This is a genomic window from Polynucleobacter yangtzensis, from assembly GCF_001595965.1.
Classification (GTDB): domain Bacteria; phylum Pseudomonadota; class Gammaproteobacteria; order Burkholderiales; family Burkholderiaceae; genus Polynucleobacter; species Polynucleobacter yangtzensis.
This window is the reverse complement of record NZ_LOJI01000022.1, coordinates 55,493-113,163: the sequence shown is the minus strand read 5'-3', so window position 1 is coordinate 113,163 and position 57,671 is coordinate 55,493. Positions and strand designations below refer to the sequence as shown.

Annotated in this window: 57 protein-coding genes, 2 tRNA genes and 1 pseudogene (2 of these 60 running past the window's edge); 21 read left to right on the top strand and 39 right to left on the bottom strand. The window is 45.6% G+C overall.

Annotated elements, in window-relative coordinates:
- The 7 genes in view from JaK3_RS06390 to JaK3_RS06360 are tightly spaced (at most 46 nt apart) and all read right to left on the bottom strand, a layout consistent with a single transcriptional unit that may run on beyond the window.
- Positions 1-455: the 5' portion of a sulfite exporter TauE/SafE family protein gene (locus JaK3_RS06390; protein WP_276203344.1), read on the bottom strand. The gene continues 250 nt to the left of window position 1, outside the view; only the first 455 of its 705 coding nucleotides appear in the window; it begins with the start codon at positions 453-455; its stop codon lies off the left edge, out of view.
- A 46-nt stretch (positions 456-501) separates the two neighbouring features.
- Positions 502-2,223 (bottom strand): L-aspartate oxidase, encoded by a 1,722-nt coding sequence (locus JaK3_RS06385; protein WP_068322341.1) that lies wholly within the window; start codon positions 2,221-2,223, stop codon positions 502-504.
- Positions 2,220-2,831 carry a fumarate hydratase C-terminal domain-containing protein gene (locus JaK3_RS06380; RefSeq protein WP_068322338.1) on the bottom strand — a complete coding sequence of 204 codons (612 nt, stop codon included), beginning with the start codon at positions 2,829-2,831 and terminating at the stop codon, positions 2,220-2,222. Before JaK3_RS06380 ends, JaK3_RS06385 begins: the two co-directional genes overlap by 4 nt.
- Before the next feature lie 9 nt (positions 2,832-2,840).
- A complete protein-coding gene (locus tag JaK3_RS06375; protein ID WP_420865689.1) occupies positions 2,841-3,704 on the bottom strand; it encodes a fumarate hydratase in 864 nt (287 codons plus the stop codon).
- A 22-nt stretch (positions 3,705-3,726) separates the two neighbouring features.
- Complete coding sequence (gene sdhC, locus JaK3_RS06370) at positions 3,727-4,086, bottom strand: succinate dehydrogenase, cytochrome b556 subunit (RefSeq protein WP_068322332.1); 360 nt, start codon at positions 4,084-4,086, stop codon at positions 3,727-3,729.
- Complete coding sequence (locus JaK3_RS06365; protein ID WP_068322329.1) at positions 4,083-4,430, bottom strand: succinate dehydrogenase; 348 nt, start codon at positions 4,428-4,430, stop codon at positions 4,083-4,085. Before JaK3_RS06365 ends, sdhC begins: the two co-directional genes overlap by 4 nt.
- Positions 4,427-5,158, bottom strand: coding sequence for a succinate dehydrogenase/fumarate reductase iron-sulfur subunit (locus JaK3_RS06360; protein WP_068322326.1), 732 nt, complete (start codon positions 5,156-5,158; stop codon positions 4,427-4,429). Before JaK3_RS06360 ends, JaK3_RS06365 begins: the two co-directional genes overlap by 4 nt.
- Before the next feature lie 81 nt (positions 5,159-5,239).
- On the opposite strand from JaK3_RS06360, the gene JaK3_RS06355 reads away from it, so the two are divergent.
- Positions 5,240-6,130 (top strand): LysR family transcriptional regulator, encoded by an 891-nt coding sequence (locus JaK3_RS06355; RefSeq protein WP_068322323.1) that lies wholly within the window; start codon positions 5,240-5,242, stop codon positions 6,128-6,130.
- Positions 6,131-6,287: 157 nt separating this feature from the next.
- Here the strand turns inward: JaK3_RS06355 and JaK3_RS06350 are convergent, their stop codons facing one another.
- The 9 genes from JaK3_RS06350 to uvrB all read right to left on the bottom strand — a co-directional run bounded on the left by JaK3_RS06350 (position 6,288) and on the right by uvrB (position 14,432).
- Positions 6,288-6,716, bottom strand: coding sequence for a cupin domain-containing protein (locus tag JaK3_RS06350; RefSeq protein WP_068322320.1), 429 nt, complete (start codon positions 6,714-6,716; stop codon positions 6,288-6,290).
- Positions 6,717-6,734: 18 nt separating this feature from the next.
- Positions 6,735-7,073: an ISC system 2Fe-2S type ferredoxin gene (gene fdx, locus JaK3_RS06345; RefSeq protein ID WP_068322318.1), complete on the bottom strand. Its 339-nt coding sequence runs from the start codon at positions 7,071-7,073 to the stop codon at positions 6,735-6,737.
- Positions 7,074-7,115: 42 nt separating this feature from the next.
- On the bottom strand, positions 7,116-8,981 hold the full coding sequence (hscA, locus tag JaK3_RS06340; protein ID WP_068322316.1) for a Fe-S protein assembly chaperone HscA: 1,866 nt from the start codon (positions 8,979-8,981) through the stop codon (positions 7,116-7,118).
- Positions 8,982-9,008: 27 nt separating this feature from the next.
- Positions 9,009-9,536: a Fe-S protein assembly co-chaperone HscB gene (hscB, locus tag JaK3_RS06335; protein WP_338091688.1), complete on the bottom strand. Its 528-nt coding sequence runs from the start codon at positions 9,534-9,536 to the stop codon at positions 9,009-9,011.
- The gene (gene iscA / locus JaK3_RS06330; protein ID WP_012357505.1) at positions 9,514-9,837 is read right to left on the bottom strand and encodes an iron-sulfur cluster assembly protein IscA; all 324 of its coding nucleotides are present in this window, start codon (positions 9,835-9,837) and stop codon (positions 9,514-9,516) included. The genes hscB and iscA overlap by 23 nt, the downstream gene beginning before the upstream one ends.
- A gap of 12 nt (positions 9,838-9,849) precedes the next feature.
- Positions 9,850-10,236 (bottom strand): Fe-S cluster assembly scaffold IscU, encoded by a 387-nt coding sequence (iscU, locus tag JaK3_RS06325; protein ID WP_068322308.1) that lies wholly within the window; start codon positions 10,234-10,236, stop codon positions 9,850-9,852.
- A 33-nt stretch (positions 10,237-10,269) separates the two neighbouring features.
- Complete coding sequence (locus JaK3_RS06320; protein WP_068322305.1) at positions 10,270-11,529, bottom strand: IscS subfamily cysteine desulfurase; 1,260 nt, start codon at positions 11,527-11,529, stop codon at positions 10,270-10,272.
- A 29-nt stretch (positions 11,530-11,558) separates the two neighbouring features.
- Entirely contained in the window at positions 11,559-12,128 is a 570-nt protein-coding gene (locus JaK3_RS06315) for a Fe-S cluster assembly transcription factor (protein ID WP_068322302.1), read from the bottom strand.
- A gap of 150 nt (positions 12,129-12,278) precedes the next feature.
- On the bottom strand, positions 12,279-14,432 hold the full coding sequence (uvrB, locus tag JaK3_RS06310; protein WP_240480901.1) for an excinuclease ABC subunit UvrB: 2,154 nt from the start codon (positions 14,430-14,432) through the stop codon (positions 12,279-12,281).
- Positions 14,433-14,591: 159 nt separating this feature from the next.
- On the opposite strand from uvrB, the gene JaK3_RS06305 reads away from it, so the two are divergent.
- From JaK3_RS06305 to JaK3_RS06285, 5 genes are read left to right on the top strand one after another with little or no spacing between them, the layout of a single operon-like run.
- Complete coding sequence (locus JaK3_RS06305) at positions 14,592-15,791, top strand: amino acid aminotransferase (protein ID WP_068322299.1); 1,200 nt, start codon at positions 14,592-14,594, stop codon at positions 15,789-15,791.
- Between the two features lie 31 nt (positions 15,792-15,822).
- On the top strand, positions 15,823-17,103 hold the full coding sequence (locus tag JaK3_RS06300; RefSeq protein ID WP_068322295.1) for a polyhydroxyalkanoate depolymerase: 1,281 nt from the start codon (positions 15,823-15,825) through the stop codon (positions 17,101-17,103).
- A 54-nt stretch (positions 17,104-17,157) separates the two neighbouring features.
- Entirely contained in the window at positions 17,158-17,844 is a 687-nt protein-coding gene (gene rsxB, locus JaK3_RS06295; protein WP_068322292.1) for an electron transport complex subunit RsxB, read from the top strand.
- Positions 17,844-18,500, top strand: coding sequence for an endonuclease III (gene nth, locus JaK3_RS06290; RefSeq protein WP_068322284.1), 657 nt, complete (start codon positions 17,844-17,846; stop codon positions 18,498-18,500). Before rsxB ends, nth begins: the two co-directional genes overlap by 1 nt.
- On the top strand, positions 18,493-18,918 hold the full coding sequence (locus tag JaK3_RS06285; protein WP_068322552.1) for a DUF1841 family protein: 426 nt from the start codon (positions 18,493-18,495) through the stop codon (positions 18,916-18,918). The genes nth and JaK3_RS06285 overlap by 8 nt, the downstream gene beginning before the upstream one ends.
- On the opposite strand, the gene JaK3_RS06280 is transcribed toward JaK3_RS06285, so the two are convergent.
- The 4 genes from JaK3_RS06280 to clpB all read right to left on the bottom strand — a co-directional run bounded on the left by JaK3_RS06280 (position 18,915) and on the right by clpB (position 24,936).
- A complete protein-coding gene (locus JaK3_RS06280; RefSeq protein ID WP_068322282.1) occupies positions 18,915-19,355 on the bottom strand; it encodes an HIT family protein in 441 nt (146 codons plus the stop codon). The two genes, JaK3_RS06285 and JaK3_RS06280, sit on opposite strands and share 4 nt — an antisense overlap.
- 107 nt (positions 19,356-19,462) lie before the next feature.
- Complete coding sequence (aceA, locus tag JaK3_RS06275) at positions 19,463-20,761, bottom strand: isocitrate lyase (RefSeq protein ID WP_068322277.1); 1,299 nt, start codon at positions 20,759-20,761, stop codon at positions 19,463-19,465.
- A 282-nt stretch (positions 20,762-21,043) separates the two neighbouring features.
- On the bottom strand, positions 21,044-22,279 hold the full coding sequence (locus tag JaK3_RS06270) for an MFS transporter (protein ID WP_068322264.1): 1,236 nt from the start codon (positions 22,277-22,279) through the stop codon (positions 21,044-21,046).
- A 53-nt stretch (positions 22,280-22,332) separates the two neighbouring features.
- On the bottom strand, positions 22,333-24,936 hold the full coding sequence (gene clpB / locus JaK3_RS06265; protein ID WP_068322263.1) for an ATP-dependent chaperone ClpB: 2,604 nt from the start codon (positions 24,934-24,936) through the stop codon (positions 22,333-22,335).
- 93 nt (positions 24,937-25,029) lie between these two features.
- Between clpB and JaK3_RS06260 the strand changes: the two genes are divergently transcribed.
- On the top strand, positions 25,030-25,284 hold the full coding sequence (locus JaK3_RS06260) for a GIY-YIG nuclease family protein (RefSeq protein ID WP_068322262.1): 255 nt from the start codon (positions 25,030-25,032) through the stop codon (positions 25,282-25,284).
- Between the two features lie 29 nt (positions 25,285-25,313).
- On the opposite strand, the gene JaK3_RS06255 is transcribed toward JaK3_RS06260, so the two are convergent.
- The 7 genes from JaK3_RS06255 to JaK3_RS06225 are packed head-to-tail and all read right to left on the bottom strand — an operon-like array spanning position 25,314 to position 33,044.
- Entirely contained in the window at positions 25,314-26,972 is a 1,659-nt protein-coding gene (locus tag JaK3_RS06255; RefSeq protein ID WP_068322259.1) for a carboxylesterase/lipase family protein, read from the bottom strand.
- Between the two features lie 25 nt (positions 26,973-26,997).
- Entirely contained in the window at positions 26,998-27,462 is a 465-nt protein-coding gene (gene moaE / locus JaK3_RS06250) for a molybdopterin synthase catalytic subunit MoaE (RefSeq protein WP_068322256.1), read from the bottom strand.
- Position 27,463: 1 nt separating this feature from the next.
- Positions 27,464-27,721, bottom strand: a complete 258-nt coding sequence (gene moaD / locus JaK3_RS06245; RefSeq protein WP_068322255.1) for a molybdopterin converting factor subunit 1 — start codon at positions 27,719-27,721, stop codon at positions 27,464-27,466.
- 18 nt (positions 27,722-27,739) lie between these two features.
- On the bottom strand, positions 27,740-28,963 hold the full coding sequence (locus tag JaK3_RS06240) for a molybdopterin molybdotransferase MoeA (RefSeq protein WP_068322549.1): 1,224 nt from the start codon (positions 28,961-28,963) through the stop codon (positions 27,740-27,742).
- A gap of 55 nt (positions 28,964-29,018) precedes the next feature.
- The gene (gene thrC / locus JaK3_RS06235) at positions 29,019-30,461 is read right to left on the bottom strand and encodes a threonine synthase (RefSeq protein WP_068322248.1); all 1,443 of its coding nucleotides are present in this window, start codon (positions 30,459-30,461) and stop codon (positions 29,019-29,021) included.
- 19 nt (positions 30,462-30,480) lie between these two features.
- Positions 30,481-31,791 carry a homoserine dehydrogenase gene (locus tag JaK3_RS06230; protein WP_068322246.1) on the bottom strand — a complete coding sequence of 437 codons (1,311 nt, stop codon included), beginning with the start codon at positions 31,789-31,791 and terminating at the stop codon, positions 30,481-30,483.
- The gene (locus tag JaK3_RS06225) at positions 31,788-33,044 is read right to left on the bottom strand and encodes a pyridoxal phosphate-dependent aminotransferase (protein ID WP_068322243.1); all 1,257 of its coding nucleotides are present in this window, start codon (positions 33,042-33,044) and stop codon (positions 31,788-31,790) included. The genes JaK3_RS06230 and JaK3_RS06225 overlap by 4 nt, the downstream gene beginning before the upstream one ends.
- Positions 33,045-33,123: 79 nt before the next feature.
- Between JaK3_RS06225 and JaK3_RS06220 the strand changes: the two genes are divergently transcribed.
- The 10 genes and pseudogenes from JaK3_RS06220 to JaK3_RS06175 form a co-directional block, all read left to right on the top strand.
- Positions 33,124-33,501 (top strand): Mth938-like domain-containing protein, encoded by a 378-nt coding sequence (locus tag JaK3_RS06220; protein WP_068322240.1) that lies wholly within the window; start codon positions 33,124-33,126, stop codon positions 33,499-33,501.
- Positions 33,501-35,183 (top strand): ArnT family glycosyltransferase, encoded by a 1,683-nt coding sequence (locus JaK3_RS06215; protein WP_068322237.1) that lies wholly within the window; start codon positions 33,501-33,503, stop codon positions 35,181-35,183. Before JaK3_RS06220 ends, JaK3_RS06215 begins: the two co-directional genes overlap by 1 nt.
- 24 nt (positions 35,184-35,207) lie before the next feature.
- Complete coding sequence (locus JaK3_RS06210; RefSeq protein ID WP_068322234.1) at positions 35,208-36,374, top strand: DegT/DnrJ/EryC1/StrS family aminotransferase; 1,167 nt, start codon at positions 35,208-35,210, stop codon at positions 36,372-36,374.
- Between the two features lie 42 nt (positions 36,375-36,416).
- On the top strand, positions 36,417-37,379 hold the full coding sequence (locus tag JaK3_RS06205) for a glycosyltransferase (protein WP_068322231.1): 963 nt from the start codon (positions 36,417-36,419) through the stop codon (positions 37,377-37,379).
- Complete coding sequence (locus JaK3_RS06200) at positions 37,380-38,249, top strand: formyltransferase (protein WP_068322228.1); 870 nt, start codon at positions 37,380-37,382, stop codon at positions 38,247-38,249.
- A 25-nt stretch (positions 38,250-38,274) separates the two neighbouring features.
- Complete coding sequence (locus tag JaK3_RS06195; RefSeq protein WP_068322225.1) at positions 38,275-39,321, top strand: bifunctional UDP-4-keto-pentose/UDP-xylose synthase; 1,047 nt, start codon at positions 38,275-38,277, stop codon at positions 39,319-39,321.
- A gap of 22 nt (positions 39,322-39,343) precedes the next feature.
- A complete protein-coding gene (locus tag JaK3_RS06190) occupies positions 39,344-40,261 on the top strand; it encodes a polysaccharide deacetylase family protein (protein ID WP_068322221.1) in 918 nt (305 codons plus the stop codon).
- A 40-nt stretch (positions 40,262-40,301) separates the two neighbouring features.
- Positions 40,302-40,769, top strand: coding sequence for a peroxiredoxin (locus JaK3_RS06185; protein ID WP_068322215.1), 468 nt, complete (start codon positions 40,302-40,304; stop codon positions 40,767-40,769).
- Between the two features lie 232 nt (positions 40,770-41,001).
- Positions 41,002-42,651: a PhoH family protein gene (locus JaK3_RS06180; protein ID WP_068322213.1), complete on the top strand. Its 1,650-nt coding sequence runs from the start codon at positions 41,002-41,004 to the stop codon at positions 42,649-42,651.
- A 25-nt stretch (positions 42,652-42,676) separates the two neighbouring features.
- Positions 42,677-43,162: pseudogene (locus JaK3_RS06175) on the top strand (C40 family peptidase); the annotation flags it as partial.
- A gap of 27 nt (positions 43,163-43,189) precedes the next feature.
- Here the strand turns inward: JaK3_RS06175 and JaK3_RS06170 are convergent.
- Positions 43,190-46,342, bottom strand: a complete 3,153-nt coding sequence (locus JaK3_RS06170) for an autotransporter outer membrane beta-barrel domain-containing protein (RefSeq protein WP_068322207.1) — start codon at positions 46,340-46,342, stop codon at positions 43,190-43,192.
- Between the two features lie 107 nt (positions 46,343-46,449).
- Here JaK3_RS06170 and JaK3_RS06165 point away from each other — a divergent pair, with 107 nt between their 5' ends.
- Together JaK3_RS06165 and JaK3_RS06160 are read left to right on the top strand one after the other, a co-directional pair.
- Entirely contained in the window at positions 46,450-47,271 is an 822-nt protein-coding gene (locus JaK3_RS06165) for a mechanosensitive ion channel family protein (RefSeq protein ID WP_068322203.1), read from the top strand.
- A gap of 70 nt (positions 47,272-47,341) precedes the next feature.
- Complete coding sequence (locus JaK3_RS06160; RefSeq protein ID WP_068322201.1) at positions 47,342-47,608, top strand: hypothetical protein; 267 nt, start codon at positions 47,342-47,344, stop codon at positions 47,606-47,608.
- Between the two features lie 104 nt (positions 47,609-47,712).
- Here the strand turns inward: JaK3_RS06160 and dnaB are convergent, their stop codons facing one another.
- From dnaB to JaK3_RS06130, 6 genes are all read right to left on the bottom strand, one after another.
- On the bottom strand, positions 47,713-50,163 hold the full coding sequence (dnaB, locus tag JaK3_RS06155; RefSeq protein ID WP_420865690.1) for a replicative DNA helicase: 2,451 nt from the start codon (positions 50,161-50,163) through the stop codon (positions 47,713-47,715).
- Positions 50,164-50,232: 69 nt separating this feature from the next.
- Positions 50,233-50,685, bottom strand: a complete 453-nt coding sequence (rplI, locus tag JaK3_RS06150; protein WP_068322194.1) for a 50S ribosomal protein L9 — start codon at positions 50,683-50,685, stop codon at positions 50,233-50,235.
- Between the two features lie 13 nt (positions 50,686-50,698).
- On the bottom strand, positions 50,699-50,971 hold the full coding sequence (rpsR, locus tag JaK3_RS06145; RefSeq protein WP_011902267.1) for a 30S ribosomal protein S18: 273 nt from the start codon (positions 50,969-50,971) through the stop codon (positions 50,699-50,701).
- A gap of 13 nt (positions 50,972-50,984) precedes the next feature.
- Positions 50,985-51,278, bottom strand: a complete 294-nt coding sequence (priB, locus tag JaK3_RS06140; protein ID WP_082786391.1) for a primosomal replication protein N — start codon at positions 51,276-51,278, stop codon at positions 50,985-50,987.
- A 59-nt stretch (positions 51,279-51,337) separates the two neighbouring features.
- The gene (gene rpsF, locus JaK3_RS06135) at positions 51,338-51,712 is read right to left on the bottom strand and encodes a 30S ribosomal protein S6 (protein ID WP_068322189.1); all 375 of its coding nucleotides are present in this window, start codon (positions 51,710-51,712) and stop codon (positions 51,338-51,340) included.
- A gap of 134 nt (positions 51,713-51,846) precedes the next feature.
- Complete coding sequence (locus JaK3_RS06130) at positions 51,847-52,923, bottom strand: asparaginase (RefSeq protein ID WP_068322181.1); 1,077 nt, start codon at positions 52,921-52,923, stop codon at positions 51,847-51,849.
- 60 nt (positions 52,924-52,983) lie between these two features.
- Here JaK3_RS06130 and lexA point away from each other — a divergent pair, with 60 nt between their 5' ends.
- The gene (gene lexA / locus JaK3_RS06125; protein WP_068322174.1) at positions 52,984-53,703 is read left to right on the top strand and encodes a transcriptional repressor LexA; all 720 of its coding nucleotides are present in this window, start codon (positions 52,984-52,986) and stop codon (positions 53,701-53,703) included.
- 82 nt (positions 53,704-53,785) lie between these two features.
- Here the strand turns inward: lexA and JaK3_RS06120 are convergent, their stop codons facing one another.
- The 5 genes from JaK3_RS06120 to uvrC all read right to left on the bottom strand — a co-directional run bounded on the left by JaK3_RS06120 (position 53,786) and on the right by uvrC (position 57,171).
- Entirely contained in the window at positions 53,786-54,247 is a 462-nt protein-coding gene (locus tag JaK3_RS06120; protein WP_068322171.1) for a hypothetical protein, read from the bottom strand.
- A 92-nt stretch (positions 54,248-54,339) separates the two neighbouring features.
- A tRNA-Cys gene (locus JaK3_RS06115) sits at positions 54,340-54,413 on the bottom strand.
- A 49-nt stretch (positions 54,414-54,462) separates the two neighbouring features.
- Positions 54,463-54,538: transfer RNA gene (locus tag JaK3_RS06110), tRNA-Gly, on the bottom strand.
- 116 nt (positions 54,539-54,654) lie between these two features.
- Positions 54,655-55,230 (bottom strand): CDP-diacylglycerol--glycerol-3-phosphate 3-phosphatidyltransferase, encoded by a 576-nt coding sequence (gene pgsA / locus JaK3_RS06105; RefSeq protein ID WP_068322168.1) that lies wholly within the window; start codon positions 55,228-55,230, stop codon positions 54,655-54,657.
- 30 nt (positions 55,231-55,260) lie between these two features.
- Positions 55,261-57,171, bottom strand: coding sequence for an excinuclease ABC subunit UvrC (uvrC, locus tag JaK3_RS06100; RefSeq protein WP_068322164.1), 1,911 nt, complete (start codon positions 57,169-57,171; stop codon positions 55,261-55,263).
- Here uvrC and earP point away from each other — a divergent pair.
- Positions 57,170-57,671, top strand: the 5' end (the start) of a protein-coding gene (gene earP / locus JaK3_RS06095; protein ID WP_068322162.1) for an elongation factor P maturation arginine rhamnosyltransferase EarP. The gene runs 569 nt beyond the window's last position; the window shows 502 of its 1,071 coding nt (coding positions 1-502); it begins with the start codon at positions 57,170-57,172; the stop codon falls past the right edge of the window. The two genes, uvrC and earP, sit on opposite strands and share 2 nt — an antisense overlap.

The window sequence follows — 57,671 nt, the reverse complement described above, 5'->3', positions numbered from 1 at the left end:
TTTGGGTCATTGATACGCAACCCTAAATAAGATACGTAAATTGGCCCACCCGTTGCAAACAATGCAGTAAATATTCCACCCAAGAACCCGAATGGAGCGGCCCACCATTTATCAATCGGATCAACCATCTCCCTATTTCTCTGCCACAATACTCGCGCTCCATTTAAGGCGGCAAAACATCCTAAAGTGATCAAAAGCGGTTCACTTGGAGCCTTAATCAACAAGACAATTCCCAAAACCATACCAATTAAGCTAAATGGAAATAGCCACTTCAACTCCTTGAGATTGGCATCCTTTGAAGACTTTTTGCCAATATATAAGGAAGCGCAAATGTCGATAATCACCATCATTGGCACAACAGACTTTAATGGGTAAATCTGCACCAATAATGGAACTGCAACGATGGATGAGCCAAACCCTGAAATACCAAAAATAAAGTATGCGCCGAAAACGATTAGCGTTGCTAATCCAAAATAGACAGGATCAATTAATTCAAAAATCTTACGTCTCTACTAATATCGTTTGACCGGGCTTAATTATCGTAAATTGAACTGGCTGATTTTGAATGCTTAAGCCATTTTGATTCAAGTTTACGGCCGTATAATACGACTCCTCCAAAGAGCCTGGCTCAGGAAAATCATCACGATAATGAGCTCCTCGGGAATTCTCTCTCGATAAAGCAGCTTCAGTTACAGCCTGGCTGACTAAAATCAAATTCTGCAAATTCATCCAATCCTGCCAGGTATTACTGTATTCACGCTGAATATCGCCTACACCTATTTGCTGCAATTGGGATGCAAGTTCTTGAAGACGTTGCCGAGCTCGCAATAAGCTTTCTTTTGTTCTTGAGATACCAACATCATTCCACATACACTCCGCCAAATCATCTCGAATAAGCTCAATATCTCCAGCCTCTTTCTTTAATGGCTTTTCGTGTAGACGAATACTAGCAGCCACCTCATCTAAATCACATTCGCGTAATTCTTGCGAGCTAACCCACCGTGCCATGGACTCACCCGCTATACCACCGAATACCGTTGAGTTTGCAACCCCGTTTCCACCCAGACGATTGGCTCCATGGACTCCGCCAGTATCTTCACCAGCCGCAAAGAGCCCAAGAAGATCAGTGCTGCAATCCTTTTTGAAAACTAAGCCGCCCATCATATAGTGAGCTGTAGGCACCACTTCCACTAGATCATTGGCTAAATCAAAGCCGCTATCAGCGCAACGCTCTACCATTCCCTTAAATTGCTTACGAACATTATCTGGACCCAGATGACTCATTTGAATATAAACACCACCATTTGGCGTAGCACGTCCCGCCCGAATCTCTGAGTTAATAGATCTAGAAACAATATCTCTTGTAGCTCTCTCATTACGCGAATCATAGTTGCCCATGAAGCGCTCTTTATTTCCATTCAGAAGATAACCGCCAGCACCACGCAGACCCTCTTCCAGCACGGTACCCGTCATACGAGTTCCAGGACCGGCCAATAAACCTGTTGGATGAAACTGAACCATTTCCATGTCACGTAAAGTCAAACCAGCACGCAACGCCATGGCCAAACCATCACAACTCTTATCACCTGATGGCGTGTGATACTTGTACATCGTTGGCCCACCGCCAGTTGCTAGCAACACCGCTTTGGCGCGCACCAATACAAACTGCCCTGTTTGCATATTGAGCATCAAAACGCCCGCGAGCGCTTTTTTATCTTTGCTATGTATTAATTCAATAGCACGATGCTCCTCTAGGCGATGAATACCTCTTGCCCATACCTGCTCCGCAAGACGATTAATAATTTCGATTCCAGTTAAATCGCCTTTATGCACAGTGCGATCAAAGGTCTGCCCTGCGAATGCCTTTTGGTGAACAGTGCCATCTGGATTGCGATCAAAAAAGCATCCTAGCTCGTTCTCTAATTCATGAATGCGCTCAACAGCCTTGCTAACCAAAGTCCAGGCTAACTCTTGATTAGAGAGCCACTTCCCACCTTCAATCGTATCCATGAAGTGACGTTCAACAGAGTCGCCCTCCGCCAGCGCAACGTTATACCCTCCTTGAACCATGCGAGTGCAGCCACACTTACCTAGCAATCCTTTTACGGCAATGGTGATATCTAATTTTGGATTTGTTTGATGTGCATGTAGAGCCGCAAACAAACCCGCGCCACCTGAACCCAAAATCAAAATATCAGTGTTAATGGTTGGAATTGCACTCATGGATTAATCCCTAAACTCTTCAAAACAGCATCTTTGTTGCGTGCGACATCTCCCTTAACCTCTTGGTATATGCTTCCACCATGGCTATCCATAGCCACCAGCAAGGGCCCAAAATCTTTAATTTTGAATCGCCACAAGGATTCAGGATTGAGGTCATCCATATCCACATCTTCAATTTGCTCAATCCAGGTTGTCTCCAAGGCCGCAGTGCCCCCAATAATGGCGAGATAAACACCGCCCAATTCTTGAAATGCTTGCGAGGACCCTTCGCGCATACCACCCTTACCAACAATCATACGTACGCCATTTTGCGCCATCAACGGGCGAGTAAAACGTTCCATACGGTCTGAGGTGGTGGTACCAATACATATAGGCTGATAACCCGCAGGAAATTCTTTGCTTACAGGCACTTTACGAACATTCGGCGCAGTGTGAATGACGGCATGGCCATTTAAATCAAAACATGTCTTGCGACCGTGATCAAACATATGAATTTGAGTCGCATCGCGAATGCCAAAAAGAGTATTTTGCAATGTAACCGTATCGTTAATACGAAGTTTACGAATATCCTCTTCGCTAACAGGCGTCCGCAAGTTGTAATGAGCCATAGTATCTCTCTAAAAACCAAAATTGACACCAGCAGGTGTAATCGTTGCACGCGCTCTACGAGCAGAGTGGCATTGCATATTCACCGCGACAGGATTTAATGTAATGTGAGTGTGAGCAAGTTCAACATGAACTGCGTAAGCAGTACTATCACCCCCCAATCCCTGGGGTCCGATACCCAACTTATTTACCGCGACACTCAACTCTTTCTCGAGTTTGGCGCCCTCATCATCGGAACAAACGCTACCCAATGGACGAACAGCCGCCCGCTTTGCCATTGCCACGCACTGATCGGAAGTGCCGCCAACCCCAACTCCAACTATTGTTGGAGGACAAGTCTTGCCTCCAGCAGAGACCACGCTTTCAATGACAAATGCTTTTACACCAGAAATTCCGTCTGCAGGAATTGCCATTTTTAAAAATGAGTTGTTCTCGGAGCCACTTCCTTTCGGAACCATTTCAATCTCTACCGTCTCAGCCTCATCACAAAAATCAATGTGAATAGCAGGCATATCAATGCCGCACGAAGTGTGATTATTCTTGCGGCTAATCGGATGAACAACAGAGGATCTTAAGGGATGCTCTGTTGTGGCTCGCTCGCAACCTTTTCTGATAGCAGTTTTTAAGTCCACGCCATCAAACTGAACGTTTCTACCAATCTTGACGTTATAAATTGGTAGGCCGGTATCTTGACAGAGAAGATTATCTTCACGCTCTGCGACAGAGATATTAGTAATCATAGTTTTCAAAACAACCTGAGCACGTTTATCCGTCTCAGACTTGTCGAGCTTTTCAATGCCCGCCTTGATGTCATCGGGAAGTACTTTTAAGGCTCTAATGTAAAGTTCTTTGCATGCATCCTCTACCAAATTCATTTGTAACTTCATATCAACCTAATTAGTTAGCTAAAGACAAAAATAGAAGTCCGCATCCGATTGCGAACAAAATAGAAACCTGAATCCACCCTTTGCGTAAACCATGCCAAGGTCCAAACTCAATCATGAGCAAACGAATTCCCCCAGCCAAGTGAATCGCAAGCAGAATGACAAGCGCCCACTCCCCGAACTTAAACACCCAAAAATCCGTCAAACTCAGAGATGCCTGAAAACCCTCTGCGCCACGCAAAGCCTGAGACAACATTAGAAAATGTAGGGGGATAAAACAAGCTAGCAATAAACCAGAAAAACGATGACAGGCATAAGCAAAATAAGACAAATGACGTTTAGCACGAATATCCAGCTTTGGTCTCGATCTCATCTTGCACCACCCGTATAAACGCCAAAGACCGCAACTGTACCTAAAACCAATATCAAGAGCGCCAACAAACCTGATATTGGTCTTGCCAATCTAGTTTTTGGAAAGGTTTCTTGAAGAATGTTGGCAACCCCAATAGGCGCATGCACAAAACACGCAAGCACAAAAATCTCATAAAAAATTGCAAACGATAAGTTTCCCTGAGTGCGCCCCAAAATCTCTTGCGCACTTAATCCACCACGAATAGCATAAAAAATTATTAGCAAATGAATGGCAACGCAGAGTCCGAGCACCATGGCGCTGATTCTTTGCGCATACCAAAGCTTCGCCTGAAGTACGCCACTCATAACTTACCCCACTTACTTCCACGTACAGCAGCTTTTGCGATTAATTTTTTCAATCCAGCAATGCTAGCTGTAGGCTCAATGGCTTTAGGGCAGCGCTCTGAACAAGATCCTTGGGTATGGCATGCATGACAACCAGCATCGCCAGCAACCGCACGCATGCGCTCTAACTGCTGAGTATCTCGAATGTCGTTAGCCAGAGTCCAAGCGCGATTTAGTGCCGCAGGCCCTAAATATTCTGGTCTAGCTTCAACCACCTCGCAGGATGCATAGCAAACACCGCAACCAATACACTCTATTCCAGCATTTGCCAATTGACGTTCTTTAGAATCTGGCTCAACTTTTGCAAAATCATCATGCCGTGTTTGATTACCTTTAAAAAATCCAACGGCGCCTTTCCACTTATTAAAGAACTCACGCATATCAGTTGCGAGATCTTTAATGACAGGCAAGTTATTTAAGGGGGCTATTTCCAAGGAATCCCCTTCTAAAATTTGCGAAACATGAGTTCTACAAGTCCAACGCGCGACACCATTGACCGTCATTGCGCATGAACCACACATACCCACGCGACAAGCAAAACGATAGCTCAGCGTTGGGTCCAACTTGCGCTGAATATAGGTAACCACATCCAAAACGGTTTGATTTGGGTTACGCGGCACTAGATACTCGACAAATTCGCCCTCTTGAGCACCGCGCCAGACTTTTACTTTGAGATCTGCATTTGACATGAAATCATTATATCTATAGATAGTAAAAAATAAATCGAATATATTTTTCTTTGAGATAAATTTTTTATTTATAATTGGCAGATGTCTAGCATCCGAATTCTCAAAAATTTCTTAGTAATAGCTCGCCACAAGAGTGTGGTATCAGCATCACGTGAAATAGGCCTCACTCCCGCAGCCGCTGGGCAGCAATTACAACTGCTAGAGCAAGAGATTGGAATTGAATTGTTTGATAGAACCAAACGCTCTCTTACGCTTAATAGCTATGGCCGATCTCTCATAGAGCCTATCCAAGAAATCATTGCACGCTATGAGGCCCTAGGATCAAATCTGAAAGCCAACCCTAGTGGGACGATTGTATTGGGCGCTCTTGTATCAACCCTCATGGGAGCCTTTGGAAAAACACTGAATGAGCTAAAGCAAAATTATTCAGAACTTGAGATCAAACTAATGGCTGGACTATCTAGCAATTTCTTGGACCAAGTAATTGACGGCAGCCTTGATGCCGCTATTGTCACGGAGTCTCCTTTTTCCTTGCCTCAAAATGTTCAATGGACTGAGCTATATAAAGAGCCTATGATTTTGATTTACCCAAGCACCAACAAGGTAAATAAAAGCCCTGGCAGTGGCAATAATGTATTACCTTTTATCCGCTTTGTCAGGGATACCTGGACAGGTCACCTAGTAGATCAAACAATTAAGGCCAACAAATTAACGATCCAAGAAGGAATGGAGCTAAATTCTGTAGAGGCAATTATTGAATTAGTTAGACAAGGACTTGGCTATTCGATCGTTCCTCAATTAGCAAACATTTCATGGTCTAAGGATCGACAACTCAGAATTGAGGATCTGCCAGGAAAAACCATCTATAGAAAAGTCGGGCTTCTTGAGCGGAAAAAACACATGCGACAAAACGTGACTCAAATTATCAAACAGCACTTTTTGTTAAACGCAACCAAAAAGCTAAAACCTTAAAGAAAAGCCACCCCGAAGGATGGCTCAAAAGATTTTTGGAGGTACTACCTAAAGAATGAACTACAAGTTCATATTACGCCTCTACAAATCCCAGATATTTAACGTATGCATTAATTAAGGCATAAATGCATCAAATTGGTGCATTTATGCCTTTATCTTATGGATTTGACTTCTTGATAGCTAGAGGTAAGCCTGCGGAAGTCGCATAAAAAACTACCAGCTCCACTGGAACATTGCCTGAATTAAACCCGTGGTGCCACTTATTGACCATCTCAACCACCACATCACCCTTCTTAAAGGTGCGCTGGATGCCACCCTCTTGAACAACGGTCAATTCACCATCAACGACATAAGCAGCATTAATTGCGGGGTGCTTATGAATCGGTAAGGCAGTGTTCGGAGGGATCATAAATTTCATTACCGCAACTTCAGGTGCAGATTGCAGATATGGCGGTAACGGACTACCAGTCCAGTCATTACCACTGCGAATCACTAATTCGGTTACTACGCCCGGATGACCTTCATCTGCATGAGCGAGGCCAAACACCCCAATAAACAAAATAAATGAATAAGTAAAAAATCTCATGCCAATCAGTTAATTGTTTTAGTGATTTTCTTTTGCGTGATTAATTGAATACTTTGGAATTTCAATCACTAAATCTTCTTTGGCCACAATAGCCTGGCAAGATAAACGAGATTGTGGATTAAGGCCCCAAGCTCGGTCCAACATATCCTCTTCATTTTCATCGGGAGGATTGAGACTCTGATACCCCTCTTTCACAATCACATGACAGGTAGTGCACGCGCAAACCATATCGCAAGCATGTTCAATTGGTATGTCATTCTCCAACAAAGCTTCACAAATTGAGGTTCCTGGAGAAACCTCGACAACTGCGCCCTCAGGGCAATATTCACTATGCGGCAATACAACGATTTGGGTCATGGTTTTGTTCCGCTTATTGGTTGATTTTTATTTTGTATTAAATCAGATTTCAGCTACATTCTTGCCGGAGAGAGCCTTTTGAATGCTGGCATTCATGCGTTTTTGCGCAAAATCATCTGTTGCTTTGGCGGCATGATCAACCGCCTTTCGTACAACATCGCTATCTGTCTCTTCATCCAAAATCTTTTGCAGGGTCACCATTTCTAGATCTATTGCCCTTTGCTCTTCTTCGTTAAGTAAAGTGCGATCACTATCGAGCGCTGTTTGCACTGCATCGAGCAAGCGCCGTGCATTCACTTGCTCTTCACGCAATGATCTAGAAAGCAAATCTTCTTTGGCGGATGCAAAACCATCTTGGAGCATGCGCGTAATCTCAGCATCTGTTAAACCATATGAAGGCTTGATATCAATAGAGGCTTTTACGCCAGAACCTTGCTCGGTGGCGCTCACTGATAAGAGGCCATCTGCATCCACCTGGAAAGTCACCCGGATACGCGCAGCACCCGCAGCCATTGCAGGGATGCCACGCAACTCAAACTTACCTAGTGAACGACAATCTTGCGCCAACTCACGCTCACCCTGCACCACCTGTATAGCCAAAGCAGTTTGACCATCTTTAAAGGTTGTGAAGTCCTGCGCTCTAGCCACCGGAATCGGCGTATTACGAGGAATGATCTTCTCCACTAAACCACCCATGGTCTCAATACCAAGCGAAAGCGGAATCACATCCAATAAGAGCCATTCATCATCTTTACTCTGGTTACCTGCGAGTAAATCCGCCTGCATCGCGGCACCTAAAGCAACCACTTGATCGGGATTCAGGTTGTTTAATGGTTTCGTACCAAATAACTCGCCAACGGCTCGCTGCACATTTGGCATACGAGTGGAGCCGCCCACCATCACCACGCCCTTAACATCCTCAGCTTTGAGTCCAGCATCACGCAGTGCTTTTTTACAAGCCATCAAAGTCTTAGTAACTAAATTCTGAGTAATCTCAAAGAATTGGGCCTGGCTAATACCGACATTTACCACCGTACCATCGGCAAGTGTCTCATGCACACGCGCTAAGGGATTATGACTGAGTTGTTCTTTAGAATGCTTACAGGCCTGCAAGAGCGTACGATGATCATGTATTGATAGTGGCGGAAGCTTAGCTTGCTCAATGACCCAGCAATACAAGCGATGATCAAAGTCATCACCGCCTAGAGCAGAGTCACCCCCAGTAGAAAGAACTTCGAAGACACCTCTACTCATACGTAGTATGGAAATATCAAAGGTGCCACCACCTAAATCGTAGACGGCGTATACGCCTTCCGAGGCATTGTCTAAGCCATAGGCAATTGCAGCAGCAGTTGGCTCGTTCAATAAACGGAGAACTTCAATGCCAGCTAATTTCGCAGCATCTTTCGTTGCCTGACGCTGTGCATCATCAAAGTATGCAGGGACTGTAATGACGGCACCGACGATTTCATCATTAACGGAGTCTTCCGCCAACTGACGCAAGCGCGCCAAGATTTCTGCAGAGACTTCAATAGGGCTTTTATCGCCAGCTACTGTTCTTAACTTGAGCATTCCAGGTTGATCAACGAAATCATATGGAGCACTTTCAATATGCTCCACATCGAGCAAGCCTCTGCCCATAAAACGTTTCACCGAAACAATCGTATTCTTTGGATCAAGCACAACACTTTCAAGCGCCTCAAATCCAGCTTGAGTCCTACCATTGGGCAGGTAACGAATAACAGATGGAAGCAGCTCGCGTCCCTGGGAATCTGGCAACACCTTTGGCAAAGCATCACGCACAATTGCCACCAAAGAATTAGTGGTTCCCAAATCAATACCAACAGCAATACGGCGCTGATGTGGCGCTAGCGATTTACCGGGTTCTGAGATTTGTAATAAGGCCATAGAAGGTAGAGTGTAGCTGGTATGCGCCTAGATTAAGGCCGCAATAGTGTCATCAAGCTCAACCGCGAACTTATCAATGAAGAGCAGGCCTCGAAGTAGCTCTGCTGCGCGCTGATAATTCTTGGCGCCGTCGATTGCCTGGGTAATTTCAACAATGGTCTCAGCTTTAGATTCCTCAACTTCTTCCATCAAGGCTTCAAGCGCAGGTAAATCTTCTTCTTGCTCATCCAAACTCTCTCGCCACTCCATTTGCTTCATGAGAAAAGCGGCAGGCATGGCGGTATTGGTTTCTAGCTTGGCATCAACCCCATGAAGCTGGCAAATATATAAGCCGCGTTGAATGGGATTCTTAAGGGTCTGAAAGGCGGTATTAGCCAAGGTTGCCATTTGCATAGCAATGCGTTGCTCTGAATCACTGCCGCGAGCATGGCGATCAGGATGTACTTCCCTCTGAATCGCTAGATACGCCTGATCTAGAGCAGGCAAATCGATATTGAATTGCTGATTTAATCCAAAGAAGCGAAAGTAATCGTCAGACGCGGAAAGATTCGCCACAACCACACTCATCTTTTACGTTTGGATTTTGAAACTTAAAGCCTTCGTTCAAACCCTCACGCACAAAATCTAACTCAGTACCATCTAAGTAAGCCAGACTTTTTGGATCTACAAATACCTTAATACCATTGGACTCAAATACCTGGTCCTCAGCAGCGGGCTCATCAACATACTCGAGTTGATATGCTAAGCCAGAGCAGCCTGTTGTACGAACACCCAAGCGCAAGCCACAACCTTTACCGCGCTTTTCTAAATTGCGGTTAACGTGTGCAGCTGCTTTGTCAGTTAAGGTGATTGCCATAGTTATGCCCGCTTATTTCGCTGGATGCTTTTCTTTGTAATCGGCTACTGCCGCTTTGATCGCATCTTCAGCCAGAATTGAGCAGTGAATTTTCACTGGAGGCAATGCTAACTCTTCGGCGATCAAGGAGTTCTTGATCTCAAGCGCTTGATCCAAAGTCTTACCTTTAACCCATTCGGTTACCAATGAAGAAGAAGCGATCGCAGAGCCACAGCCGTAAGTCTTGAACTTGGCATCTTCAATCACACCCTGATCATTTACGCGAATCTGTAGCTTCATCACGTCACCACATGCGGGTGCGCCAACCATTCCGGTACCTACGCTGTCATCCCCTTTTTCAAAGGAGCCAACGTTACGGGGATTTTCATAATGGTCAATGACCTTTTCGCTATATGCCATGGTATTTCCTCTTTAATTTCTTTATCTATTTCTTTAGTGTGCAGCCCATTGAATCGTGCTCAGATCGATTCCATCTTTGTACATTTCCCACAGTGGTGATAGCTCACGTAACTTGGCAATTTTTTCTTTCACCAACTTGATAGTGAAATCCACTTCTTCTTCAGTAGTAAAGCGGCCCAAGGTAAAGCGAATTGAGCTGTGTGCCAATTCATCATTACGGCCAAGAGCCCTTAATACATAAGAAGGCTCTAAAGATGCTGAAGTACATGCTGATCCAGAGGAAATAGCCAAATCTTTCAGGGCCATCAACATAGACTCACCCTCAACATAGTTAAAGCTAATGTTCAGGTTGTGAGGCACTCGATTGTCCATGTCACCATTGACATAAACCTCTTCAATATCCTTCAAGCCATTTAACAAGCGATCGCGTAAGGCGCGAATACGCTTATTTTCTGAGGCCATATCGATACGAGCAATGCGGAATGCCTCGCCCATACCGACAATCTGGTGAACCGCCAAAGTACCAGAACGCATACCGCGCTCATGACCACCACCATGAATCTGGGCCTCAATACGAATACGGGGTTTACGGCGAACAAACAAAGCGCCGATCCCTTTAGGGCCATAAGTCTTATGAGCTGAAAAGCTCATTAAATCTACTTTGGTCTTTTCTAAATCAATTTCTACTTTGCCGGTTGCTTGCGCTGCATCCACATGAAAAATAACGCCACGTGAACGGCATAATTCACCAATCGCAGGAATATCTTGTACAACTCCAATTTCATTGTTGACGTACATTACTGAAGCCAAAATTGTGCCAGGCTTCATCGCTGCTTCGAGCTGCGCAAAATCAATCAAGCCGTTCGGCAATACATCCAAGTAAGTCACTTCAAAACCTTCGCGCTCTAATTCGCGACAAGTATCTAAAGTCGCCTTGTGCTCAGTCTTTACTGTGATGATGTGGTTACCGCGATCTTTGTAGAAATGCGCTGCACCTTTTAATGCCAAATTAATACTCTCGGTGGCACCACTGGTAAACACAATTTCTCTTGGATCAGCATGAACTAAGAGAGCAACCTCTGAACGCGCCCACTCAACTGCCTCTTCTGCAGCCCAGCCATAAGCATGACTGCGTGAAGCAGCATTACCAAACTGCTCGCGCAGATATGGCAACATTTTATCGACCACTACTGGATCAATCGGCGTAGTAGCTGAATAGTCCATATACACAGGGAAGTGTTTAGGGCTAAACATAGGAACCGGTTGTTTTGGAAGGTCTTTTGGTGCGTTCATGGTTTATTTATCTATAGGTAATGCTGTTATTAACTTTGTCGCGCCAAGTTGAATACGGAATTCACCAGCGGTAATTTAGGAGCAACATCTTTTTTGACTGCAAGTGCTGGAGTCGGCTTATCTGCTTTAGCACTTTCAACTTTGATTTTCTTTTGGCGCATATCTTGAATCACGACGCCGCGGCCTTCTTGTTGCTGGACTAAATCTTTTAGGCTCACTGAACTGAGGTACTCAACCATCTTGGAATTGAGATTGCTCCAAAGATCATGAGTCATGCAACGACCATGATTTTCTTCATCGCTATGACAATTGCCTTTGCCGCCGCATTGAGTGGCATCGAGAGGTTCATCAACAGCAACAATAATATCTGCAACACTCACCTCGGAAGATGGTCGTGCTAGGGTGTAACCACCGCCAGGTCCGCGAGTACTTTCCACGATATTGAAACGGCGTAATTTGCCGAACAATTGCTCGAGGTAAGAAAGGGATATTTTTTGTCTTTGGCTAATTCCGGCCAAAGTTACAGGACCATGCGTTTCACGCAGGGCTAAATCAATCATTGCGGTTACTGCAAAACGACCTTTAGTTGTAAGTCTCATATGTCACCTTGGTAATGGATTGTTATGGACAGCTCACAGTCGGGCGGGTAATACCCGACCATTCCACTCAACTTTAACATAATCCCTAGCAATCTGCTCGGGAATTATCCCAAAAATCCCTCTTACAAGCCAGGAATTAAGGTGCAACCCTCAGACTGAGTCCCTGGATCTAGCTCCAAAGGCCATTTCTTTGACCTTAGTGAGCCTATCTCGAGTGCTGGCAGCCTTCTCAAACTCTAAATTCTTGGCTTCAGCGTTCATTTGCTTCTCTAGGCGCTTAATCTCAGCCGCTAGGTCCTTCTCGCCCATATCCTCATAGCGAGCCCGCTCCTGCTCAACCTGCATCTCCTGACGCTTCTCTTTGACGTCATAAACCCCATCAATAATGTCTTTAATGCGCTTTTGAACCCCCTTGGGCTCAATGCCATGAAGCTTATTAAAGGCAATCTGCTTGGTACGGCGCCTTTCGGTCTCCCCCATTGCCCTGCGCATGGAGTCCGTAATCTTATCGGCGTACAAGATCGCTTTGCCTCGGACGTTTCGAGCAGCTCGGCCAATCGTCTGGATCAAGCTGCGCTCTGAACGCAAGAAACCTTCTTTATCGGCATCCAAAATTGCGACCAAGGAGACCTCTGGAATATCCAAACCTTCGCGCAATAAGTTAATACCAACCAACACATCGAAGACACCTAAACGCAAGTCACGCAAAATTTCTACGCGCTCGACCGTATCAATATCCGAGTGTACGTATCGCACCTTTACGCCGTTATCGGATAGGTAGTCAGTTAATTGTTCCGCCATACGCTTGGTCAATACAGTAACCAATACGCGCTCACCTACTTTGACGCGCGCATGAATTTGATCCAATAAATCATCTACCTGCGTGCTTGCTGGCAAGACTTCAATTTCCGGATCGACTAATCCAGTAGGTCTAGCTACTTGTTCAACAACTTGACCTTGATGCGTATTTTCATAATCTGCTGGCGTTGCAGAAACAAAAATGGTTTGACGCATCTTCGTTTCAAACTCGGTAAATTTGAGTGGACGGTTATCCATCGCAGAAGGTAAACGGAAACCAAACTCTACCAAAGTATGTTTACGCGATTTATCGCCGTTATACATCGCATTAAGCTGTCCAATTAAGACGTGGCTTTCATCAAGGAACATCAAAGCATCATTAGGTAGGTAGTCAACCAGCGTAGGCGGAGCTTCGCCAGGAGCGGCGCCAGAGAGGTGGCGCGAGTAGTTCTCGATCCCTTTGCAAAAACCCAATTCATTGAGCATTTCTAAATCAAAGCGGGTGCGTTGCTCAAGACGTTGCGCTTCAACTAACTTACCGTCTTTAACAAATTCATCCAAGCGAGTGCGCAATTCTGTTTTGATTGTTTCGATCGCTTTCAGAACAGTGTCGCGCGGAGTAACGTAGTGGGAACTTGGGTAAACCGTAAAGCGTGGGATCTTCTGACGAATTTTTCCAGTGAGAGGATCGAAGAATTGCAAACTTTCGATAACGTCATCAAACAACTCAACGCGCACCGCCAACTCATTATGTTCAGCAGGGAAAATATCAATCGTGTCGCCGCGCACTCTAAATACACCGCGCTTGAAATCTAATTCATTACGGTCGTACTGCATAGCAATGAGTCGCATCAAAATATCGCGCTGACTCATCTTGTCACCAGGGCGCAATGTCATCACCATGCTGTGATAGTCGCCCGGATTACCGATACCGTAGATTGCAGAAACAGTGGCAACGATGATGACGTCACGACGCTCTAAAAGACTCTTGGTTGCCGACAAACGCATCTGCTCGATGTGTTCATTAATTGAAGAGTCTTTTTCTATGAAGAGATCGCGCTGAGGTACGTAGGCCTCAGGCTGGTAATAGTCGTAATAACTTACAAAGTACTCAACCGCGTTTTTGGGGAAAAACTCCCTAAATTCACTGTAGAGCTGGGCGGCTAGGGTCTTATTTGGGGCAAAAATGATGGCTGGTCGACCTGTTCTGGCGATCACATTTGCCATCGTGAAGGTCTTTCCGGACCCAGTAACCCCTAAAAGCGTCTGAAAGGTCAATCCATCCTCTATACCCTCCACCAGGGCATCAATTGCCTGGGGCTGGTCTCCAGCAGGTGCAAATGGCTGATAGAGCTGATAAGGGGAGTCCGGGAAGGTCACAAACTTCGCTGGATCCAGGTCGTGACCGACCTCACCCAAGGGATCTGCCGCAGGGTTTTTATTTACCGTTTTTACTTCGGAATTTGGAGCAACTTTAGGCAACTTAGGGGGCATCTCGGCTATCATTTCACCTGTGAGATTTCTTCACAGCGAATTTTGTACAAACATTGATTTTGCCGTTTTTCTTAGGAAATAGTTGATTCTGGCCTCAAAAACCGACAATTAAACTGAATTTAACGTCAATTACGAACAAAACCACCCTATAACCCTCAATTTCAAGCCCAAATGACCCTGTTTGCCTCAGTTCAATTAGCCCCTAAAGATCCTATTTTTGGCCTCACAGAAGCCTACGTTGCAGACCAACGCGCCGACAAGGTGAACTTAGGCGTTGGCGTGTATTACACAGACGAAGGCAAGGTTCCACTTTTAAAGGCAGTAATTAAAGCTGAAGAGGCAATTGTTGCAAAGCACTCACCTCGCAGTTACATCCCTATTGAGGGACCAAACCCATACAACAGTGCAGTGCAAAACTTATTGTTTGGCGCTGACTCATCACTCATCAAAGATGGACGTGTTGTAACCGCCGAATGTTTGGGTGGCACTGGCGCCTTACGCGTTGGCGCTGACTTTATTAAACGTCTCAACTTAAATGCACCTTGCGCGATTAGCAATCCTACTTGGGAAAACCATCGCGGCATTTTTGAATCTGCTGGATTTGAAGTAGTTGAATACACCTACTTCGATGGCAAAACTCGTGGTGTTGATTTTGACGGCATGGTGAAGTCCTTAGAGTCTTTCCCAAAGAACACCACCGTGTTGTTACACGCTTGCTGCCACAACCCAACTGGCGCAGACATTACTGAAGCGCAATGGCGTCAAGTAATCGATATATGCAAAAACAAAAGCTTGATTCCTTTCTTGGATATGGCTTACCAAGGCTTTGCGGCTGGGATTGAGCAAGACGGTGTTGCAGTTCGTCTCTTTGCTGAATCAGGCATGTCTTTCTTTGTATCGAGCTCTTTCTCCAAGTCATTCTCACTCTATGGTGAACGTGTTGGCGCATTGTCTATCGTGACACAAAGCAAAGATGAATCTACTCGCGTACTTTCACAATTGAAACGCGTGATTCGTACCAACTACTCCAATCCACCAACTCACGGCGCGGCAATTGCTGCTGCTGTTTTGAATTCACCAGAACTGCGCAAGCTCTGGGAAGATGAGTTGGCAGAAATGCGTGATCGCATTAAAGCGATGCGTCACGGTCTCGTTGAAAAACTCGCTGCTGCCGGTGTGAAGCAAGATTTTGCTTTTATCGAGAAGCAGCGTGGAATGTTTTCTTACTCAGGCTTAACGGCCGAGCAAGTTGAGCGCTTACAGAAAGAAGATGGCATTTATGCCCTCTCTACTGGACGCATTTGTGTGGCAGCCCTCAATACTAAAAATATTGATAAAGTGGCTAAAGCAATCGCCCGCGTCTTAGCGTAACAAGCGGATATCCTGAATTACCGGAGGCACCATGCTATATCAGTTACACGAATTTCAAAAAGCCCTACTTCAACCAGTTAGTTCATGGGCAAGAGCTGCTTCAGAAGCTTTTATTAATGCTTCTAATCCTGCTTCTAAAGTTCCAGGATCTGACCGTTTAGCAGCTAGCTATGAACTCCTCTACCGCTTGGGCAAAGATTACAAGAAGCCAGAATTTGGCATTCGCTCTGTAATGGCACATGGTAAAGAAGTTGCCATCCATGAAAGAACTGCAGTTGCAAAACCATTTTGTAACTTAGTACGCTTCAAGCGCTTCTCTGATGATGTCGAGGTTATTAAGAAACTTAAAGAAGATCCAGTTGTATTAATTGTTGCCCCGTTATCTGGACATCACTCCACATTGTTGCGTGACACTGTGCGCACACTCCTGCAAGATCACAAGGTTTACATCACCGATTGGATTGATGCACGCTTGGTTCCAGTTGAAGATGGTGAATTTGGTCTTGATGACTACGTCCACTACGTACAAGAATTCATTCGCACCATTGGCGCAAAAGATTTACATGTGATTTCCGTTTGCCAACCAACAGTTCCCACTCTAGGCGCAATCTCATTAATGGCATCAGCTGGTGAAGCAACTCCAGCTTCGATGATCATGATGGGTGGTCCAATTGATGCACGCAAATCACCAACTGCAGTAAATAACTTGGCAGACCAAAAATCTTACGAATGGTTTGAAAGTCACGTGATTTATAACGTTCCGCCCAACTATCCAGGCGCTGGCCGTCGTGTATACCCAGGCTTCTTGCAGCACACAGGCTTTATCGCCATGAACCCGCAAAATCATTTGCAGTCCCATTGGGATTACTTCCAAAACTTAGTACGCGGCGACGAACAGGATGCTGAAGCACATATTCGTTTCTATGATGAGTACAACGCTGTATTAGATTTGGACTCCAAGTTCTACTTAGACACCATCAAGACTGTTTTCCAAGACTATTCATTGCCAAATGGCACATGGAAAGTTGCTGGCGAACTCGTGAAACCACAGGACATTAAAAAGACTGCGCTTTTGACTGTTGAAGGTGAGTTGGATGACATCTCTGGAAGCGGCCAAACACGTTCAGCCCATGCTTTATGTGCGGGCATCCCAAAAGAGAATAAAGACCACTATGAAGTTGCTGGTGCAGGACACTACGGCATCTTTGCTGGACGTCGTTGGCGCGAGAAGGTTTATCCAAAGATTAAGACGTTCATTCGTGAACATCAGAACACGAAGAAAACTGCTACTCGGACTACCAAGTCTGCATAAATTAAGGGCTCTTCGGAGCCTTTAATTTTAATAAGAACCCCGCAAGCAATTTCCATGAGCCAAGCCAATAAACTCGTTGATCAACTTGAGGATATTCTTCCGCAAACGCAATGCACTAAGTGCGGCTACCCAGATTGCCGTGGTTACGCAGAGGCCATGGCGAGTGGCGAAGCCCTACCAAATCGCTGCCCTCCCGGCGGCATAGAGGGCATTGAACGCCTAAGCAAGGTTCTGATACCTATATACCCACAAGATGCATTTGAACTTCACCCCACCATTGATCCAGAATGCGGCGTAGAACGCCCCCGTCCAGTAGCGTTTATCGACCCGCAGAAATGTATTGGCTGCACGTTATGTATTCAGGCATGCCCTGTTGATGCGATTGTTGGTGCCTCTAAACAAATGCACGTTGTGCTGACTGAGTGGTGTACGGGCTGCGACCTCTGCATTCCACCATGTCCTGTTGATTGCATCAGCATGATTAATGTCACTGGAGATAAAACTGGTTGGGATGCTTGGTCACCCGATCTTGCTGATATCGCACGCAAGCGCTATCACGAACGTGACATACGACTAGATCGAGAGCAAAAAGATAATGATGATCGACTCGCCAAAAAGGCTGCTACTAAATTGCAGTCCGTTAACAGTGAATCACCCCAATCTGAAGAAGAATTAAAAGAGCAAGAACGCAAACGCGCCATCATTGCTGCGGCTATCGCACGCGCACAAGAAAAGAAATGATGAATCTAGAAAAGCGTCGTGCTTTTTTTGAGCAGCTCAAAGCGAATAATCCCAAACCAGAAACTGAGCTGGAATATAGCTCGCCATTTGAGCTCTTAATTGCGGTACTGCTATCCGCTCAAGCGACCGATGTATCGGTGAACAAGGGGACACGCAAGCTCTATAAGGTTGCCAATACGCCACAGGCCCTGTTAGATCTTGGTGAGGAAGGTGTTAGACCCTACATTCAGCATATTGGTTTATTTAATTCCAAAGGCAAACATATTCAAGAAACTTGCCGACTACTCTTAGAAAAACACGGTGGTGAAGTACCTCAGACTCGCGAAGAACTAGAGGCGCTACCTGGTGTCGGCAGAAAAACTGCGAACGTTATTCTGAATACCGCTTTTGGACAGCCCACCATCGCTGTCGATACTCACATTTTTAGAGTATCCAACCGAACAGGTCTAGCACCTGGCAAAGATGTTGTGAAAGTAGAAGAGCAATTACTCAAACGTGTACCTAAAGAATACTTATTAGATGCCCATCATTGGCTTATTCTGCACGGTAGATATACCTGTAAGGCGCGCAACCCAGATTGTGCACAATGCATAGTTGAGCCACTATGCGGCTTCAAACAAAAGACTGGCAAAGGAAAAGTTCGTGGCGATATTTAACCCAACTCGTGAAGAAGTGCGTCGCTTTTTCTGTGACACCTGGAAGAAGAAGACTGAGAATCAGATTCTTGATCCGATGGAAACGCTTGCCAGCGATTGGATGGTTGAACACCCTGAATATCACGACCTCCTTGCTGATCCTGAAGGCGCCTTAGATCAGGATTACACGCCTGAACGCGGTGAAACTAATCCCTTCTTGCATTTATCGATGCATCTGTCCATTAGCGAGCAGATCTCAATTAATCAGCCCCCTGGCATCAAAGAGATTGCTGATAAGTTATCGCAAAAGCTTGGCTCTATGCATGAAGCACAACACGTCATGATGGAATGTCTAGGACAAGTTATGTGGGAAGCGCAGCGTGAAGGACAGCCGCTGAGCCCAGAAAATTATCTTGAGGCTCTTAAAAAACTAGCTTAAGAAAGATTGGCAATGACAGACTTAATAGCTGCCGGCAATTCTTGAGATTTTTTTCTTCTGGCTTCCAATGTAGATGCTTTCGTTTCTTGAGTCTTCTTAGACCAAGCGGATCCAGGAAAAAAAGCATCATCTTTAAATCTGGGAATAACGTGCCAATGAATATGGGGAACCATATTACCTAAGGCAGCAATATTGACCTTATCAGGGTGCATTACGTGACGCACAGCCTCTTCAACGGCAAAGACTAAGGTCATGAGGTGATCGCGCTCACCATGACTGAGATCAGTCATCTCGGCCACATGACGATTCCAGATCACTCTACAAAAACCAGGTAGATCGGGATCATTCACCATGGTGACTCGACAGTCATCACCGCGCCAAATAAGTTGCCCCTCTTCGGGCTTGAGTTCGTCTTTACAGAGTACGCAATTAGTCATGGAAAGAATGTAAACGAAAACGGCATCTAAGTCACCCTTGTGGGGTAATTTAGATGCCGCGGCAGTATTGGTGTGTTACTGCTTACTACGTACTACTTAGGGATTTCTTAGTGGAACTGCTCTTCTTCAGTAGAACCAGTCAATGCAGTTACAGAAGACTTACCACCTTGGATAACAGTAGTTACATCATCGAAGTAACCAGTACCAACTTCTTGCTGATGTGAAACGAATGTGTAACCACGATCACGAGCAGCAAATTCTGGCTCTTGCACTTTTTCGATGTATGCAGTCATACCGCGCTGCATGTAGTCTTGTGCCAAGTCAAACATGTTGTACCACATAGAGTGGATACCAGCCAATGTGATGAACTGATACTTATAACCCATGGCACCTAATTCACGTTGGAATTTAGCAATGGTTGCGTCGTCCAAGTTCTTCTTCCAGTTGAAAGATGGTGAGCAGTTGTAAGCCAACATCTTGCCTGGGAACTTCGCACGAATTGCTTCGGCAAACTGACGAGCAAACTCGAGGTCAGGAGTACCTGTTTCACACCAAACCATATCAGCGTAAGCAGCGTATGCCAAACCACGTGAGATCGCTTGATCCAAGCCTTTACGTGTCTTATAGAAGCCTTCAGCTGTGCGCTCGCCTGTCAAGAATGGCTTGTCATTTGCATCGTAATCAGATGTCAACAAGTCAGCAGCTTCAGCATCAGTACGAGCCAAAATGATAGTTGGAACACCCATTACGTCAGCAGCTAAACGTGCAGAGATCAATTTTTGTACAGATTCTGTAGTTGGCAACAATACCTTGCCACCCAAGTGACCGCACTTCTTAACAGATGACAATTGGTCCTCAAAGTGAACACCAGCAGCGCCTTGCTTGATCAATGCTTTGCTTAATTCGAATGCATTCAATACACCACCGAAACCGGCTTCAGCATCGGCAACGATTGGTGCGAAATACTCGATATAACCTGGATCACCTTTATTGATGCCTTTAGCTGTTTGAATTTCGTCAGCGCGTTGGAATGAGTTATTGATACGCTCAACCATCTTTGGTACTGAATCAACTGGATACAAAGATTGATCTGGGTACATAGCTGCATATGAATTGCCGTCAGCAGCAACTTGCCAACCTGACAAGTAAATTGCCTGAACGCCAGCCTTAACCTGTTGCATTGCTTGGCCACCAGTCAAAGCGCCTAAACAGTTAACGTAAGCTTCATTGTTTACCAAATCCCAAAGACGCTCTGCGCCATGCTTAGCTAAAGTGTGTTCAATCTTTAATGAGCCACGAAGACGTACAACGTCCTCAGCTGTATAGCCACGTGTAATACCTTTCCAGCGTGGATTGGTATCCCAGTCCTTTTGTAGTGCTGCGATTTCTGCTTTGCGATCTGCCATGTTTTTCTCCCTAAGTTAAACAAGTACTTCAAAATTTGAGGACTCTTAAGACCAGTTCAAGTCTTATGTCTTATATAAGAGTTTAGACAGTTCAAAAAAGCAAGCAAGCGAAATATGGGATATTTTTAAAAATATTTAGTTATTTAAATTCAATAACTTAAAGTTATATTTTTACTATGTGGAATGAATGCCCACGGTCTGGAATAAATTGAGAGGCTACTAATTGCGCCGCATTTTACGCAGCGTAATGACATTTCATATTATGAAATTATTAGAGCTCAACTAAGCGGTTTTTGGCGCAATACCGGCAGACACCTTAAATACCGTTGGAATGATCATGAGCTGGAAGGCAACAATACCCAGGAATAATGCATTTGGAAGGCTGGCATCCATAAAGAAGCCAAAGATAAAGGGGCCTACCGCAGCACCCAAATCAATTCCCGAATAAACGATTCCATAAACGCGTCCAGCAACACCTTTCGGAGTTACCGTTTTCACCAAAAGATCTCGTGAAGGAGCAACAACACCGTAGCCAAAGCCTAAGCCAAAAAATAAGATCGGAATAAGACCAGCTGGAATAAATCCAGTGCCTAGTAACAAACACATCACTATCGTTACAGATAAACAGGATGTCACGATACGTTCAGGCGCTTTCAACTTTGCAGCTAAATATCCACCGAACAAAACACCGCCAGCACTACCAAGCGCTAATAAGGTAATGTAATAACTTCCCACATCTAATGGGACTTGATAGATGGAAAACAATGCACTTGGTGCAAAGGATTGCAGGCTTGAAGTAGAAGCCATGCTGAAGAAAAAGAAAATCCAACATAACCATACGGCAGTTAACTTCAGAAATGCGAATGCACTCTCTTGCGCAACCCCAGGATTAGCGGCTTGGTTGCCTGCTTGAGTATCATTATGGCGCTCTTTGACGTTATCTAGAAGATAGCTTCGATTGACCCACAGAACCGCGAAGATACAAGCCTCCAGCAGGGCTGCGCTTAAGAATGCAATACGCCAATCGCTGAATTGGGCAATGGCAACCATGAAGGCAGGCGCTGCCGCCCAACCTAGGTAGCCCGTGACTCCATGCATTGAATAGGCGTACGGTAGATTAGGAGGTGACACCTTGTGATTAATGAGTGTGTAATCAACAGGATGAAAAATACCGTTACCGCAACCTGCGATAACCGCCCCCATTAAGAGCATGGCATAACCATTGCTTTGTGAATACACCAAGGCCGCAAGAATCAGTAAGCTAATACCACTAAACAGAACTGGCCTTGCGCCAATGCGATCCACTAAAAATCCTGAGGCGGCTTGAGCAATGCAAGACACCACAAAGAAAACTGACATGAGTAAACCGAGCTCGGCATAACTCAATGCAAAAGCATCCTTCAACCATGGAAACATGGGAGGAAGCACTAAATGAAAGAAATGAGAGCTGCCGTGAGCTAGGCTAATGAGACCAATAACCCGGACATCACTGGCACGCCTACTAAGCGCAACAGTCATGTACCGAGTTTACTGGCGCAGGGATATTCCTGCTGAAATAATGAAACTACTACTTAGTGAACCTGACGGCTAAAGCTAAATTCGCCGGCCTTATCAACATCTACAGGGACTACATCCTTAGGGCCGAACTTGCCTTCCAGAATCATCTTGGAAACAGGGTTCTCAATATGCTGCTGGATAGCTCGCTTCAGCGGTCTTGCTCCAAAAACAGGATCAAAACCCACCTCCGCAATCTTATTGAGGGCTGCATCGCTAACATCAAGCTGCATATCCACTTTTGCCAATCGATCCGACAAGTTTTTGAGCAGTATCTTCGCGATATTAGCGATATTGCCTTTGTCTAAGCCGTGGAACACCACGATCTCATCAATACGGTTCAAGAACTCAGGACGAAAATGATTTTTTAATTCCTCAAAAACCGCTTCCTTGATTTCAGATTGCTTCTTATCGGCCATTGATTGAATCAAATGAGATCCAATATTACTGGTCATCACAATCACCGTATTCTTAAAGTCTACTGTACGGCCTTGACCATCAGTTAAGCGACCATCATCTAGTACTTGCAAGAGAACGTTAAAGACATCTGGATGTGCTTTCTCAATCTCATCGAACAAGATCACGCTGTATGGATGGCGACGAACTTGCTCGGTTAAATAACCACCCTCTTCGTAGCCAACGTAGCCTGGAGGCGCACCAATTAAACGCGCAACACTGTGCTTTTCCATGAACTCACTCATATCAATACGAATAAGGTGGTCTTCACTATCAAACAAGAAACCAGCCAATGCCTTGCAAAGCTCCGTCTTACCAACGCCAGTAGGCCCAAGGAATAAGAACGAACCATAAGGACGATTCTCTTCTGCCAAGCCGGCACGTGAACGACGGATCGCATCGGACACTGCACGAATAGCTTCCTCTTGACCAACGACACGCTTATGTAAGAGCTCTTCCATCTTGAGCAATTTATCGCGTTCGCCCTGCATCATCTTGGAAACTGGAATACCTGTCGCACGAGAAACTACTTCAGCAATTTCTTCTGCGCCCACTTGAGTACGTAGTAATTTATTCTTCACCACGCCATCTTTGTCGCCCTTCGCTTCAGCAGCCGCAGCAGATTTAAGCTTAGCTTCGAGTTCTGGCAATTTTCCATACTGCAACTCAGCAACCTGCTCCAGCTTACCATCACGTTGTAACTTGGCGATATCAGCCTTAACCTTTTCAATCTCTTCCTTCAGATTGGCAGCACCTAGTACGGCACCCTTCTCTGCTTTCCAGATTTCTTCCAAATCAGCATACTCGGCACCAAGACGCTTGATCTCTTCTTCAATGAGACCAAGACGCTTTTGTGATGCTTCATCTTTTTCTTTTTTAACTGCTTCGCGCTCAATCTTGAGCTGAATGAGGCGACGCTCAAGCTTATCCATTACCTCAGGCTTGGAGTCAATCTCCATACGAATACGTGAACCGGCCTCGTCAATCAAGTCGATAGCCTTATCTGGTAAAAAACGATCGGTAATGTAGCGGTGTGACAACTCGGCAGCAGCCACAATAGCTGGATCAGTAATCTCAATGCCGTGATGCAGCTCATAGCGTTCTTGCAAACCACGCAAGATTGCAATCGTTGCCTCAACACTAGGCTCTTCAACCATCACCTTTTGGAAGCGGCGCTCTAGGGCAGGATCTTTTTCGATGTATTTTCGATATTCATCTAAGGTTGTTGCGCCGATGCAATGCAACTCACCACGTGCCAAGGCAGGCTTGAGCATATTGCCAGCATCCATTGCGCCATCGCCCTTACCAGCGCCAACCATCGTATGAATCTCATCGATAAAGATAATGGTTTGACCCTCGTCTTTAGCAACGTCACTGAGCACTGCCTTTAGGCGCTCTTCGAATTCGCCGCGGTATTTGGCGCCAGCCAATAGCAAAGCCATATCCAACACTAAGACACGTTTGTTCTTCAGTGTTTCAGGAACTTCGCCATTCACAATGCGCTGGGCCAAGCCTTCAACGATCGCTGTTTTTCCTACACCTGGCTCACCAATCAGCACGGGGTTATTCTTACCGCGGCGCTGCAATATCTGAATGGTGCGACGAATCTCATCATCACGCCCAATTACTGGATCAAGCTTGCCCATGCGAGCGCGCTCAGTTAAATCCACGGTGTATTTCTTTAAGGCCTCACGTTGACCTTCAGCATCTGCACTATTCACTGATTCTCCTCCGCGCACTAAATCAATAGCCGCTTCTAACGATTTACGATTTAAGCCATTCTCACGAGCAACCTTGCCGAGCTCGCCTTTGTCGTCTGCTACAACTAATAAAAACAGTTCACCCGCAATGAATTGATCATTGCGTTTATTGGCTTCTTTTTCACATAAGTTCAACCAATTACTGAGATCACGGCCAACCTGAACTTCCCCGCTAGTGCCCTGCACTTCGGGAAGGTTGCTGATAATCTTTTCCACACCTTTTTCAAGGCCAGCGACATTGACGCCTGCTCTTGTTAGCAAGCTCTTTGCGCCACCATCAGAATCACGCAACATTGCCAGCAACACATGGGCCGGCTCAATATATTGATTGTCTTTGGCTAAAGCGATACTTTGGGCCTCACTTAGGGCCTCTTGAAACTTGGTTGTTAATTTATCTATTCTCATTTATGCACTCCATATATCTATCTATAGAATATAAGGGCAATATCGCCAATTTCAAGGGTTTTTGAGCCCTTTTTAATCCTAATTTGACCCATTTTGACCTGGCTTGTTTACCTTCTAGAATGCTCTGACGGCACGTACTATGCCGGCATTACAAACCGTCTAGAGCATCGCCTAGAAGCTCACAACTCAGGGCAAGGCGCTCGCTATACAAGAGCTCGCAGACCAGTTGTTCTTTTAGCTACACAAGAGCACCCCGATCGATCTGAGGCCTCAAAGGCAGAGATCAAATTAAAGCAACTTCCCCGCTCTGAAAAGCTGGCATTCTTTAAAAACAAAAACCACCCTTAAGGGTGGTTGATTTGCTATTTACTTGAATTTTAGAAGGCGTCTTTTACACGCTCGATCGCATAGATTTCTCTTAAATGCAGAGCTTGATAAGCCACCCGATCTTTAAATAATCCTGTAATCGTTTCTGAGCCAGGTGAAAAATTTCTCATAACGTCTGCATTCAGGTTGTACATGGGCCAGTTTGCCTGACCACTCACATTTGGATTACCGGTTTTGGCAAATGCTGCCCAACTAGCAGATAACCTCTCTGACATTGCTTGATCCTGAGGGTTATTTTTATCCACAATCGGAAACCAGTCTTTTGGCCAGACATGCGTTTTCTTGAACCCAGCAATATCTTTTTCAATTCGATCGCATTGATTCACGCCAGTTAAGGCCTGCTTAGGAGCTTGGGTTACCAATCCCAAACTACCAAAGACATAAGGTATCTCGTATGTATGAGGCGCACCTGGTAAAGCGGCTCGAATATTTTGAGTTAAGTAATCAAAGTAATAGGCGTAGCCGGGAGCAATACCATTCATGCTATTCGCCAATAATTTGGTACTGGCACGATACATCAGATCCTGAATTACAAAAGAATTCAAAATACATTTATCTTTTACATTGGCATAAAGCTGCTCAATTATTTTTGGGTCTTCGTGCACATTCTTCAAAAAGACATCCAAGGCAGGCTCGCCAGGCAACATGAAGTCACTATCAAATGAGTTTGTGCCGATCATGAAAGGCACTTTCGCCTGCTTACCAGCGGCAAATAAAGGAATGGGGTCGCCCTTCAAAATCTGACCATCCACAAAAGGACCGCCAAACTCACCAGCATAGTAAGAATTGCCATCAAGTACTAGTTTTTGAACTGGTAATTTTCTTAATTCAGCTAATGATTTTGCGCCAAGAGCAGCCATAAATTTAGCGCCTATATCCACCTCTGGTGTTAAGCCAAAACGCTTTTCAGTCATTCCCCTTAAAGGGCTTTGTTGTGCACTTTGGGCAATCGCCTTGTGAAACAACCCCTTGGCTGCATCAGAAACCATTAACCAAGTCACACTTCTGCCACCAGCTGATTGACCAAAGATTGTTACGTTATTGGGATCTCCCCCAAATGCCTCAATATTCTTTTTAACCCACTTTAAAGAGGCAATTTGATCCATGGTGCCGTAATTACCTACTGGCTCTCCCTTGGCTTTTGCTTCCTCAATCAACTCTTTTGAAGCAAAGAAGCCCAATGATCCAAGACGATAGTCAACCGTAACAACGATGACACCATTCTTCACCAAATTGATTGGGGTGAACTGTGGATCTTTAGCGCCATCTACGATTAAACCGCCACCATGGAACCAAACCATGACTGGCAAATTCTTATTAGGTTTAGAGGGTGTAAAGACGTTGAGCTTTAAACAATCCTCGCTACCCGGCAGTCCAAGACCATCGTTAAGATTTTTAATATATTGCTGCGGACAAGCTCCGCCAAACTTACTAGCATCACGTGTTCCATTCCAAGCAAGCGCTGGTTGCGGAGGGCGCCAGCGCAAGTCACCCACAGGAGGGGCGGCGTAGGGAATATTTTTAAACGCCTGCATGTTGTACTCAATCACACCTTGCAAGCTGCCTGTTTCAATCTTAACAACAGGCCTCTCTGCAGCACATACACCAATAGCAATAGCAGTCAATAGCAAGGCAACTAATTTTTTCATTTGAATCTCTCTTGCGAAATACTGCTTAGATTTTATTCCAGCGGGCCATTGCAGCCTCGTCAGTCACGCGGGAGTCCACCCAACGAGCACCTTCAGGCGTATCTTCTTTCTTCCAAAATGGAGCTGCCGTTTTAAGGTAGTCCATGATGAACTCGCAGGCAGCAAAAGCCTCTCCCCTGTGAGCGCTGGTAACTGCAACAAGAACAATTTGATCCTCAGGTAAGAGTGGTCCCACTCGATGAATCACTAGAGTTTGATAGATGTCCCAACGTGCCTTGGCTTGATCCAGAATTTCTTGTAATGCCTTTTCGGTCATGCCGGGGTAATGCTCAAGCGTCATACCCTTTACTTGGCTACCGTCATTCATATCCCGGACAGTGCCCAAGAAAGAAACTACCGCGCCAACCCGTGGATCACCCTTGCGTAGTGCCGCTATTTCAGCGCTAAGATCAAAATCACTTTCTTGAACACGAATAGATGAATTGGACATACTAGCCACCGGTTACCGGAGGAAAGAAAGCTACTTCAGCCCCGTCTTGAAGAGCGGTATTGGCATCAACCATGTGTTGATTAAGGGCGCAGCGCAATACTTTGCCTTCTGCTAACACTTCAGACCAGGGGTTGCCGCGCTCGATAAGATGTGTCCTGAGTTCAGCAATCGTTTTAACTGTTGCCGGAACAGAAACACTCTCTTGCGAGACACCAAGAGCCTCACGCAATGAGGCGAAGAATCGTAATTCGAGTTTCATGAGCTAATCGTAAACCGATTATTTGAGGAGTGCATCAAATGGGATGTATTTCACCAACTCACCAGACTTGATTGGCTGATTTGGCGGGCAATCAACTAGGCCATCACCCCAAGAGGCGCTAGTGAGTACGCCTGAACTTTGATTTGGGTACAGATCAAGGCCTCCTTGATCATTAATCTTAACGCGCAAGAACTCATTGCGACGATCGGCTTTTAGCCAATCAAAGTCAGCACGCATTAAATATGATTGAAGATGCTTGGCTTCGCGTCCCTGGAGTTTCAAAATAAATGGGCGAACAAATAACAAGAAGGTAACAAAGCTAGAAACTGGGTTCCCAGGTAATCCAATAAACCAAGCTTCACCGTCTTTAGGCTCGCTTGATTTTCGTACCGCACCAAACGCTAGTGGCTTACCCGGTTTGATGGCAATTTGCCAAAGATCTAATCTTCCCTCAGCAGTGACTGCAGGCTTAATATGATCTTCTTCGCCAACTGATACACCGCCAGAGGTAATTATTAAGTCATGATCTTTGCTGGCTTTTCGTAATGCTTCGCGTGTTGCACCCAAGCGATCAGGAACAATACCTAAATCCGTAGCATCACAACCCAAAGACTTCAGGCAAGCCAATAAGGTATCGCGATTGGAGTTATAGATACCGCCAGGTTTTAATGGTTCACCCGGAAGCGCTAACTCATCACCCGTAAAGAATGCCGCAACTTTCACGCGACGTTTTACTTTGAGATGCGTTAAGCCGGCAGAAGCGGCAACACCTAACTCTTGAGGGCGCAAAAATGTGCCAGCAGTCAAGCAAGTCTTTCCGGTTGTTAAATCTTCGCCACTACGACGAATCCATTGACCCGAAGTAGGAGCAACATTAATAGTGACTTGATCGGGCTGAGCCCCAACCGTGCAATCTTCTTGCATTACAACGGCATCGGCACCAGGGGGAACAGGAGCGCCCGTGAAAATTCGGGCAGCAGTGCCAGGCTCTAATTGCGTTCCGATAGAGCCAGCTGGAATACGTTGAGCAATTCTCAATGCTTGTCCGGGTGTTACTGTATCAGCACAGCGAACCGCATAACCATCCATTGAGGTGTTATCCAATGGCGGTACATCCACCAAACTCTTTACATCTTCAGCCAGCACTCTTCCCAATGCTGCTTGTGTATTTACTTTTTCGCTCTCATTGACCGTCACTGCATTTGACAGCAAATGGTCTAAGGCCTGCTGCGCAGTCAACATTGGTGGCTTTGTCATAGGATGATTGCTTGTTGCTTAAAGTTTTGGGTTAAGTCGATTAACCAAGATGCGTTGTAATGAAAGCTTTAACTTGATTTACATCGGCATCGATATTTTCTACGCGCTGTGGCTTAGATTTAATATCCTTAAATGCAGGTGGGCATTCAGCAGGTCGACCCAAAGCAATCTCAATGGTTTCCTCAAACTTAATCGGTAGCGCTGTCTCCAGCACGATCATTGGAATACCAGCCTGCAGGTGTTCGCGAGCCACTTTCACACCATCAGCAGTATGCGTATCGATCATGACGCCATAGCGCTGATCAATGTCGCGAATAGTCTCTAAGCGATTCTCATGAGTGCTACGACCCGATTGAAAACCATACTTGCCCAGATCTTTGAAAACATCATCTTTAGAGATATCAAAGCCACCAGTTTCATCCACTTGCTTAAACATGCCTGCTGTAGCTTTGCCGTCTTGACCCATGAAATCAAATACAAAACGCTCAAAGTTACTGGCTTTAGAGATATCCATGGATGGGCTGGATGTATGCAGTGTCTCAGCGGACTTTCGTGCACGGTAGATACCGGTACGAAAGAACTCGTCAAGGACATCATTCTCATTGGTCGCCACAATCAGATGCTCAATCGGCAATCCCATCATACGCGCAATATGACCGGCACAAACATTACCAAAGTTGCCAGATGGCACGGTGAACGACACTTTTTCAACGCTAGACTTTGTTGCCAGCAGATACCCTTGAAAGTAGTAGACCACCTGAGCCACTACACGCCCCCAGTTAATGGAGTTCACTGTACCAATATGATTCTTTGCTTTGAAAGCGTGATCGTTACTCACTGCCTTCACAATATCTTGGCAGTCATCAAAGACGCCAGCTACTGCTAAGTTAAAAATATTTGGGTCTTGCAGGGAATACATTTGCGCAGATTGAAAGGCGCTCATCTTGCCGCGAGGTGAAAGCATAAATACCTTGACGCCCTCTTTGCCACGCATTGCATACTCAGCAGCACTACCAGTGTCGCCAGAAGTTGCGCCCAAAATATTGAGATGCTGACCTTTTTTCTTAAGAGCGTATTCAAAAAGATTACCGAGCAACTGCATAGCCATGTCTTTGAAGGCCAAAGTAGGTCCATTTGAGAGGCTTAATAGACCAATACGAGTTCCGTGCTCTTCACCCAACCAATGTATCGGGGTAATGTCTTTTGCGTTGTCCTGTGGACGTCCATTACAGTAAACCTGCTCGGTATATGTTTTACGCAAGAGTGCGCGCAAATCAGCCTCAGGAATATCGTCGGCATACAGACTTAAAACTTCGTAAGCCAAATCAGCATAAGACAAACCGCGCCAAGAATCCAACTGTGCTGCAGTGACCTTTGGATATTGAACGGGCAAATACAGGCCGCCATCAGGCGCCAATCCGCCTAACAAAATTTCTAAGAAGGATTGTTGCGGACTATTGCCGCGAGTGGACTGGTAACGCATGTATTTTGCTGAGTTTTACTTAAGAGAGATTTTCTAAACGGATCTTCACGACTTCACCGGCAACAGTTTTAAGAGCTTGAATCTCTTTAATCGCGGCAAGCATGTTCTTTTCTTTGGTTTCGTGAGTCAAGGCAACCAAATCAGTTTGACTCTCACCTTCATCAGCCTCTTTCTGCAAGAGCGCATCGATTGAAACGCCATGTGAAGCCAAAATTTTGGTGATATCTGCCAATACGCCAGCTTGATCAGCTACACGCAAGCGCAAGTAGTAGCTAGTGGTGATCTCACCAATTGGCAGCACTGGTGTGTCATGAACGGCATCCGCCTGGAAGGCCAAATATGGAACGCGATGCTCAGGATCGGCATTTAATAAGCGGGTAATGTCTACCAAGTCTGCGATCACAGCGGAAGCAGTTGGCTCAGAGCCTGCGCCCTTGCCGTAATACAAGGTAGTGCCAACAGCATCGCCAAATACTTGCACGGCATTCATAGCGCCTTCAACGTTTGCAATCAAACGCTTCGATGGAATGAGTGTTGGGTGTACGCGCAACTCAACACCAGTTGGTGTTTTCTTGGCAATACCTAACAACTTAATCCGATAGCCTAATTGCTCGGCGTATTTAATATCAATTGCGTCTAACTTAGTGATGCCTTCAATGTGTGCTTTTTCAAACTGCATTGGAATACCAAATGCAATCGCACTCATGATGGTCGCTTTATGCGCTGCGTCTACACCTTCAATATCGAATGTTGGATCCGCCTCCGCGTAACCCAAGCGTTGCGCTTCTTTGAGTACTGTCTGGAAATCCAAACCTTTATCACGCATCTCTGACAAGATGAAATTGGTTGTGCCATTAATGATGCCGGCGATCCACTCAATACGATTGGCAGTTAAACCTTCACGCAAAGCTTTAATAATTGGAATGCCGCCTGCCACTGCCGCCTCAAAAGCAACCATCACGCCTTTGTCATGCGCAGCTTTAAAAATCTCATTACCGTGAACAGCAATCAAAGCCTTATTGGCTGTCACTACGTGCTTACCAGCAGCAATCGCCTCCAGAACCAAGTCCTTAGCAATTCCATAACCACCAATCAGCTCAACAACAATATCAATCTCTGGGTTATTAATCACAGCGCGTGCATCACTCACCACTTGAGCACGATCCTTAACCAATTCTTTGGCACGCTCTACATTTAAATCAGCAACCGTATTAATACGAATGCCACGCCCAGCGCGACGGGTAATCTCATCTTGGTTACGTTCGAGAACAGTGAATACGCCACCACCAACAGTGCCAATACCTAAAAGACCTACTTGAATCGGTTTCATGATGCCTTTGCTGCAGTTGAAGAAGCCTTACGGCTGTGCTTATTACGATAACGCTCCAGGAAGCGTGCAAGGCGGCCAATAGCCTCCTTCAGCACATCTTCGTGAGGCAAGAACACTACGCGGAAGTGATCAGGTTTACCCCAGTTGAAACCGGAGCCCTGCACTAACAATACTTTTTCTTCTTTTAAAAGATCGGCAACAAATTGTTGATCATCTTCAATTGGGTAAACCTCTGGGTCTAACCTTGGAAATAAATACAAAGCTGACTTAGGCTTCACGCAAGTGACACCTGGAATATCGGTAATCAGTTTCCAGGCGAGATCACGTTGCTTCGCAAGGCGGCCACCGTCGCCAACTAAGTCATTAATGCTTTGGTAGCCACCTAATGCGGTTTGTATCGCATACTGGCCTGGCACGTTTGCGCAAAGGCGCATTGAGGCCAGCATGTTTAAGCCTTCAATGTAATCGCGCACCATCTCTTTATCACCCGAGACAATCATCCAGCCTGCACGGTAGCCGCACGAGCGGTAATTCTTTGATAGACCGTTAAAGGTGATAGTGACTACATCAGTTGACAAAGACGCAAGAGAAATATGCTTCTCGCCGTCATACAACATCTTGTCGTAAATCTCATCGGCAAACAAAATCAAACCGTGTTCGCGAGCAATATTTGTTAACTCGAGCAAAACTTCTTTGGAATAAATTGCGCCAGTAGGATTGTTTGGATTGATCACCACAATCGCTTTAGTGCGTGGCGTAATCTTTTTACGCAGATCGTTTAAGTCCGGAGCCCAATCTTTGGATTCATCACAAAGATAGTGCACAGGTGTACCACTCGACAAACTCACTGCAGCCGTCCACAGTGGATAGTCAGGTGTTGGCACCAAGACTTCATCACCATCATTTAAGAGGGCATTCATCGACAGCACGATGAGCTCAGAAACTCCATTACCTGTGTAAACGTCATCCAAGGCCACACCTTGAATACCTTTTTCTTGGCAGTACTGCATGATCGCCTTACGAGCCGAAAAGATTCCTTTGGAATCCGAATATGCTGAGGCGTTGCTTAAGTTGCGAATCATGTCCAACTGAATCTCTTCAGGAGGATCAAAACCGAAAACCCCTACGTTTCCGATGTTTAATTTGATGATTTTGTGACCCTCTTCCTCCATGCGCTGAGCAAGCTCGAGCACCGGCCCACGTATGTCATAACAGACGTTATCGAGCTTTTGGGACTTTCGGATTGGTTTCACAATAAATTAATGGGTAAGTTCTTGAAATATGAGAAAAAACAGCTAGCTATAATCCACATAATTATGACAGAGAGTCCACTTGAAGCTTCAATCTGACCCCCATTCCGGAGCGAATACGATCACTGGCTACGGCGATGGTTACGTAGAGATCAATAAGACTCCTTACGCCCATGCTGTTGTCCTGAGCTCGGATGGCGCCATCTCAGAGTGGTCAGCCCATTCATTTGACAACTTGGAAGCCCATCACTTCTCGCAACTCGTTGATTTAAAACCAGAATTAATCCTTATTGGGACTGGCAAACGCCAGCGCTTTCCTAAGCCAGAACTCCTTAAAGCCCTGATTTCCGCCAAAATTGGCTTTGAAATCATGGATTCTCAGGCCGCCTGCCGGACATACAACATCCTGGTGGGCGAAGGACGTCAGGTCCTGCTAGCTCTGATTGTGGAGCCCGTTTAATGCAATTTGGCCAAATTCGGCAGTCATCAGCCCTGCATCCGGGAAAAATTTTGTTGCTGGTCATTATTTATGGCTTGCTGTGGTTTGGCACATTGAACTACCGCCATCTCATCCCATCCGATGAAGGACGCTACGCCGAGATCGCCCGAGAAATGCTCGTAACCGGTGATTGGGTTACGCCTAGATACAACGGCTACAAGTATTTTGAAAAACCACCATTGCAAGCGTGGGCTACTGCAGCAGCATTTCAAGCGTTTGGTATTGGCGATTGGCAAGCACGCCTTTGGACTGCACTTACTGGATTTCTCACCATTCTCTTAGTTGGATTTACTGGCACTCGAATTTATAACGCTCGAGCAGGATGGTTAGCCGCCGTTGTATTGGCCTCAAGTCCGATGTGGGTTATCAGCGGTCACTTCAATTCGCTCGACATGGGCTTGTCTGCTTTTTTAGTCGCTGCACTTTGCAGTCTATTGCTGGCACAAACTTCTCAAAATAAAAACAGTTGTAGAAATTGGATGTGGGCATGTTGGGCTTTCATGGCACTAGCAACTTTATCTAAAGGTGTTATTGGCGCCGCAATTCCTGCAATGGTTTTTATTGCTTATTCCATTAGCACTTGGGATTGGAAAATTTGGACTCGGCTTCGTTTATTTAGTGGAACTATTTTGTTCTTAGCAATCACTGCGCCTTGGTTTATTTTGGTGGCACAGCGCAATCCTGAGTTTTTAGAATTCTTCTTCATTCATGAGCATCTACAACGTTTCACACAGGATGCTCACAGTAGAACAGGTCCTATTTATTACTTTGTGCCACTGCTACTGATTGGGCTACTTCCCTGGTTTCTACAGATCCCAGGATCAATTGCACAAGCCTGGAGTGAGCGCCGCCGTGAGTTTTCTGCTGGCTGGTTATTGGTCTGCTGGTTTGTAGTTATTTTTGCGTTCTTCAGTATCTCGCGCTCCAAATTACCCGGCTACATCATCCCAGTATTTCCTGCGCTTGCCCTACTCATTGGCAATCGATTAGATCGCTTGCTTGGTCATACGAATACGATGGCATTGCCTTGGAAATTACAAACAATAGGTTTCTCCATTTTGGGATGCATTGGATTTTTCTTTTTGGATGCCATCGGCAAACAAGCAAGACCTGATGAGATTAATGCGTATGCGCAATACACTTACTGGGTGATTGCTGCATTGATAGCGCTAATTATTTTTAGCGCTTATGCCGCATGGCAAAGTAAACGCAATGGCATTCAAAGTATCGTGAGTTTTGCTTGCGGATTTTTTCTGTGCGCCATCATTGCGGGAACAGGTCATGAGACATTAGGTCGTGCCGTCTCAGGCATTGATCTCGTAGAACGAGTGAAAGCATCCATTCCTGAAAAAGTAAATTTCTATTCTGTTCGTCTTTTAGATCACACCGTGCCCTTCTATTTAGGCAGAACGATGATCATGGTTGAATCCCCCGATGAGCTAGAGTTTGGCGTCAACCAAGAGCCCGATCTCTGGATGCCAACATTGGATGCATTTATTACTCGCTGGAAAGAAGATCAAACTGCCTATGCCCTCATGGTTCCAGAACAATTTGAGGCACTGAAGGCTCAGAATTTTCCAATGCAAGAAGTTGATCGCGATTCACGTAGAGTCATTGTGAAACACCCAGAAGCTTCGCAGTAGGTCATTAAAGTAATATAAGACATCATGTCAGACTCTAATCAACCATTTATCCCCTTTACGCGCCCTAGCTTCAATCAAGAAACGATTGATGCTGTTTCGGAAGTATTGCGTTCTGGTTGGGTAACATCAGGTCCAAAGCTGGCAGAGTTTGAAGCGAGCTTAAGCACTTACTTTGGCGGTCGCCCCGTCCGCTGTTTTGCTAACGGCACTGCAACGATGAAGATTGCCCTACAAGTTGCAGGCATTGGTGCTGGCGACGAAGTGATTACTACTCCAATCTCTTGGGTGGCAACATCGAATGTCATTTTGAGTGTAGGTGCTAAACCGGTGTTTGTAGATATCGATTCGGTCACGCGCAATATTGACCTCAATAAAATATCTGCTGCAATCACGCCAAAGACGCGAGCAATCATGCCGGTCTATTTGGCCGGCCTACCTGTTGATATGGATCAACTCTATGCATTGGCAAAGCAACACAATCTTCGTGTCATTGAGGATGCAGCACAAGCTTTTGGATCCCAATGGAAAGGCAAGAAGATTGGTAGCTTTGGTGACTTAGTCAGCTTTAGTTTTCAAGCAAACAAGAATCTCACCACCATTGAAGGTGGTTGCCTTGTGCTCAACAACGCAGATGAAGCAAAGCTTGCTGAGAAATTCCGCCTGCAGGGATTAACCCGTCAAGGCATGGACGGTATGGACGTCGATGTATTGGGTGGCAAAGATAATTTGACCGATGTGAATGCGGCAATTGGTCTTGAACAACTGAAACAGCTTCCTGCATATCAAGCACGTCGTGCTGCTTTAGCGCGCCAATACTTTGATGTCATTCGCGCTGAATTAAAAGCCGCTGGATTAGAGAATTTGAAGTTGGAACTTCCAGTTGAAAACTTTACTGAAAGTAACTGGCACATGTTCCAAGTAGTTTTACCGCTTGATCAGTTAAATACAGATCGCGCCCAAGTCATGACTGAGTTAAAAGATTTGGGTATTGGCACTGGCGTTCATTACCCCGCTATTACAGGCTTTACGCTGTATAAAAACCAAGGCTATAAAACCTCTGATACACCGATTGCAGAACGAATCGGCAAATCCATCCTCACACTTCCTCTATTCCCCGCAATGGCAGATGAGGATATTGGCCGTATAGCCAAGGGATTGATCGGAATTTTGCAGAAATATCGCAAAAACTAGCGTTATTGGGGTTGAGCCCTGAGAATCAGGCAAAATTGCTGCATGACTGCCAATTTAGTTGCCAACCCAACACTCAGTATTGTTATTCCCGTCTATAACGAGGAAGATGGTCTCCAAGCTCTCTTTGATCGCCTCTACCCGGCGCTTGATACGCTTGCCGCTAAACGCAAAATTACTTATGAAATCGTTTTCGTAAACGACGGTAGCAAAGATCGCTCCGCCGGCATTCTTTCTAAGCAGGTGGAATTACGCCCTGACGTCACTCGCGCTGTTTTATTTCATAGCAACTTTGGTCAACATATGGCGATCATGGCTGGCTTTGAATACGCCAAGGGCGAATACATTATTACCCTGGATGCGGACTTACAAAATCCACCAGAAGAGATTGATGCCTTAACTGAGCAACTTCTAAAAGGTCACGACTATGTCGGTACCATTCGCGCAGATCGTCAAGATAGCTTCTTTAGAAAATTTGCTTCACGCGCCATGAATCGATTGCGTGAAAACATTACCCGCATCACAATGACTGATCAAGGTTGCATGTTGCGTGGTTATAGCCGTCGCATTATTGACCTGGTTCGCCAATGCGATGAGAGCAACACTTTTATTCCAGCTTTGGCTTACACCTTCTCCGCTAACCCAGTTGAGATCTCTGTTAAGCATGAGGAGAGATTTGCTGGTGAATCTAAATACACCCTATATCAACTCATTCGCTTGAACTTTGACTTGGTTACCGGGTTTTCAATCATGCCACTGCAGATCTTTTCGATTCTCGGCATGCTCTTATCCCTTGCTGCTGGCAGCCTTTTCGCCTACCTTTTAGTGCGCCGCTTCGTTCTAGGCGCTGAGGTTGAGGGAGTATTTACCCTCTTCGCGCTGACTTTCTTCCTAATTGGTGTCATGCTCTTTGGGCTTGGTCTTTTAGGTGAATATATTGGTCGTATCTATCAGCAAATTCGCAAACGTCCTCGTTATGTTGTGCAAACTATTTTAGAGAAAAAATAATTGCACGCAGTCGTCTTTGCTTATCACGATGTAGGTGTTAATTGCCTGAAGGCACTTCTCAGCGCTGGCATACAAATTGATCTCGTGGTCACCCATCAAGATGATCCCAATGAAAATGTTTGGTTTGGGAGTGTGGCCAAACTGTGTACTGAGAAAAATATTCCGTACATCACACCTAATGCAAATGAATTGGTAGACCTCATTCCGAAGCTTCAAGCGCTTGCGCCGGATTACATCTTTTCCTTCTACTATCGCTTCATGATTCCGGAGCAGATACTGAAGTGCGCAAAAATTGCTGCTCTCAATATGCATGGCTCACTTCTACCAAAATATCGCGGACGTGCGCCAGTGAATTGGGCCATCTTGCATGGCGAAACAGAAACCGGTGCTACCTTGCATGTCATGGAAGCAAAGCCGGATGCAGGAGATATTGTTGGGCAAGCAGCCGTCAGTATTGGCCCAGATGAAACCGCTACTGATGTATTTGGCAAAGTAAGTCAGGCTGCTGTGACTGTCATTGAGCAGGTATTGCCTAGCTTGATTCAAGGAAATATCCCCCGAAAGCCTAATGAGCTCCAAAAAGGGAGCTATTTTGGAGGTCGGAAGCCTGCGGATGGCAAAATTCACTGGAATCAGGCTGCCAAACAGGTTCATGACCTCGTTAGAGCCGTTGCGCCACCCTATCCTGGCGCCTTTGCAGACTATGACGGTAAGACCATGATTGTTGGCCGAACTAGCCTAAATGGGCCATTTCCAGCCAATCTCGATCTTGGAGTTTGCGGCATCCAAGTGGTTGATAATCGGGTATTCGGCATTTGCGGTGACCGCCAAGCAGTAGAAATCTTGGAATGGTTTCCAGCAAGCAAATAAATTAGATTAAAACGAGGCAGTAAAGATGAAAAAAGTACTCATTCTTGGTGTTAACGGTTTTATTGGTCACCACCTTTCCAAGCGCATTCTTGAGACAACCGATTGGCATGTCTATGGCATGGATATGCAAAACGATCGTCTTGGTGACTTAGTAAATCATCCGCGCATGCACTTCTTTGAAGGTGACATCACCATCAATAAAGAATGGGTTGAGTATCACATTCGTAAGTGCGATGTCATCTTGCCTTTAGTTGCTATTGCTACACCAGCAACTTATGTTCAGCAGCCACTCAAAGTGTTTGAGCTCGATTTCGAAGCCAATCTTCCAATCGTGCGCTCTGCAGTGAAATACAAAAAGCATTTGGTATTCCCATCCACATCTGAAGTGTATGGAATGTGTGAGGATAGTGAATTCGATCCCGCTAAATCCAATATGGTTTACGGTCCAATCAATAAGCCACGTTGGATCTATGCTTGCTCTAAACAGTTGATGGATCGCGTAATTTGGGGCTACGGCATGGAAGGCTTACGCTTTACCCTCTTCCGCCCATTTAACTGGATTGGCCCTGGTCTCGATAGCATCTACACACCAAAAGAAGGCTCTTCCCGCGTTGTGACTCAGTTCTTGGGTCATATTGTTCGTGGCGAATCTATTAACGTTGTTGATGGTGGCGCCCAGAAGCGCGCCTTTACTTATGTTGACGATGGTATCGATGCCTTAATGCGCATCATCGACAACAAAGATGGTGTTGCTAACGGCAAGATCTACAACATCGGCAATCCAAAAAATAATCACTCTATTCGTGAACTCGCGAATCAGATGCTAGAAATTGCTCGCAGCATTCCTGAATATGCGAAGACTGCTAATGAAGTGAAGATTGTAGAAACTACTTCTGGTGCTTACTACGGTGAAGGTTATCAAGACGTTCAAAATCGTGTGCCAGCAATTGATAACACAATGAGCGAACTAGGTTGGAAGCCAACCACTACGATGTCCGATGCGCTCAAGAATATTTTTGAAGCCTATCGCGAAGATGTAGAAAAAGCACGCACCTTGGTCGACAAAGAATAAAAGAAAGCAAACCCAAAGGTTCATGGCTAAGATTGCTCTCAAGGTTGATGTTGATACCTTACGCGGCACCAAAGAAGGCGTACCTAATTTAGCTCGCACGCTTGAGCGCTTTGGACTTAAGGCGACCTTTCTCTTTAGCCTTGGACCGGATCACACCGGCTGGGCTTTAAAGCGCGTTTTCCGACCAGGCTTTCTGAAAAAAGTGAGTCGCACTTCCGTTTTAGAGCACTACGGCATTAAGACATTGCTCTACGGTGTTCTGCTCCCAGGACCAGACATTGGTAAGAAGGCTGCAGCAGAAATGCGCGCTATCGATCAAGCAGGTCATGAGACTGGCATTCACACCTGGGATCACGTTGCCTGGCAAGATGCAGTACGTACTCAAGATGCGCAATGGACAAAGTCCATGATGCAAAAGAGCTGGGATAGATTTGTAGAGATTTTTGGTCATGCGCCAGTTACTTATGGCGCTGCTGGATGGCAAATGAATTCAGCAGCTTTTGAACAGCTCGATCAATGGGGGATTACTTACTCATCTGATGGTAGGGCCGAACCTAACCTCATACCCTATCGCCTTGAACTACCTTCTGGTAAAGCTAAGCATGTTCAATACCCAACAACACTCCCTACATTTGACGAACTGATTGGCATCGATGGTGCCGATGAGTTTGGTGCAGTCAAAAAGCTTTTAGAGATCACTCAAAGCAACCCTAATGACCAAGTCTTCACGCTACACGCTGAGCTAGAGGGGCAAAAACTGTTACCTGCATTTGAGCAGCTATTGGCTGGATGGCTAAATCAAGGTCACGATCTTGTGACAATGGGCGAGCTTCATAAATCCTGGAAAGCCACTAAACAACTCGATAAAATAGCTGTATTGCCACTGACCTGGGGTGAAATACCTAATCGCAGTGGTGAATTAATCATTCAAAATAACTAATAATTCAATAAGCAGTAGAGACAACTAACGAAGGATCATCATGACAGTAGCTATCGGTAAACCTATGCCGCAGTGCGCAATTCCAGCAACCTCTGGATTGACATTCTCACCTGCATCCGCAAAAGGCAAAAAACTGGTTCTTTATTTTTACCCTAAAGACATGACTCCTGGCTGCACAGCTGAGTCCGGTGAATTTAGAGACAACATTGAAGCATTCACTAAGGCCAATACTCTGGTGGTAGGGGTTTCCCGAGATAGCCTCAAATCTCACGATAACTTCCGCAGCAAACTAGAGCTTCCTTTTGAGCTGGTTGCCGATACCGAAGAAAAGCTTTGCCAGATCTTTGGTGTCATGAAAATGAAGAATATGTACGGCAAACAAGTCCGTGGCGTAGAGCGCAGCACCTTCTTATTTGACTCCTCCGGAAACCTGGTTAAAGAGTGGCGCGGCCCTAAGGTTCCAGGCCATGTGACAGAGGTGTTACATGCAGCCCAAGCCACCAAATAATTTTTACAACAATTTGTTCTAGGGTGCTTGCAAACCCCAAAATTTGGGGTAAAGTGATTCATATGCACCGTAAACGACGGGAAAGTCTGACAATCCGTTTGAATCAGAAACCTGAATATTTCAGATCAGGTTTGGAGAGCAACCCCCGCCGTTTTTTAAGTCTCAATGCAATCAGTTTCGTAATAAGCCGTCAATGCACTCCGCTTGGCGGTTTTTTCTTTTAGGAGAGTCCATGCCACTGCCCCCAATCCCCACTCAAATTGCTGATCAAGTGAAGCTCAGTCGCAAAGATACTCCCGACTTAAAGAGGCGCCCTGCTCCAGCAAAACCAGTGGTAGTAGAAGCGGTTGATTGGACCAATGATGTAGAAGAAGATTTAACTGAGGCTGAAGTAGCCCTCGAGAAAATTAAATTAGATCGCAGCCCAGTTCGCAGCGAAACTAAAGCGCCTACGCCTGCAAAACCAAAACGCGTAATACGTACTGGACCTCCAAGTTTGTTTGTTTTGGATACCAACGTCTTAATGCACGATCCAAGCTCCCTATTCCGCTTCTCAGAGCATGATCTGTATCTGCCAATGACCACTCTAGAAGAGCTGGATAACCACAAGAAGGGAATGACCGAGGTAGCACGCAATGCGCGTACCGTCAGCAGATCCCTGGATCAGCTTATTGCCGGTACCAGTGGTACCTTGGATGATGGCATCCCTCTCAATAAACTTGGGAATCAAGATGTCACAGGCCGTCTATTCTTTCAAACCAAATTAACAACACAAGCATTGCCAGAGGGGCTTCCTGAAGGCAAGGGTGATAACTTAATTTTGGCGGTAGTTAGCGAACTGCAAAAGACACGCAAGGGTCAAGAAGTAGTGTTGGTATCCAAAGATATCAATATGCGCATCAAAGCCCGCGCATTGGGATTGCCTGCTGAAGATTATTTCAATGACCAGGTTTTAGAAGATCGCGACTTGATGTATGCCGGTGTGATGACATTGCCAGCAGATTTTTGGCCTAAGCATGGCAAGGATATGGAGAGCTGGGCAGACTCCAAATCTGGCACGATGTTCTACCGAGTGACGGGCCCCTCCGTTAATAGCATGTTGGTAAACCAATTTGTTTATCAAGAAAATCCAGATGGCTCAACACCGTTCTATGCTCAAGTTAAAGAAATTAATGGCAAGACTGCCCTCCTTCAGACATTGAGAGACTTCTCTCACCAGAAAAATAATGTGTGGAGTGTGACAGCACGTAATCGTGAGCAAAACTTTGCCATGAACTTGCTCATGAACCCAGATGTGGACTTTGTGACTTTGCTAGGCCAAGCAGGAACCGGCAAGACCTTGCTAGCATTGGCAGCTGGTCTTGAACAGGTTCTTGATAGTAAGCGTTACAACGAGATCATCATCACACGCGCCACAGTACCAGTTGGCGAAGATATTGGCTTCCTCCCAGGTACCGAAGAAGAAAAGATGCAACCCTGGATGGGCGCATTTGATGACAACCTCGAAGTCTTGCAACGTAATGATGATGGTGCTGGTGAGTGGGGTCGTGCTGCTACTCAGGAATTGATTCGTTCACGCATCAAAGTAAAGAGCATGAACTTTATGCGCGGCAGGACATTTGTCAGCAAGTTCGTCATCATTGATGAAGCTCAAAACCTCACACCAAAGCAAATGAAAACCCTGGTTACCCGCGCGGGACCAGGAACCAAAATTGTTTGCTTAGGAAACATTGCCCAGATCGACACTCCATACTTAACTGAGGGCTCCTCTGGCTTAACTTATGTAGTTGATCGCTTCAAGGGTTGGCGTCATGGCGGCCATGTGACTCTGGCTCGAGGTGAGCGCTCTCGTCTCGCGGATCATGCTGCTGACGCACTCTAAGCAAGCCCCCTCATGCCGCACTCTTCTGGGGTGCGGCATTTTTATTTGCAGCTTACTCATCCTAAGCGGATGCAGCACGTTCAGCGGTAAATCTAGCTCATCCTCCAAGGTTGCTCAATTCAAGCAAGACACTAGTGTTGGTACTGAAGATATCTCAATAGCAGCGGTAGGCTTAGTAGATGTACCTTACCGCTATGGAGGCAATACACCAAAAGGTGGTTTTGATTGCAGCGGTCTGATTGTTTATGTCTACAACAAAGCAGCGGGAATCAAATTGCCTCGCACTATTCAGCTCATGAGTACCAAAGGAAGGAGTATTGAAGGTCAACCACCTGCTCCAGGTGATCTAGTTTTCTTTAATACTACCGGTGAAAAATATTCCCACGCTGGTATCTATGTTGGACAAGGCAGATTTGTGCATGCCCCGAGTGCCGGCGGAACCGTACGCCTCGATTACATTACCTCGCCATATTGGGCGGCGAAGTTTACTGAAGCACGCCGTATGGCGCCTCAGTAAACCAAGTAGAGCGCCATCTATTTAGAAACGGGTCTGCAGACCAATTCTGCCTGAATAGGCTTGATAAGTTCCCACCAAAGAGTTATCAACAGCCAAGTTCAGGAACAGATTGGTATCTTTTGTAATACGCGCGTTTACTTCAGCATCTACCGTCATCCAGCGTGAGTTTACTTGTGATTGGAATGTAATTGGGTTGACACCATATAGCGAAGCCATTGTGGTACTTGTACCGGCATTAAAAATGCTCCAATAACTTGCGCGTAAATATGCGAAAACTGGAGTGCTGCCAATCACATCTTTATGACCTGCCAATAAACCTAAACGACCACGAGTCATCTCACTCTTATTAAAGTTCACCTGACCATACGCATCAGTTGCGTTATTCATACCAATGGCGTCATAAACAATTTGAGCTTGCGGAGAAATTAAGAACTTATCCACATTCCAGCGACCGCCCCCTTCAATGGAGCCTGTAAAGCCTGAGCCCTGGGTGCGTAACTGAGCACCTTGTACAGAGCCAGCTCCAGCATTTAGGTAGCGAGTACCTTGAGCAAGAGCATCCACATACAAGCCGTTGCTTGCAAAATGAGTGCCATATAAACCTAAGGAATAAGCCTGCATACCGTTGATGCTACCGGTAGAGATGCCGCCACTCTGGCTGGAGGTATTTGCATTAGCACTACCAATAGTGACATAAGGACCCACATAGGAGCTTGAGCCACCCTGCTCTTCATTCTGATAAACATCTACGCCAAGCTGTAATGCATAGGCATTGAAATTCATCTTCGGACCCTCATTTGCACTAGATGGAGTAGATGTGCCTGTCTTACCTATAATGCGCGCCCAATCATTAGCCTTTTTCTTGGGACCACCTTGCGGATCAACTAAATTCAGATCGCCACGACGTTGATCTAATGTATCTACAGCGGTTTGTGCGTATAGCTGTACTAAAGAAGGCACTGCTGGATAAACAGCAACCTCAATACGTTCGCCAGCAGAAGGAGTTAAAACAGGAGCAGGAGGAGCAACAGTCGTTGGTGTGGATGAGCTGCCAGATGATCCTGAAGTTGTCGCTGGAGCTGGCGCCTGAGTCGATAAGTACCAAGAATTGCCAGTACCGCTAGCGCCCCCTTGATACAGCTTGTATTCATAGGCGCCAGCAGCAACACGCTGGTTTAAGGCAAATGCACCAGTAGTGGAAGTGCCATTCACAATCACCACAGGAATTCCATTTCCATTGGTTCGATTGCCCAAGCCGCCCTTGTCGGTAATGGTGAGACCAGTGGTACCAGAGGCATTGCCGGTCACCGTTAAAGTATCAGACACCGGCGCAGAAGCAGGCGCGTACACGCCACCAACAAAGTTACCGCCGTTGCCGATGTAGTTACCATTGATCGTTAAGTTAGTTGGAGCGCCATTAAATGAAGGTGTGATAGATCCTGAGTTAATCACATTGCCGTTAATAACGCCGCTACCTTGTAAGTTCGCGCTAGCAGCAATAGAGGTATTAGATGTTGTAGAGCCAGTCAGAATGAGGCTGCCTGAATTAATGGCAGTCTCACCGCTATAGGTATTTGCCCCCGAAACGATGAAGGCTCCAACCCCATTTTTTACCAAACCGCCTGAGCCGCTAATTATTCCTGAAAACTCAGTACTCACACCCGAGCCACCAGTAGTCAATATTCCAGAGCCCAATGCTACAGAACCAGCTCCAGACAATGATGCAACCGTCTGAGAATTTCCATTCATCTGCAATGTTGCACCAGAACTAATTGTCAATGGAGTTGTTGCAGGCAATGTGTTTATAGCTCCAGCAATGATTGATCCAGCCTGAATATTAGTAGCACCAGTGTATGTATTTGCGCCAGACAAGGTAAGGACACCATCACCAGTTTTAGTAATACTAGAGGCGGCTGCAGTTGGACTAGTTTGGTCCTTAATGGCTGATGTAATGGCCAGAGTAGAAGCTCCATCAACATTAATTTTTCCTGAGACTAATTCATAACCGGAAGAATTATTCATCACAACATTAGAGTTATTTGCCGCATTAATAATATTCAGACCGGTTATCGAATTATTTAAGTTTGTATTAGATAGGCTATTAAAATTCAAGGTTTCTTGAGTATTACCTTTATTAAAACTAATTCCACCCACCAAGCTAGAGCCGCCATAGAGAGTTACTGAGTTATTGGAACCGCCGGTTGTTGAGCCCGCAAAATTAATGGCAGTAGAGGAGGCATTGGCAGCAGAAATAGTGCCGTAGTTGTATATATCTACCCCAGGCTGCTGAGCACTATAGATAGCATAATTAGCACCATTTGGAGCGCCAATCACACCAGATGAAGTATTTGTAATAGTGGTGCGATTGGCATTGGCATTGTTATCAATTTGAATACCATTTCCACTACCTGACGCACCGGCTACACAATTACTTCCAATCATTAGTGATGGACAAATTGTTCCTGAGTTGATGATATTTGCTGCGCCCGTTACTTGAATTCCGTTTGAATTAGCGCCCTGAGCAGAGATCACTCCTGAATTATTAATAACAGTAACCGCGCCACCATTAACAACTTGAATACCATTCGCTCCAGAGCCCGCAGTCGTTATTGATCCAGTATTGATAATTGTATTTGCTACAGACCCCGCGTTCGTAGCGCTAATATAAATACCAGAAGCATTAGTGCCACCTGTATAAATAGTTCCATTATTGGTAATTGTGCTGCCGCCGGCTTGCGATCTTCCATTTGCACCGGATGAAATGCCGTAGCCATAATAAAAAGCACTGGTATTTAAATTGCCATCATTCAACACAGTTGCTGCACTACCAATTCCTACAGTAGAACCATTAATAATGAGTGACGCTCCTGAATTGATGTTAACCGTAACACTATTGCCTGCCGTTGTATTTGATTGCGCAGAAATAACGCCAGCAGACGTGCTTCCAACGCCGATACAAGTTACTGTAGTTCCATTCACATCTGGAGTGTAGTTATCGCAACTTCCTGCCGCCATCAAAGGTGAAGAAAAGCTGAGGAGGATATATGCAATACCAAAACTAAGGAGGTTATGGAATAAAAACTTGCTTTTCATTGGGTTGGCTTTAACAAATTTAAGGGCGGATGTAGCGACTAAACTACTGATATCAATAGCAATAATGATAATTATCTGCACAGTTAATATCTATTAACTCTTAAGCTAATACCCCTAGACCAAATAATCAGAAATAATGTTTTTAGGCTCCTTAAACATTTTTATTAAATTTAATTAAGAAGGTTGTAATGAAAGATATTGATCTAAACCATATTCAAGAGATTTTGGTAACAGCAGCAACTGATATTGGTCTGAAAATTTTGGCTGCTATCGCCTTTTGGGTTATTGGTCGCTGGTTGATTGGTCTTGCTCTCAGCATTATTCGCAAAGGTCTAGAGCAACAAAAATTAGACCCGACAATTCTTCGTTATGTTGGCTCAGTAGTATCAGTAACCCTCAACATTCTCTTAGTAGTTGGCATTCTGGGTTATTTCGGTATTCAGACTACTAGCTTTGCCGCCTTAATCGCCACTGCTGGCGTTGCCATCGGCGCAGCCTGGGCTGGTCTACTCTCTAACTTTGCAGCAGGCGTATTTGTTATTGTGCTGCGCCCATTCAAAGTGGGTGACTTCATCACCGCTGGCGGTGTTACTGGAACAGTACGAGAGATTGGTTTATTTTCATCCACTATTTATACGCCAGATAACATTGCCACAATGATTGGTAACACCAAAATTTTGGGTGACACTATTCAAAACTTTAGTCACAGCCCATATCGCCGAGTAGATCTTAAATGCCAGCTTTCCGGGGCAGCAGATCAAAATGCTGCGATGACCTTATTACGTGAAAAGATTGCAGCCATTCCAAATGTCTTGCAGGATCCTGCAGTTGAGGTCAATATCTTAGAATTCAACTTAGTAGGCCCAGTATTAGCTGTTCGCCCTTACTGCAGTAATGATCATTACTGGCAAGTCTATTTTGAAAGTAATCGTGTGATGAGTGACTCTTTGGCTGCAGCTGGTTTCCCCGCCCCAGTAGCATCACAGAATATGATTATGAAACAGAGTTAGTAATTAGAAATTGCTTTACTGATGTACGTATTAGTTTAAGAAGCACCCCTATCCACTAAGGAGAATTTTCATGAAAAAAATCATCGTCGCTTTAAGCATTGCATTAAGTTTTGCAATCCCTACTTATGCATTTGCTGATCAAGCAGCCTGTGAAGCTAAGGCAGTAAGCAAAGATGGCAAACCACTGTATGGCGCAGCTAAAGATGCTTCCATCAAGAAATGCATGGGTGATGCTAAGCCGAATGATTGCGAAGCCAAAGCCGTAAGCAAAGATGGCAAGCCACTGTATGGCGCAGCTAAGGATGCCTCCATCAAAAAATGCATGGGTGGTAAATAAGATTACTTATTACGATCTAATTTTTGATCCATTAAAAAGCCTCACACTGTGAGGCTTTTCTTTATCTGTTTATGTTTCAGTTTATTTTTTTATTGTTTCTTTACCTAGAACGGCTCGTAACCACCAGAAGAGTAACCGATAGAGCCCATCGCCAAGTTATCAAACTTGGTATACGGACCTTGCCAGCTTAAGCGCACTGTACCGATTGGGCCGTTACGTTGCTTACCAATAATGATCTCTGCAATACCTTTATCTGTCGTAGTATCTGGGTGATAAACCTCATCACGATAGATGAACATAATTAAGTCGGCATCCTGCTCAATAGCGCCTGACTCACGCAAGTCAGACATGATCGGACGCTTATTAGGACGCTGCTCAAGGCCGCGATTTAACTGGGAGAGCGCAACAACAGGACACTGCAATTCTTTCGCGAGTGATTTGAGCGATCGAGAGATTTCTGAGATTTCTGTTGCACGGTTTTCAGAACCAGAGCCGCTCATCAACTGCAAGTAATCGATCACCACCAATCCAAGGGTGCCGCCAAAGTTTCTGGCGATACGACGTGCACGTGCGCGCAACTCTAGACTTGATAAAGAGCCAGTCTCATCAATCAAAATTTGGGTGTTACTTAAACGCGCAATTGCATCAGTAACGCGTGGCCACTCATCGTCTTGCAACTTGCCAGTACGCATACGGCCTTGGTCTACGCGCCCAACTGAACCGAGTAAACGAGCAGCCAATTGCTCACCTGACATCTCCATTGAGAACACGACAACTGGCAATCCTTCAGCAAGAGCAACATTCTCAGCAATATTCAAAGCAAATGCAGTGTTGTGTGTAACAACATAGTCATTCGTTATGTACGTTCTTTGAGGATGACTAACGGAAATACACTGCGCTTCAGTCGCCCTGGAAGGTTCAATACTCTTAAACGTCAATCTGCGCTGACGACTCCAGCACGCTCTAAGTCTCTCTTTCTTCTCGGGCAAGCTAAAAGCCTCAAACCCTGAGCTAAAGCTCATATTTAAAACATATGACAAACGCCCTTGTTTGCGCTCACCCTTATAGGTATAAAAAGATTGCTTCTGGGAGATTGAGCAAAATCCGCCCAAAGATCTCGCTAAAGACGCAACATCTTCAGACAATTGCTTGCTTGCTGTACAAAAGCGAATGGAGCCCCACTTCTCAATCCATCCATCGGTATCCATCAATCCCTGAAACAATGCAAGTCGAGAAGTCTTATTGGCCTCGAGATAAGTAGCCGGAATGTATTTATCAAAACTTCTGCAGCCTAAAACACCTAACTCATCTAATGCAGCTCTAAAATAATTTGTCTTTACAGCAGCTCTTTGGCCATTAGCTGCAATTCTTTCTTTCGAGACTAATCTCCAGTCATAAGCATTAGCGTGAACTAATTCCATCTCATAGTTTGCAAGTAAATTCATGCGCTCTACAAGCTCAGACGACTTAGTTGAAAACATCACTGAGGCATGAGATAGGGCCAAGGTTCCATCACCTAGCAATGCACCTAAAACCCATGGATGAATTGGCAATGCATTCGAGTGACCAAAATCACCTGTGACAGGATCAATCCATAATCTGTTCTTGTATCGAACACATTGCAGCATTTCCATTAAGCGAGCTGTATTGATAACGCGTGGCTCAGACCAATCTCGATACATCACACGCCATAAGTGCTCATCGCAACACTCAGCCACTCGCCCATCGGAGAAGGTGACTTTATAAATCTGTTTAATACCTTGTGGATAAATACCGGTGACCATTGAATGCTGTCCATCGACAGAGGCGAGGCGATCACCAAACTTAAGGTCGCCCATCAACTTCCAACCATCTATAGTCTTCACTTTTGCATCTAATGGCTGCGCCTTGCCCATAGAAGGACGACCAGCAACAATCACGAGGTCGCCTTTTTGTAGGCCGCTAGTTTGCTTATCTAAATCTAAGAATCCAGTTGCAATTCCAGTAATGTCGCTACCGCCTTGGCGGTTATAGAGCTCATCAATGCGGGCTACAACAGCTTTGAGTAAAGGCTCAATCTCGAGGTAATCCGCTTTGCGACTACCCTCTTCACCTATTTGCAAAATGCGTGATTCTGCTTCATCCAAAAGCGTTCTAACAGTACGCCCCTCTGGAACGAATGCAGAATTCACAATGCTGTCTGAAACTTCAATCAAGCGACGTAGAATACTGCGGTCACGAACAATATCGGCGTAGCCTTTAATGTTGGCTGCACTTGGCGTGTTTTGCGCTAATGAATTGAGATAGTCAATGCTGACTAGGTCACCACCCTGTTCGGACTTCACTGCATCATAGACAGTGATCACGTCAGCAGGATGATTGTCACCAACCAAACGTGCAATGACCTTGTAGATCAAAGCGTGTTCAGGGCGATAGAAATCTTTATCGTTTAATACTCCACCAAGGTTATCCCAAGAGGAGTTATCGATAAGTAGACCGCCGAGCAGTGATTGCTCGGCTTCTACTGAATGCGGCGGGACTTTTAAAGCCTGCACGACTGCATCCCCAGAACCCATCATGCCGGGATTCAGCGTAACGGAACGTGAACGGGATTCAGCCATGAGGCTAGTTTACAGAGTTAAAACTTAAGCTTGCTCGCCAACTACACGAATAGTGATTTCTGCAACTACGTCGGTATGAACAGCAACCGCTACAGGGTGATCACCAACCATTTTCAATGGGCCAGTAGGCATGCGAACCGAAGACTTCTCAATAGTGAAACCTTTAGCTTTCAAAGCATCAGCGATGTCGTGATTGGTTACAGAACCAAACAAACGACCGTCAACACCCGCTTTTTGACCGATTTCGAGAACCATGTCTTTGAGCTTGATGCCAACAGCTTCAGCAGCAGCCAATTTCTCAGCGGCTAATTTTTCCAACTCAGCACGACGAACTGCAAAGTCAGCAATCGCTGATTCAGTTGCACGACGAGCTTTACGTTGCGGAATTAAGAAGTTACGAGCGAAACCGTCTTTAACGCGAACGATGTCGCCGAGGTTGCCCAGGTTTGTTACTTTTTCTAAAAGAATGATTTGCATTGAGGGCTCCCAATTATTTCTTATGTTGATCAGAGAATGGCAATAAAGCCAAGTAACGAGCACGCTTAATAGCAGTGTCCAACTGACGCTGATATTTAGCTTTAGTGCCTGTCAAACGAGCAGGAGTGATCTTGGCGTTTTCGCCAATGAAGTCCTTCAATGTGTCTACATCTTTGTAGTCAATCTGTTCTACGCCAGCAACAGTGAAACGGCAATAACGCTTACGCTTGAACAAAGGGTTCTGAGCTGGTTTCTTTTTGAAATCGGGTTTCTTTCCAAACGCCATGATGATTTCCTCTTTAATTTTTCAATTGAATATGGGTAATATGGAAAACAAGTCTTTGATTACGTAGAGTCTTGGGTGCTAAGAATCCCTCAAACACTGCCTCAGTTCCTAAATCCATTCGCTCTAGATCCTTTTGTATCGGACCGATTGAGATGGCTTCAACGTTCATCTGAACTTTCCTTGCCACTCCTACCTCGTTAGCTTGGCCACTATGTTCTAGCTGGCAATGCATCACAGGCATTCCTGCAGGTGTAAATCGAATCGCGTCTTTAGATACCAAGATCGCAGTGAGGGTGAAATGATTCAACGCCGCTCCGCTTCTCTGATACGTTTTCTAGTCTGTGTATTCCTCTTCAAATTTCTAACTTAGGCTGCCGCTACAGGAGCGTCAGATTGAGCAGATTTACGCGCTTCTTCACGCTGCACTTCTTTCATCATGATTGAAGGCTCTGTTTCAGCTTTCTTAGTCTTGATGATGAGGTGACGCAAAACTGCATCGTTAAATTTGAACGCATGCTCGAGCTCCTCCAGAGTTTTCTGGTCGCACTCAATGTTCATGCAAACGTAATGGGCTTTAGCAAGCTTGTCGATCATGTAAGCCATCTGACGACGACCCCAGTCTTCCATACGATGAATTTTGCCGCCCGCAGCTGCTAATGTAGCTTTGTAACGATCGATCATCGCTGGCACTTGCTCGCTTTGGTCCGGATGGACGATAAAGACGATTTCATAATGACGCATCAAACACTCCTTAAGGATTAAGTCACCTGGGCGTCTTGCTAAGTTCTGATGGTTGTGAACTCAGCGCCAGTGTGACAAGGTAGTAACAAATTGTAGGTACTGCTTACAACACTTTTACAGCCGCTTTGCAGCGCTTACCGAATTACAGGCAAGACTGATATTCTAGCAAAAAAATCCTGCCAAGTCAGGGATTTACCTGCTGCTTGAGCATGTTTCTCAGCGTTTAAGGACAGCTGAAGGGCAATTCTGGCTCTAGGCGCAGAAAGACTCCCTGAGGCCAAGCATCCGCTAATGTCCTTCTCAGGAAGGTCGGACACGGTTTCCCCTGCCCCCGTTCTGGTAGTTCTAACCAATGCAATGCCATGTTTTACCGCGGCCACCAAGGAATCGCGCCAAGCATCATGAAATCCACCCATACCAGTACCGGCAAGGACTAAACCCTTTACCTTGGAGTTCAGCCAATGGGTAATTGTTTCTGAGCGCGCCCCTGCATGACTAGTCAATATCTCCACCCAAGGCCATTCATTCTCCTTGGGAATCGGCAAATCCTCAGTCCATAACTCCTGAACCGCCTTTACGCCTGAAAGCCAAGAGGGGTTAATGAGTCCAACCGAGCTACTAGGTGAGGTCTGAATGGGTGCATTAAGAGCGCTGCCGTGCCGCTTAGCTAAATCCATAGCCAAACAGCCTCTGCCATCCATTACGGCATAAATTCCGCCTGGACAGTTGTCAATTGGGGTGGAGGCCCAACGAATCGCATCCAAAAGGTTTGATGGGCCATCAGCCTTGGGCGCATTTGACGGCAGCATAGCGCCAGTCAGGATAACTCTTTTGCCTAAATTTTGAGCATATTTGCCACAAGTCATCTGTAAAAAGACGCCTGTTTCTTCAATTGTGTCTGTTCCGTGAGTGACTACTACGCCTTGAACCAAGGAATTAGCAAGGGCCTCTCTCACAGCCTCACCCAAAAGCGTCAATAAAGACTCTGTGAGGTTACGGCTATTAATGTTGGCAACCTGCTTTGAAACCAGGCTAATGCCTTCGGGGATAGCAGATCGAACATGAGCCAGCAAAGAAGCCACCTCCACTTGGCCCGCCTCATATTGCAGGGGCTCATCGGCAGGATTGGACGCCAGACCAGCAATTGTGCCGCCCATACCCAAGACTAGGATGTGAGGTGAATTTTCTGAAGGATTTTCAATTGTGCTCATACCCCTATTATCCCCTCTAAATCGCTTGATCTATCAAAAACAGCTGTATACAATCCCAGTATGGACATAAACACAGTCGATTTTCCGGAGGAGCTGACTGCCCTCCCCAAACTCACTCCACGTCAGAATGAGATTTTGGAGTTGATTACTAAAGCCATCGATGAGAGCGGTCTTCCGCCAACTCGTGCAGAGATTGCTACGCAACTGGGATTTGCTTCTGCAAATGCGGCGGAAGAACATCTTCGTGCTCTAGCTAAAAAAGGTTATATCGAATTAACGCCGGGGACTTCACGCGGCATTCGTATTCCACAACGATTCAATCAAACACACAACAGCAACAAATATCGTCAGCTTTCTTTACCATCTGGCGCATTACAGCAACTGACTCTGCCATTAATCGGTAGAGTTGCCGCAGGCTCACCCATCATGGCTGTTGAACATATTGAGAAACATGTTCCGATTGATCCAAGTTTGTTCAGTAAAGGTGCTGATTACTTATTAAAAGTAAAAGGCATGAGCATGCGCGATGCTGGAATTTTGGATGGCGATTATTTGGCCGTTAGAAAAACAACTGAAGTACGCAATGGCGATATCGTAGTTGCTCGACTTGATGATGAAGTGACAGTAAAGCGCTGGCAACAAAAGAAAACTGCCAATGGCATGGTGATTGAACTTCAAGCAGAAAATCCAGACTTCAAAAACATTTTGGTAGACGATCGTCAACCCAACTTTGCAGTTGAAGGTCAAGCCGTTGGCTTGATTAGGGCTGAAGGGCTGTAAGCTCAACCCACTAAAGCAAAAGGCCTCTTGTTAGAGGCCTTTTTTATTGAATTCAATTGAGCAATCAAACTGCTTACTGAAGTTACTTACGAGTTGGAGCAACCACGTTAGCATTCTTCGGTGATGAGGTCACGATGATGACCGACTTAGGACCACCAAGAGATCCATCAACGATTTCAACAGTAGCAGTTCTATCGCCTTTGGTGAAAACTAAAATACTAGTTTTAGCTTTTACAGCGGTAACGGTTGTCCAACCACCTTTTGGATATTCTGACTGGAAGAAGGCATAAACATCAGTTGCACCTTGTAGCGCATTCACTACCGCTCTGCCAACCCACTCATTGCCGCGACCTATAATGATGGAGTCACCACCTGAGAGGCGCGCGCCCTGCGGCAAAGGCATATCACCCAGCAACTGAGTCTGAACCTCTTGAACCTCTTGCGGTGAGCCAGAGGGAGAGTCACCTGAGCTAGCGCATGCACCTAAGATCGCTGCCATAAATAATGCCAGGGCGCTAACTTTGAGAGTGTGGATTGTGATCATGTGTGTTTTATTTGATTAAGGTGGTTGGTGCTTTTTACTTGCAATAGTTAAAAGCATTTTAGGTGATGCACCTAATTCGTCAAGATAAATTCTGGAGGCGCGTGAGGGAATCGAACCCCCGTACGAAGCTTTGCAGGCTCCTGCCTAACCACTCGGCCAACGCGCCAAACACTTGAATCAAAAATGGGAAGCTTTTTAGGGCTTCCCATCGAACTTGGAGCGGGAAAGGAGGTTCGAACTCCCGACCTATACCTTGGCAAGGTATCGCTCTACCAGCTGAGCTATTCCCGCATAACAGGGCAATAGTTTAACAAACAATCGCGAAGAAAGCATTATTCCTTGTAAAGCCTAAAAAATAGAGGATTGAAACTACCTTCAAAGCCCTAACTGGCTGGGCTTTTGAAGAATTAGTCGATTTTTCCAACCAACTGCGGCAAAGCCTTTTTCATGTAATAGAACATCGACCAAAGCGTTAAAAAGGATGCAATCCAAATTAACCAGGTACCCACTTGCGCGCAATTTAACCAACCAAATAAGGTGTCATTCAGCAATAAAAATGGAATGGCTACGAGTTGAGCAGTTGTTTTCAGCTTTCCAACCATGTGAACTGCCACACTTTTTCCAGCGCCTAACAAAGCCATCCACTCTCTCAGTGCAGAAATTGTGATTTCTCTGCCAATAATGATGAGGGCCACCCAAACTTGCACGCGATCCATATTGAGCAGAACCAATAGTGCAGCAGCAACAATTAACTTATCTGCCACTGGATCGAGAAACTGGCCAAATGCAGATTCTTGTTTTAAGCGACGCGCTAAAAAACCATCCAACCAATCGGTAATAGCAGCAGAGATAAAGATAATTGCCGCTATTAAATTCTTTTCAAATGGGGTGAGCCAAGAATTGGGGAGGTAAAAGATTGCCACCAACAGCGGGATTGCTGCAACACGCAACCAGGTTAGGGCTATTGGTAAATTGAAGGGCATTTGTTAAGCATAAACCAAGTGATGTTGCCCCTAGTGAAGCTGGCGATATATTTGTTCGGCCAATGTCATAGAAACACCCTCTACGCTGGCTATCTCCTCAATACTGGCATTAGCAACCCCTTTAAGGCCACCAAAACGTGCCAGCAGCTTTTGACGGCGCTTGGCACCAATACCCTCGATCTCCTCAAGACGAGAAATCGTTCTAGCCTTTGCGCGCTTAGCACGCATACCAGTAATAGCAAAGCGGTGAGCCTCATCCCGTATCTGCGCCACCAATAACAATGCTGCACTATCAATACCCAACTCAAGAGGCTCGCGTCCATCAGCAAAAATAAGCGTCTCAAGTCCTACCTTGCGTCCCTCACCCTTAGCGACACCGACAATCAAACCTACGTCCATACCAAACTCAGACAAGACTTGGCGCGCCATCTCTACCTGCCCCTTGCCGCCATCAATCAAAATCACCTGCGGAATTTTTTCAACTGGTAACTCCTGAAAATTAGCATAGCGTCTTTGCAGAACTTGACGCATTGCTGCGTAATCATCGCCCGGCGTAATGTCATTGATATTGAAGCGTCGGTATTCACTAGACTGCATTGCATTCTTGGCATAGACAACGCACGATGCTTGCGTTGCTTCACCAGAGGTGTGGCTAATATCAAAACACTCGATACGTAATTGCTCAAGACTTTCTAATTCAAGACTGAGAATATCTGCCAAGGCACGTGCCCTTGCCAGCTGCCCACCCGTCTCAACCAAACGTTTTGTTAGTGCGATCTTGGCATTGCCTTCAGCCATGGCAAGCCAATGACGTCTTTGACCTTGAGGTTGATGCAGGAAGGTAATTTTTCTTCCTGCCTGTGCATTGAGCAACTCATGTAAATCTTCGGGTGGAGATTCATTTAACTCACCAAGGTCATCCCCCTTTGATTGCAAAGCATGATTTAAAACCAATACCGGCGGTATTAAATTGCTAGTTGTCTCGCTCGAATTCTCTTCTAAATAATGCTGTGTAATAAAGGCTTCCAATATCTCTGCGGGAGACGGCAACTCACCAGAAGTAGTGCGCAGGCCCTTCGGGAAATATGCTCTGTCACCAAGATGACGACCACCACGAACCATGGCAAGGTTCACACAAACCATACCTTCCATTTGCGCAACAGCGATGATGTCTACATCACCTTCGCCCTCCGCCACCACATCCATAGATTGTTGCTGCAAAACACTGGATAAATCTGAAATGCGATCACGCAAGACGGCGGCCATCTCAAACTCCATCGCTTCGCTATGTTTGTGCATTTCTTTTTCAAGCTCAGATAAAACACGACTGTGATCACCCTCTAAAAAACGTGTAGCTTGCGCAACGTCTTGGCCGTATTGCTCAACGCTAAGCCGACCCACACACGGAGCACTACAGCGATGAATCTGATGCAAGAGACAAGGACGACTGCGATTCTTAAATACCGAATCCTCACAAGTCCTCAAACGGAATACCTTCTGCAGAATCTGCACACTATTACGCACTGCCCAGCTATTGGGGAACGGCCCAAAATAATGATTGCGCTTGTCCACTTTTCCGCGATAAGAGGCCAATCTAGGGAACTTGTGGCCCGTTAGCATCACATATGGGTAGGACTTATCATCACGAAACAAGATGTTGAATGGTGGTGCCAACTCTTTAATGAGATTGTTCTCTAGAATGAGGGCTTCAGTTTCGGTCCGTGTTACCGTTGTCTCGTAACGGGCAATTTTGCCCACCATCAGCTCAATACGTGGTGATAACTGTGTACGCTGAAAATAACTTGAGACACGCTTTTTAAGGTTGCGAGCTTTGCCTACATACAGAATATGCCCCGCTTCATCAAAGAAGCGATATACCCCCGGCAATCCGGGTAGCCGTTTAACATCCTGCTGAAGGGTTTCAAAAAGCGAATTGCTCATGCGTTGGGATATTTTCTGTCAAATCGTCGATAACTATGGTGATGCTGGTATTTGCTGGCGTCTAGCCCGAAGCTTAGCAAGCATTCATGGGCAAGAGGTGCGTATTTTTTGCGATGATCTGCCAACCCTTAATTTACTCGCTTCGGGTGTGAACCCCGCCATAAAGAAAAAAATTGATATGCAGCCATGGGATGCTAGTCATAACAATGCCAGGCACCCAGTACAAACGCCCGATGTGGTGATTGAAGCATTTGGCTGCGAATTACCTGAGCGCTATCTTGCCGGCCTGTTTATAGCCTCCATCAAGCCCATCATCATTAACCTGGAATACCTCAGCGCTGAACCCTGGATAACAGAATTCCACGGCAAAGCATCACCCCAGTCTCACGGCATTCCCAAGTATTTTTTCTTTCCTGGATTCCAAAAGGAAGTTGGCGGGCTATTACTAGATCCTATTCCAGCAGAAGGTCATCTCACCGACAACAATATTCCGAATGATC

Bases quoted from the DNA above. Each gene is read 5' to 3' on its own strand.
- JaK3_RS06240 (WP_068322549.1), bottom strand. From the start codon at position 28,963: ATGTTGACTGCGCAGCAGGCCTTAGACCATTTGCTGTCAAATGCAGTG.
- JaK3_RS06320 (WP_068322305.1), bottom strand. From the start codon at position 11,529: ATGAACGCACCAAAAGACCTTCCAAAACAACCGGTTCCTATGTTTAGC.
- JaK3_RS06205 (WP_068322231.1), top strand. From the start codon at position 36,417: ATGACTGCCAATTTAGTTGCCAACCCAACACTCAGTATTGTTATTCCC.
- JaK3_RS06385 (WP_068322341.1), bottom strand. From the start codon at position 2,223: ATGAGTGCAATTCCAACCATTAACACTGATATTTTGATTTTGGGTTCA.
- rpsR (WP_011902267.1), bottom strand. From the start codon at position 50,971: ATGGCGTTTGGAAAGAAACCCGATTTCAAAAAGAAACCAGCTCAGAAC.
- JaK3_RS06280 (WP_068322282.1), bottom strand. From the start codon at position 19,355: ATGACTAATTGCGTACTCTGTAAAGACGAACTCAAGCCCGAAGAGGGG.
- uvrC (WP_068322164.1), bottom strand. From the start codon at position 57,171: ATGAGCAATTCGCTTTTTGAAACCCTTCAGCAGGATGTTAAACGGCTA.
- rpsF (WP_068322189.1), bottom strand. From the start codon at position 51,712: ATGCGTCATTATGAAATCGTCTTTATCGTCCATCCGGACCAAAGCGAG.
- rplI (WP_068322194.1), bottom strand. From the start codon at position 50,685: ATGCAAATCATTCTTTTAGAAAAAGTAACAAACCTGGGCAACCTCGGC.
- JaK3_RS06380 (WP_068322338.1), bottom strand. From the start codon at position 2,831: ATGGCTCATTACAACTTGCGGACGCCTGTTAGCGAAGAGGATATTCGT.
- JaK3_RS06350 (WP_068322320.1), bottom strand. From the start codon at position 6,716: ATGAGATTTTTTACTTATTCATTTATTTTGTTTATTGGGGTGTTTGGC.
- JaK3_RS06270 (WP_068322264.1), bottom strand. From the start codon at position 22,279: ATGACTGTTGCGCTTAGTAGGCGTGCCAGTGATGTCCGGGTTATTGGT.
- pgsA (WP_068322168.1), bottom strand. From the start codon at position 55,230: ATGCCCTTCAATTTACCAATAGCCCTAACCTGGTTGCGTGTTGCAGCA.
- JaK3_RS06190 (WP_068322221.1), top strand. From the start codon at position 39,344: ATGGCTAAGATTGCTCTCAAGGTTGATGTTGATACCTTACGCGGCACC.
- JaK3_RS06160 (WP_068322201.1), top strand. From the start codon at position 47,342: ATGAAAAAAATCATCGTCGCTTTAAGCATTGCATTAAGTTTTGCAATC.
- thrC (WP_068322248.1), bottom strand. From the start codon at position 30,461: ATGCGTTACCAGTCCACTCGCGGCAATAGTCCGCAACAATCCTTCTTA.
- JaK3_RS06355 (WP_068322323.1), top strand. From the start codon at position 5,240: ATGTCTAGCATCCGAATTCTCAAAAATTTCTTAGTAATAGCTCGCCAC.
- JaK3_RS06120 (WP_068322171.1), bottom strand. From the start codon at position 54,247: ATGATCACAATCCACACTCTCAAAGTTAGCGCCCTGGCATTATTTATG.
- JaK3_RS06305 (WP_068322299.1), top strand. From the start codon at position 14,592: ATGACCCTGTTTGCCTCAGTTCAATTAGCCCCTAAAGATCCTATTTTT.
- uvrB (WP_240480901.1), bottom strand. From the start codon at position 14,432: ATGATAGCCGAGATGCCCCCTAAGTTGCCTAAAGTTGCTCCAAATTCC.
- aceA (WP_068322277.1), bottom strand. From the start codon at position 20,761: ATGGCAGATCGCAAAGCAGAAATCGCAGCACTACAAAAGGACTGGGAT.
- JaK3_RS06180 (WP_068322213.1), top strand. From the start codon at position 41,002: ATGCCACTGCCCCCAATCCCCACTCAAATTGCTGATCAAGTGAAGCTC.
- JaK3_RS06365 (WP_068322329.1), bottom strand. From the start codon at position 4,430: ATGAGTGGCGTACTTCAGGCGAAGCTTTGGTATGCGCAAAGAATCAGC.
- JaK3_RS06230 (WP_068322246.1), bottom strand. From the start codon at position 31,791: ATGAAACCGATTCAAGTAGGTCTTTTAGGTATTGGCACTGTTGGTGGT.
- JaK3_RS06210 (WP_068322234.1), top strand. From the start codon at position 35,208: ATGTCAGACTCTAATCAACCATTTATCCCCTTTACGCGCCCTAGCTTC.
- JaK3_RS06360 (WP_068322326.1), bottom strand. From the start codon at position 5,158: ATGTCAAATGCAGATCTCAAAGTAAAAGTCTGGCGCGGTGCTCAAGAG.
- sdhC (WP_068322332.1), bottom strand. From the start codon at position 4,086: ATGAGATCGAGACCAAAGCTGGATATTCGTGCTAAACGTCATTTGTCT.
- nth (WP_068322284.1), top strand. From the start codon at position 17,844: ATGAATCTAGAAAAGCGTCGTGCTTTTTTTGAGCAGCTCAAAGCGAAT.
- iscU (WP_068322308.1), bottom strand. From the start codon at position 10,236: ATGGCATATAGCGAAAAGGTCATTGACCATTATGAAAATCCCCGTAAC.
- moaD (WP_068322255.1), bottom strand. From the start codon at position 27,721: ATGAAACTCGAATTACGATTCTTCGCCTCATTGCGTGAGGCTCTTGGT.
- JaK3_RS06255 (WP_068322259.1), bottom strand. From the start codon at position 26,972: ATGAAAAAATTAGTTGCCTTGCTATTGACTGCTATTGCTATTGGTGTA.
- lexA (WP_068322174.1), top strand. From the start codon at position 52,984: ATGGACATAAACACAGTCGATTTTCCGGAGGAGCTGACTGCCCTCCCC.
- iscA (WP_012357505.1), bottom strand. From the start codon at position 9,837: ATGGCAATCACCTTAACTGACAAAGCAGCTGCACACGTTAACCGCAAT.
- moaE (WP_068322256.1), bottom strand. From the start codon at position 27,462: ATGTCCAATTCATCTATTCGTGTTCAAGAAAGTGATTTTGATCTTAGC.
- JaK3_RS06300 (WP_068322295.1), top strand. From the start codon at position 15,823: ATGCTATATCAGTTACACGAATTTCAAAAAGCCCTACTTCAACCAGTT.
- JaK3_RS06195 (WP_068322225.1), top strand. From the start codon at position 38,275: ATGAAAAAAGTACTCATTCTTGGTGTTAACGGTTTTATTGGTCACCAC.
- JaK3_RS06375 (WP_420865689.1), bottom strand. From the start codon at position 3,704: ATGAATTTGGTAGAGGATGCATGCAAAGAACTTTACATTAGAGCCTTA.
- JaK3_RS06185 (WP_068322215.1), top strand. From the start codon at position 40,302: ATGACAGTAGCTATCGGTAAACCTATGCCGCAGTGCGCAATTCCAGCA.
- JaK3_RS06315 (WP_068322302.1), bottom strand. From the start codon at position 12,128: ATGAGACTTACAACTAAAGGTCGTTTTGCAGTAACCGCAATGATTGAT.
- rsxB (WP_068322292.1), top strand. From the start codon at position 17,158: ATGAGCCAAGCCAATAAACTCGTTGATCAACTTGAGGATATTCTTCCG.
- clpB (WP_068322263.1), bottom strand. From the start codon at position 24,936: ATGAGAATAGATAAATTAACAACCAAGTTTCAAGAGGCCCTAAGTGAG.
- dnaB (WP_420865690.1), bottom strand. From the start codon at position 50,163: ATGGGTTCTGGGGATGCAGTCGTGCAGGCTTTAAAAGTCCCGCCGCAT.
- JaK3_RS06130 (WP_068322181.1), bottom strand. From the start codon at position 52,923: ATGAGCACAATTGAAAATCCTTCAGAAAATTCACCTCACATCCTAGTC.
- fdx (WP_068322318.1), bottom strand. From the start codon at position 7,073: ATGACCCAAATCGTTGTATTGCCGCATAGTGAATATTGCCCTGAGGGC.
- JaK3_RS06215 (WP_068322237.1), top strand. From the start codon at position 33,501: ATGCAATTTGGCCAAATTCGGCAGTCATCAGCCCTGCATCCGGGAAAA.
- hscA (WP_068322316.1), bottom strand. From the start codon at position 8,981: ATGGCCTTATTACAAATCTCAGAACCCGGTAAATCGCTAGCGCCACAT.
- JaK3_RS06165 (WP_068322203.1), top strand. From the start codon at position 46,450: ATGAAAGATATTGATCTAAACCATATTCAAGAGATTTTGGTAACAGCA.